This window comes from Streptomyces sp. NPDC050997 (assembly GCF_040660135.1).
Lineage (GTDB): Bacteria > Actinomycetota > Actinomycetes > Streptomycetales > Streptomycetaceae > Streptomyces.
The window spans coordinates 57,672-111,932 of sequence record NZ_JBFAGK010000015.1 but is presented as its reverse complement, the minus strand read 5'-3'; the positions used below and the strand labels follow the sequence as shown (position 1 = coordinate 111,932).

Sequence of the window (54,261 nt, the reverse complement as noted above, 5' to 3'; positions counted from 1 at the left end):
GTGCCGGGCGTAGTCCTGAGTTGTCTCGACTGCCGCTCCGCGTCTGCGTGAGCGCAGGGGTCCCGTCTGGTTGGCGCCCCGTTGGGCCGGCCGTTGTCCTGCGGACTCTGTCGGTATGGGGGATTTGGGCGACGCGGCCGTTGGGTTGGACAAGGCGTACGACGAGAATGGCGTTGCCTGGAACGCGGGGGATGCCGAGCCCGCGCCGGGCATGGCGTGCCGGATAGCGCACCGCTTGGCGTGTCCGGGTCTGGAGCCGATGGATCTGTGGCGGTGGCTGACGGCGATGCGGGAAGAGAACGCCCGTAAGGCACAGCGGTTGTTCAACCCGCAAACAGCTTCCCGTCGGTGTCTGTAGCGCTGTCCTGGGTGGACCCGACCGGCGGCCCTCCGAACTTGCCGGAAGGCCGCCTCTTCTTAAGATCGATTATGAATGTTTCCGCAGCTCACGGGGTGTACACCGTCGGCCGGGGCGCGGTCGCCATGCCGTTGCCGATGAAGAAGCTCGGGTGCGGGGGCTGGTTGTAGGCGGTGTTCTGCCAGGCCAGTGCCGTGCGGTACATCGTGTCGTGCAGCAGGGTCGTGATTTTGGTGCCGGTCTCGATCGGCGTGGAGTACACGCGCAGGGCCGTGTCGTTCGACGTCGGCCACACGACCTCCTCGCGCCAGTCGCCGAGGATGTCCCCGGACAGGGACGGGGTCGCCTTGGTGCTGTTGTTGGAGTGGACGTCGGCCCCGGTCAGCAGGCGGGTGTCGCCCGAGGTGCCGTACTTGTCGATGTGGGTGGTGTCGAGGAGTTCGCGGACGGGGTCGCCGTCCCACCAGGAGAGGAAGTTGACCGAGGACGGTTCGCGGCCCTTCGTCGCGCCCGCCTCGTCGCGGATCGAGGTGTCGGAGGCCGACCAGACCTCGGCTCCGTCGTTGCCCGCCCAGATGTCACCGGCGACTCCACGGCCGTTGTCGCAGCAGGCGGCCAGCTTCCAGTCGACCGTGCCGTTCGCCGGGTTGATGTACAACTCGGCGGGCTGGCTGGTCGACTCCGAGACCTTGAAGTACTCCAGGCCGGCGTGCGACGGGTCGAGGTCGCCGAGGTGCTGGGCGTCGCCGTGCCCGGTCTTCGTCGTCCACAGGCCGTTTCCGTTGTCGTCGACCGCCATCGCGCCGTAGACGATCTCGTCCTTGCCGTCGCCGTCGACGTCCCCGACGGAGAGGCTGTGCGAGCCCTGACCGTCGTAGCCCTTGCCGGTGTTGGTGGAGGAGTTGGTGTCGAAGGTCCAGCGGCGGGTGAAGGCGCCGCCCCGCCAGTCCCAGGCCGCGATGACCGTGCGGGTGTAGTACCCGCGGGCCATGATCAGGGAGGGGCGGGCGCCGTCCAGATAGGCGGTGCCGGCGAGGAAGCGGTCCACGCGGTTGCCGTACGAGTCGCCCCAGGAGGAGACCGTGCCGCGGGCCGGGACGTAGTCGACGCTCTGCATCGCCTTGCCGGTCTGGCCGTTGAACATCGTCAGGTACTCGGGGCCGGAGAGCACATAGCCGCTGGAGTTGCGGTAGTCGGCGGACGAGCTGCCGATGACCGCGCCGGTGCCGTCGACCGTGCCGTCGGCGGTCTTCATGGCGACCTCGGCCTTGCCGTCGCCGTCGTAGTCGTACGCCTGGAACTGTGTGTAGTGGGCGCCGGAGCGGATGTTGCGGCCCAGGTCGACGCGCCACAGGCGGGTGCCGTCGAGCTTGACGCCGTCGACGATCGTGTTGCCGGTGTAGCCGGACTGCGAGTTGTCCTTGGCGTTGGTGGGCTGCCACTTGAGGACGAAGTCGAGGGCGCCGTCACCGTCGAGGTCGGCGACGGAGGCGTCGTTGGCCGCGTAGGTGTAGGCGACGCCGTCGGGGGTGGTGCCGCCGGCCGGCGGGGAGATGGGAACGTCCTTGTAGCCGGTGCGCAGTTGGACCGCGTGTACGGAGTCGGCCTGCTCCACACCGCCGACGACCGCGCGGACCGTGTAGTCGGCCTGGGCGGGGGCGCCGGAGTGGAAGTAGTTCGTCGAGCCCGTGATCGGCGTGGAGTTGACCTTCGTGCCCGCCCGGTAGACGTTGAAGGAGACGTCGCCGGGGTCGGTGCCGAGCCAGCGCCAGCTGACCAGGTTGCCGCTGTCGGTGTGCACGCTGACCACACCGCGGTCGAGCTTCTCGACCTGGCGGGCGGTGGCCGCCATGGGGGCCCCTCCCGCGCGAGTCAGTTCGAGCGTGGGGGAGGTGTCGGGGGTGGCGAGCGTGGTGAGTCCGGCGCCGACCAGGGCCGTGGTGGCGGTCAGCGCGCAGAGGAGCACACGGCGTCTGCGGTGCCCACGCGAACGCGGTTCGGAGAGTTCGGAGAGTGGGGGCGGCTGGGGGTGCGGGTGCGGGTGCGGCTGCGGGTGCTGCACGGGACGAACCTCCTGGGGGGACGGACGGGTTCCGTTCCCTGTCAGTCGTCGCCGTGTCCGGCCGGGTTGCCGTACCTTCCGGCCAATTCGGCGACCGTCCGGGCGATCCGCTCACGCAGCTCGGGCGGATGGAGGACCTCGACGCCGGTGCCCAGACGCAGGAACTCGGCGTGCGCGTGATCGACGGACTCGATGGGGACGGTGACGACGGTCCAACCGTCCTGCTCGGTCCAACCGTCCTGCTCGGTACGGCCGTTCACCCTCCCGGCCATCGGGAGCGTCACGCCCGGTGCCAGGCGTACCACCGCCTCGGCCCGATACAGCCGGTCATGGAAGTCACGCTGGTAGGCGGTCCAGTAGGCGGCCAGGTCGAAGCCGTCGGGGCGCGTGAACTCACCCTCCGAGGCCACGAGTCGGAGGATCTGATCGACGCGAAAGGTGCGCGGGCCCGGGCCGGCGACCACGTACCAGCGGCCCGCCTTCAGCACGAGTCCGTACGGCTCCAACCGGCGTTCCACATCGGTGGGTTCGCGCCAACGGCGGTACCCGACACGCAGGACCCGGTTGTTCCACACGGCGTCGGCGACCGCCGGCAGGAACGGCGTCTCCTCGGCCCGCGCGTACCAGCCGGGCGCGTCGAGGTGGAAGCGGCCGCCGACCCGGTCGGCGTGGGCGCGCAGTTCCGGCGGCAGCGCGGCCCGGACCTTGAGCTGGGCGGCGGCCAGGACGGACCCGAGGCCCAGCTCGGCGGCGGGACCGGGGGCACCGGCGAGGAAGAGCGCCTCGGCCTCGCCCGCGGTCAGGCCGGTGAGGCGGGTGCGGTAGCCGTCGAGAAGCCGGTAGCCGCCGGCGTGGCCCGCGTCGCCGTACAGCGGGACACCGGCCGTGCCGAGCGCCTCCACGTCCCGGTAGACCGTGCGGACCGACACCTCCAGTTCCTCGGCGAGCTGGGCGGCGGTCATCCGGCCGCGGGTCTGGAGGAGCAGCAGGATCGAGACGAGTCGGGCCGATTTCACGGTCTCAGGATGCCCGACTTCACTGACACAAGATGTCAGTGAAGCGGCCGTACGGTCCCGTCCATGGCCTTCAAGGAGAAACTGCTGACCGTGCCGCCACCGATCGAGGTAGCCGGTCGGCACATCAAGCGCTACCACGTCACCGCGGACCCGGACGGCATCGCGCCGGACGTGGAGAAGGCGGCCTACGCGATCCTTCCGGAGCTGCTGCCGGAGCCGGACGGAACTCCGCCCGCGACCTTCGTCGTGCTGCACCGGGGCGGTGACGACGGCGCCTATCTGAACGCGTACAGCTGGGTGTGGGACAACGTCCTGCACTTCCGGGGCGCGTCGGCGGGCCAGCCGGTCCTCGGCTGCCCGGACCGCGACCCCACCCACTTCGTCCGGCCCGACCTGCCGTGGATCGGCTGCGTCTGGGAACTGCCGCCGATCCTGCACGAACGAGACGCCTGGGTACGGCATCTGCTCGCTCCCCAAGTCCCGGACCTCGACGCCTACTTGAGCGACTCACTGCCCGCCGGAACGACTGGAGACCGCTGATGAGCGGCCCGCACGACTTCGACTTCTTCCACGGCGAGTGGGAGGTCCGCCACCGCCGCCGCACCGACTTCCTCGACCCGGACAGCGGTTGGGAGGAGTTCTGGGCCACCAGCCGCTGCTGGAGCCTGTTCGACGGGGCCGCGAACATCGACGAGCTGGACGTGCCGAGCCAGGGGTGGAAGGGGCTGACGCTGCGGCTCTACGACCGGGAGACCGAGCAGTGGTCGCTGAACTGGTCGTCCAGCCGCAGCGGAAGACTGTTCCCGCCGGTGACCGGCCGTTTCGAGGGCGAGCGCGGCGAGTTCCACGGCGACGACACGCACGACGGGAAGGAGGTGCGGGTGCGGTTCGTGTGGTCGGGGATCTCCGACATCACGGCACGCTGGGAACAGGCCTTCTCGGTGGACGGCGGGGAGACGTGGGTGACCAACTGGGTCATGGACTTCGGTCGGGCTTCCGGAACCCCAGCACCCTGAACACCGGGTCGGCGCGCGGCCGGTCCTGGTCGGGGAGGGTCGACAGACGCGCGGCGAACCGTTCGGCCAGGGGGTCGCCGGGCGGGAGCCGGCTGAACCAGCCGCGCCGCAGGTCCGCGACCGCACTGCGGGGGCTGCGACCCTGACCGAGGCCGGGGAAGCGGGCCCGGCCGACCGGGTCCAGTCCACAGGCGACCGCGCACGACACCACGGCGTCGGTGGCGTCCTGGGCCGGCCCGCGCGGGCGCTGGGCGAGCACGGCGTCGATGTCGCTGCCCACGTCGTGCGCGGCGGCCTTGTCGACGGTGGTGACGTAGGCGCCGCCGGGCCGCAGCACCCGGGCACACTCGGCGACGACGGTCCGCACGTCGTCGGCCGTGCCGAGCAGGTGCAGCAGCCAGACGCTGGAGACGGCGTCGAAGCTCCGGTCGGGGAACGGCAGCCGCCGGCCGTCCGCCAGGACGATCGCCCCGGGCAGGCGTTCGGCGGCCGTCCGGGCCATCGCGTACGTCAGGTCCACGCCCGCGACCCGTAGGCCGGGGCGGGCCGCGGCGAACCGCCGGGTCACGATCCCGGTGCCGCAGGCGACGTCGAGGAGCCGGTGGGCGCGGTCGGGGATCAGGCCGAGCACGGTGTCGGCGGCCGCAGCGGCTCTGGGCTCGCCGCCGCGGGTGACGTCGTAGGCGGCGGCCTCCTTGTCGTAGTCCAGCACCGGCGTCAATGGGCGCCGTGGGCGGGGGCGAGCTCCTGCACCTTGCGGGCGAGCTCGAAGTCCAGCTCGGTCACGGCGCCGCCCACGCTGTGCGTGTTCACGCTCAGGGACACCCTGTTGTAGCCGAGGGTGAGGTCGGAGTGGTGGTCGAGCTCCTCCTGGACCTGGGCGATGTGGACGACCAACGCGGTCGCGGCGAAGTGCGTGCCGAGCCGGTAGGACCGGGTGAGGCGGTCGCCGTCGACCGACCAGCCGGGCAGTTCCGCGAGCCGGTCCTCGATCTCCTTCTGCGACAGCGGTTCCACGGGCATGGCCTCGCTCCTTCCTGAATTCCGGGTGCCTCTTCAGCCTGCCACAGCTGGGCTGCTTCGGCCCTGGTCAGACGGGTTCCCGATGGTCAGGAGCGGACACTTCCCCAGCGGACACTCCCCCAGCGGGGGTACCGCCAGTCGCGAGGTCGCCTTGCCGGGCGCCCGGCAAGCTGCCGCAGAGGGAGCCGGTGGAGTCGCTGTCGCCGCAGTGGTCGGCGGACAGCGGCAGGGCCCCTCATTGACCCGGGGCTCGGCGAGGGCGCGGTACACGCCGACGTCGGGGGCCTCCTCTGCGGCCCGGCCGCGGCACGGGCGGGACCTCCTCGTGGCCGGGGTGGCGCTCCAGCTCACGCGGGCGCACACTTCCCCGGCTGCCGGTGACTCGGCGCCTGGCGACCGTTCCTCGGCTACGGTCGTCCGTATGACCATCGTCGCGTCCGAGGACCCCGCGCCCGGCACCGCACCCACGGACCGGGGCGTCGGCCCGCTGCTGCGGGCCTGGCGGGAGGAACGGCGGGTCAGTCAGCTGGAGTTGGCGTTGCGGGCGGACTCCTCGGCCCGGCATGTCAGCTTCATCGAGACGGGCCGTTCCCGGCCGAGCGAGGAGATGGTGCTCAGGCTGGCCGAGCACCTGGAGGTGCCCGTCCGGGAGCGCAACGCGCTGCTGCTGGCGGCCGGGTACGCGCCCCACTACCCCGAGACCCCGCTGGACGACCCGGCACTGCGGTCCCTGCGCGAGGGCATGGAGCGCCTCATCCAGGGCTACGAGCCCTACCCGGCGCTCGTGGTCGACGCGATGTACAACGTCGTCGCGGCCAACCGGGGCATCCTGATGCTGCTGGACGGGATCCCGGAGTCCCTGCTCGCCCCGCCGCTGAACGCGATGCGACTGACCCTCCACCCGGAAGGCCTGGCGCCGCGGATCCGCAACCTCCGTGAATGGCGCGGGCATCTGCTCGCGCAGATGGGGCGGCAGATCGCCCTGCGGCGTTCGGAACGGCTGCGGGCGCTGTACGACGAGGTGTCCGCCTACCCGGTGCCGGACAAGGACGACGAGACCGGTCAACCGGACGAGCCCGTCGCCTATTTCGCGTTGCCGATGCGGATCGAGCACGAGGGACGGACACTCTCGTTCGTCTCCTCCATCTCCACCTTCAACACCCCGATGGACGTGACCGTCGCCGAGCTGGCCATCGAGACGCTGCTCCCGGCCGACCCGGCGACGGTCAAGTACCTTCACTCACTGCTGTCCTGACGCCTCCTCAGAGCAACGTGCTGGAGGAGGGCGAACACGCCCACGGTGAGCGCTTGGAGCACCGTCCACACCGCGCCCGCCGTGGTGGGCGACAGCCACAGGCCGAGGGCGGCGAAACTCAGCGCCGCCCAGGCGAGGTTGGCCTCGACGACACCCCGGACCAGTGGCGCGGCCGGGCGGGAGCGGGCGGCGAGCAGGCCGACGGCCGCCGCGTACACCGTGAGGAACGCCCCGAGGACGAGCAGCAGTTCGGAGTCGGCGCCGAGGAAACGGCCGAGCGGGCCGGCGGCGGCGAGGTAGGCGAGCCCGTTCACACCGGTCACCGCCGCGTCCAGGGCGAGGAAGCGGCGCAGCGCAGTGTGCGGGTCGAAGGTCCGGGCGAGCGCGGCGAGTTGGGTCGCGGACATGACGAATCACCCTCCGTCGAGGTCGGTCGGGGCGGCTGGAACCCGGATTCCGGACCGGAGTGCGCCGGCCCGGAATCCGGTGTCACCACGATCCCGCGCGCCGTGGGGAGCGTCGATTACCCCGGAAGTAATGGGCCACGCCGCCGCAAGTCGGTACCCGTGTGGCGTGTGCCTCGGTTTCGGCCCGGAGGGACTGATGAGACCGGCGGCGGAGCATGACACACTGCATCCGAACTTCGACGCGTAGGGGAGGCGTGGCGTGAGTGAGCGGCGTCCGGCGCCCACCGTGGGTCAGGTGGTGCTCGGCAGGCGTCTGCAGGAACTGCGGGAGGCGGCCGGCCTCAAACGCGAGGAGGCCGCGCAGGCGCTGCGGGTGGCCCCCGCGACCGTACGGCGGATGGAGATGGCCGACGTCGCGCTCAAGATCCCGTACGTGCAGGTGCTGTTGGAGACCTACGGCGTCGCCGAGGACGAGGCGGTCGCGTTCGTGGCGCTGGCCGAGGAGGCCAACCAGCCGGGCTGGTGGCAGCGGTTCCACGACGTGCTGCCTGAGTGGTTCAGCATGTACGTGAGCCTGGAGGGCGCCGCCGGGATCATCCGCTCCTACGAGCCGCACTTCGTGCCGGGTCTGCTGCAGACCGAGGACTACGCGCGCGCCGTACTGGAGGCGGGGACGATCGGGCAGACGGGGCCGGGAACGATCGACCGGCATGTGTCGCTGCGGATGGCGCGGCAGGAGCTGCTGGAGCGGCCGGACCCGCCGCGGCTGTGGGTGATCATGGACGAGACGGCGCTGCTCCGGCCGGTGAGCATCCACGGCGAGGTCATGCGCGACCAGCTGGACAGGCTCCTCCAGCTCGTGGAACGCGACCGGATCACCCTCCAGGTCGCGGAGTTCGAGCAGGGCCCGCACCCGGGTACGTACGCGCCGTTCTCCCTGTTCCGCTTCGCCGAGCCGGAACTGCCCGACATGGTGTTCACCGAGTACCTCACCGGCGCCCTCTACCTGGACTCCCGCAAGGAGGTCGCCGCGCATCTGGAGGTCCTGGACCACATGTCGGCGCGGGCGGCGTCGGCGGAGCGCACGAAGCAGCTCCTGCGGGAACGCCGCGAGGACTTCTGATGCCGCACGAGCGGCCCGACTGTGCATGGAGAGGTACCCCATGACCGGATCCGACACCGAGCCCGTCCGCATCGACACCAGCCGGCCGCATCCTGCCCGGGTGTACGACTGGTGGCTGGGTGGCAAGGACAACTACCCGGTGGACGAGGACCTGGCCCGGAAGATCCTGGCCGTGGACAGCACGGTGCTGCGCGGGGCGCGGGCCAACCGCCGGTTCATGCAGCGGGCGACCAGGGTCGCCGCCGAGGCCGGGACACGCCAGTTCCTGGACATCGGCACGGGCATTCCCACCGAGCCGAACCTGCACCAGGTCGCGCAGGGGGTCGCCCCGGAGTCGAAGGTCGTGTACGCGGACAACGACCCGATCGTGCTCCGGCACGCGGAGGCGCTGTTACAGAGCACCGCCGAGGGCACCACGACGTATGTGCACGCCGATGTCCGCGACCCGGACACCATCCTGCGTCTGGCCTCCGCGAACCTGGACCTGTCGCGGCCCGTGGCCCTGTCGCTGGTCGCGCTCACCCACTACCTGGGCACCGATCCGGACGGCGACGACGTGTACGGCCTGCTCGAACGGTACGTCTCCGCGCTCGTCCCGGGCAGCTACCTGATCCTGTCGCAGGTCACCCCGGATCTGAACCCCGAGGCGATCGAGCGGGCCGCGGAGCACTTCCGCCGCGCCGGCACCCCCTTCCATCCGCGGTCGCTGGCGGAGTTCTCCCGGTTCTTCGACGGCCTGGAACTCCTCGGCCCCGGCGTGATCCCGGTCTCCGGGTGGCGGCCGGAGCCCCAGGACGTGGCGGTGCAGGCGGAGGGCATCGTCCCCGTGTACGCGGGAGTCGCCCGCAAGCCCTGACCCGTACGGGCGCCGTCAGCGGGTGCGCTCCCCGGCCCCACCCTAGGTTCGAAGCAGCCCGGGCGAACATCGCCTGCCACGGCACCAGGGAGCGCACGTGACCGACACCGGGACACCGCCCACGCCGCCCTCCGCTGCCCGCGGGTCGAGGTGGGTCCGCGGACGGGGTGCGTGGAGAACGTCCACGCGCCGCTCCGGCGGCGGACCACGGACGCCAAGGAGGCACGATGCCCTCGGACGCTGTGCTGTACCAGGCGGCGGCGCTGTGCCTGACGTACCCGGACGACGACTTCCGGGCCCGGCTGCCGCTGTTGCGTGAAGCGGCCCCGCAACTGCGGGAGTTCACCGACCACGCGGCGGTGACTCCGGCGCCGGAACTGGCCGCGCACTACGTCCGGGTCTTCGACTCGGAGAACCGGCACAGCCTGTATCTGACCTGGTGGCGGGGCGGGGACGCCCGGCGGCGGGGCATGGCGCTGGACCGTTTCAAGGAGGTCTACCGGGAACACGGCCTGGAGTTCGCCGGCGAGGAACTGCCCGACTTCCTGCCCTCGGTACTGGAGTTCACGGCCCGCACCGGCGACACCGGCCTGCTCACCGGGCACCGTGACGGCCTGGAGCGACTGCGCGTCCGGCTCACCGGCCTCGGCACGCCGTACGCCACCGTCCTGGACGCCGTGTGCGCCGCGTTGCCGACCGCGCCCACCGGGACGACGCGCCCCTGACCACACCCGTCGGACAGGTCTCAGGCCGCACCGCCGTCCTTCCGGTCCTGGTCCTTCTCGTCGTCGACGATCTCCGCGTCGACCACGCCGTCCTCGTCCTGCGGTGAGCTGTGCGCGCCCTCGGAGCTGCCCTCCGTCGGGGTCTGCTGGGCCTGGGCGTACATGGCCTGGCCCATCTTCTGGCTGACGGAGGCGAGTTTCTCGACGCCCGTGCGCAGCGCGTCGGTCTCGGCGTCACCTTCCAGGAGCTGCCTGACGTCGGCGACTGCCGACTCGACCTCGGTCCGGGTCTCGGCGGGGACCTTGTCCTCGTTCTCGCGGACGAACTTCTCGGTCTGGTAGACGAGTTGTTCGGCCTGGTTGCGGGTCTCCGCCGCCTCCCGGCGTGCCCGGTCCTCCTCGGCGTACTGCTCCGCCTCCCGCATCATGCGGTCGATGTCGTCCTTGGGCAGGGCGGAGCCGCCGGTGACGGTCATCTTCTGTTCGCGGCCGGTGGCGAGGTCCTTCGCCGAGACGTGCATGATCCCGTTCGCGTCGATGTCGAAGGCGACCTCGACCTGCGGGACGCCGCGCGGGGCGGGCGGCAGGCCGGTGAGGTCGAAGACGCCGAGCTTCTTGTTGTACGCGGCGATCTCACGTTCGCCCTGGTAGACCTGGATGCCCACCGAGGGCTGGTTGTCGGCGGCGGTGGTGAAGATCTCCGAACGGCGGGTGGGGATCGTGGTGTTGCGTTCGATGAGCTTCGTCATGATGCCGCCCTTGGTCTCGATGCCCAGGGACAGCGGGGTGACGTCGAGAAGCAGGACGTCCTTCACGTCGCCGCGGATGACGCCGGCCTGGAGGGCCGCGCCGACGGCGACGACCTCGTCGGGGTTGACGCCCTTGTGCGGGTCCTTGCCGGTGAGTTCCTTGACCAGGTCGGTGACGGCGGGCATACGGGTCGAGCCGCCGACGAGGATGACGTGGTCGATCGCGGCGAGCTTGATGCCGGCGTCCTTGACCGCCTGGTGGAAGGGGGTCCTGCAACGGTCGAGGAGGTCGGAGGTGAGCTCCTGGAACTGGGCGCGGGTCAGCTTCTCGTCGAGGTGCAGCGGGCCCTCGGCGGAGGCGGTGATGTAGGGCAGGTTGATCGTCGTCTCGGAGGAGCTGGACAGCTCGATCTTGGCCTTCTCGGCGCCCTCGCGCAGCCGCTGCAGGGCCATCTTGTCGTTGCCCAGGTCGATGCCGGTCTGCCCCTTGAAGCGTTTGACGAGGTGCTCGACGACCCGCTGGTCCCAGTCGTCGCCGCCGAGGTGCGTGTCACCGTTGGTGGCCTTGACCTCGATGACCCCCTCGCCGATGTCCAGCAATGACACGTCGAAGGTGCCGCCGCCGAGGTCGAAGACGAGGACCGTCTGCTCCTCGCCCCGGTCGAGGCCGTAGGCGAGGGCCGCGGCGGTCGGCTCGTTGATGATCCTCAGGACCTTCAGACCGGCGATGTCCCCGGCCTCCTTGGTGGCCTGCCGCTGACTGTCGTCGAAGTACGCCGGCACAGTGACCACGGCGTCGGTGACGTCCTCGCCGAGGTAGGACTCGGCGTCCCGCTTCAGCTTCTGCAGCACCCGCGCGGACAGCTCCTGCGCCCGGTAGCGGGTACCGTCGATCGAGCCTTCCTGCGGGAAGCGCCAGCTCGTTTCGCCCATGTGCCGCTTGACCGAGCGCGCGGTGCGCTCCACGTTCGTCACGGCCTGCCGCTTGGCGACCTCCCCGACGAGCACCTCGCCGTTCTTGGCGAAGGCCACCACCGACGGGGTGGTCCTGGCGCCCTCCGCGTTCGCGACGACAGTGGGTTCGCCGCCCTCCAACACGGCCACCACCGAGTTCGTGGTCCCCAGATCGATTCCGACCGCACGTCCCATCGCTGTTCCCTTCCACCGCACCAGGGAGCCGACCCTCCGCACTCCAGCAGAAAACCTGAGTGCGCTCTTGTCAATCGGTGGCTCCTGTCAAGGGACAGATACCCCGGATCAGGACGATGGGTACCCCGCCGGGCGCTCGTCGTGCCGGCCGCCGCGCAGGGCGAGGGCGCGCCGAGGGCGGTCGGTGACCAGGACGTCGACCCGCGGGTCGGCCAGGAACGCCCGCATCGGGAGGTCCTCGTTGATCGTCCACACCATGCTGAACAGGCCGTGCCGGGCCGCCTCGCGCAGCACACCCGCACGGGCCAGCCGGTGGTGCACGGCGACCCCGTCCGCTCCGCAGGCACGGACCCGCCGCATGGGCAGCAGCTCGCTCAGCCGGGTGGCGGCGAGGCGGGCCGGAGCGATGTCCCGGCGGTCACGGCCCAGCGACAGGGCCGTACGCACCCGGGGGAAGCCGCGCGCGATGGCGGCGACGGAACGATCCTCCAGGGTGGTGGCGACGAAGCCGTCGACGCCGAGCAGCGCGATCGCGCGGTCGATCACCACGTGCTCGTACCCGACCTCCTTGAGGTCCAGGTGCCCGGCCAGCTTCCCGGCGATCAGGGACATGACGTCCTCCACGACCGGGACGGCGTATCCGGCCCGCTCGCAGAGCTCGGCGTGGGTGATCGTCGACAGGGGCGGGCCGGCGGGTCCGACCCGGGGGTCGTGGAAGACGACGAGGACACCGTCCGCGGTACGCCGGATGTCGAACTCCACGTACTCGGCGCCGGAGCGGATCGCGTCCTCGTACGCCTCCCGGGTGGCGGCGCCGGAGTGTTCGGATCCGCCCCGGTGTGCGGACACGGCGGGTCGTCGCGGCATCGGCGGGTCAGCTCCCGGACGGGGATCGGGGCGCGGGCACCGGGGCGGGCCGGCCGTCGGACGGGGACAGGAGGGAGCCGGAGCGTCTGCTGACCCTCCGGAGCAGGGCGTATCCGATCACGACGAGGACCACGAAGGGAAGCCAGGCCAGCGCGTACGCCGTGCCGTAGGTGCCGAGGTCGAGGATGGAGCGGTCGGAGTGGACGTTCGTGCCGTTGACCCCGAAGAACGTCAGCAGCAGGGTCGGCGGCAGCGCGATCAGGGTGGCCGCGGCGACCAGGGCGGAGACGGTCCGGTCACGGCGGTCGTCGCGCTCGGCGAGTTCGGCGTCGAGGGCGGCGGAGCGGGCGCTGATGACGGAGGTCAGCCGCTCGACCATGCGCGCGGAGTTCTCCAGGCTGTCGCGGATGCCGAGGGTGTCACGCAGGGAGGACTGGAAGGCCTCCATCAGCATCTCCGGGATCAGCAGGCTGTCCACGTACGCCTCGACGCCGAAGGCCAGGTCCAGCTGGAGTTCGTTCACCCCGGCCGACAGCCGGGAGATGAGGGAGCGGACCTCGTACGGCGAGTCCGTCATGGGGGCCCGCTCGTTGGCGCGCATGGTCTCGAAGGCGGCGAGACGGGTGCGCTGGAGCACGGCGAGGGCGGAGATCATGCCGACGGCGACCAGGATCAGGCCGTTCTCGACGTGCGGGGCCCAGCCGGCCTGGACGGAGACTCCTCGGCCGTGCGCGGAGAGCGTGACGCCGTGGTTCCTGAGGTTGGGCGGCAGGGTGTCCTCGGCGTCGGACGTGCGATGCGCGGGCAGCCGGCCGCGGTAGACGATCTCGTTCAGCAGGGCGGGCCTGCGGGTGGCGTCGGCGAGGTCCCCGCTCAGCAGGTCACGCTGCAACCGCCCGCCGGGAAAGACGAGTTGGTGGACGTTCTGACCGTAGGCGAGCGGGTCCGGCAGGGCGAGCCGTTCGTTGACCACGTCGAGCAGCGGCCGCTCGCCGAGCCGGATGCGCCGACGGTCGAAGCAGGTGTCCGCCAGCCAGGCGGCGAGGGCGTCGGGCGCGGTGTCCGCGGCGAAGCCGCAGTCCACGACGAGGGTCACATCGCCGCGTGGGGTGGCCAGGACCAGGAGTTCGGCGGCTGCGAGGGCGAGACCGTGGTCGCCGTGCGGCGGCCGCAGTTCGTCGGGGGTCAGGCGCGCGGTGAGGACCGGCACGGGCAGGACCGCTTCGCTGGACCTCAGATGGGGTTCGAAACGGCCGAAGTCCAGCCGGTCGACCAGCACGCCGGACGCGGTGTTGCGCGGGCGGGCCCGGCCGTCGAGGCTGAACAGCAGGACCACGCGGGTGAGTTCACGGGTCGCGGAGTCGAGCACCGTCGTCCCGCTGGAGGTTCCCGCCACCGCTGTGTCCTTCCACCGCCCCGTCCTTCCGCCGCCGTCAGCTACTTACCCGGGTCGGTGTCGGTGAACCGGCGGGGCGCGCCCACCGGCTGGGAGCACCACCGGCCGGCGCACCCGCCGGACGCCCCGGTGCGGGGCGTCCCGGCGGATGTCCTGTCCCGGGCGCCGGTCAGGCGAGCTTCGCGGACAGCGTGATCGGTACGGCCTTCAGGGCCTGGCTGACCGGGCAGTTGACCTTGGCCTGCTCGGCGGCGGCGAGGAAACCGTCCTCGTCGAGGCCCGGCACGGTGCCCTCGACGGTGAGGTGGATGCCGGTGATCCCCTCGCCCGGCTGGAAGTTGACGTCGGCGGAGGTGACGAGCTTGGTGGGCGGGGTGCCGGCCCCGGCGAGGGCGTGCGAGAACGCCATGGAGAAGCAGCTGGAGTGGGCGGCCGCGATCAGCTCCTCGGGGCTGGTCTTGCCGTTCGCTTCCTGGGTGCGGGCAGCCCACGTCACCGGCTGTTCGCCGATGGCGCCGGAGGAGTCGAAGGTGACAACGCCGTTGCCCTCGAGCAGGTTGCCTTCCCAGACGGTATGTGCGGAGCGCGTAGTGGCCACGGTCAGTCCTTTCATATGGTCCCGGTTACGGGATTACGGCACCATCCGATCACACTCCGGCTCAGCGCACGCGAAAGACCGGCCCCCGCGCGCTGCAACAGGTCGATGCCCGGTTGCGGCACGGTGCCGCCACGGCCATGCACCCGCACCCGGCCCGCGATGTCGGTCACGGGCAGACAGCCGGCGTCGTGCGGTGCCGCGTCGCAGAACACGACCCGCGCGGCCGGTACGTCCCGGGCCTCGGCGTACGACGCGATCGCGCCCAGCGCCTTGCCGAGCGGTTCCCGGTTCAACGATCCGGAGGTGTCGAGGACGACGCCGAAGGTGCGGCGGGCGATCTCCTCGGGCGGGAAGTACCGTCCCGCGCGGGGATGTCGGGGGTGGCCGCCTGCCGGCCTGCCGGCGTGCCGGACGGGCGTAGGTCCGTACCGGCTCCGGGCGGGGCACGAACTCGTCGAACCAGCGGGCGAGTCGGGCGTCCCACGGCAGCGGCGGGCGCGTCGGTGCGCGACCTCCGATGCGAACAGTGTGGGCGCGTCGGTCGGCGGGGGACGGTGAGGCCGAGCCGGGCCCGGTCCACCCGTGCGCCGAGCGCCGCCGCGGTGTCCGGGTCCAGCCCGAGCGGCGGCACCGCCCGGGGCGCACCTGGTTTTCCGGCGGGGACGTGCGGTCAGGCGGCTCGTCGTTCCTGGCGCTCGGTCAGCGGGACCTGGGGGCCGTCCGTCTCCTCGAGCCAGCGGCGCAGCACGTGGTGGATGTGTTCGGCTCCGGCGAGTTCCGCGCCGTTCTCGACGGGTGCCGACAGGTCGAGCGGCGACAGCAGGAAGGCCTTGGCCTGGGCGCCGCCGAGACCGCCGTGGGAGCCGATCTGCTCCTCGAAGGCGAGGACCTCGCCCTCGGCCGGGTCGTACCAGGAGTTGACCATGATGTCGGCGGTGTGCGGGAAGGAGTGGGTGCGGCGGACGGCGTCGGCGGCGCCGGGCCCGAAGTCGGCGAGCGGGCCGGGGTTCTCGTCGAGTTCGTCGAGCGGGATCTGCTCGCCGAACGGACCGAGGACGACCCCGCCGTGCTCCTCGCTGCGCACCAGCAGGAAACCGACGCCGGGATGGTTGGCGAGGGTCGACAGCAGGGCGGGGTGGCGGGCGTCGATCTCCTCCTTGCTCATCCGGTGCGGCACGTCCGGGAAGGAGACCAGGCCCAGGTTGCCGGAGGCCAGCACGATGGGCTCCGAGCGGCGGCTGGAGGGCCGGTACTGCTCGGCGCGCTCCTCGACCGGCCGGCGCAGTGCGGCGCGCACGGCCGCGCGGGCCTCGGCACCGCTGTGCGTACGCCGCGCCCGCCGCGGCACGGGCAGCCCGGAACCGGCCCGCACCAGGTCGCCGAGGGTGAGGCCGTAGCGGGTGCGGAAGGTCTCGCCGGGGCTCTGTCCATGGTCGGACAGCACCACGATCCGGTACGGGCGAGGGGCGTGCTCGGCGACGTTCTGGATCAGGGCGAGGGAGCGGTCGAGGCGTTCGAGGACCTTCTCGGCGTCCCGGCTGATCGGCCCGGAGTGGTGGGCCACCTCGTCGTACGCGACGAGGTCGGCGTAGACGGCGGTACGTCCGGCGAGCATGTCGCCCATCACCGCGGCGACGACGACATCGCGTTCGACGACGGTCGCGAACGCGCGGATGAGCGGGTAGAGGCCGCCGCGCCCCACCCGGGGCCGGACCTTGCGCGCGCGGGCCCGGGTGGACTGGCCGATCTCGCGGCCGACCTCGGCGACGAAGGACATGGCGGTGCGCACCGCGTTGGCCGGGTCGGAGAAGTAGGCGAAGTAGCCCGCCCTGGAGCGGGTCTCGCGGCTGCGCCGGCGGGCGGCTATGGACAGTACGAGGGCCTGTTCTTCGGCGCCCCCGGAGAACAGGTTGCCGCGGCTGGCCCCGTCGAGGGTGAGCAGTCCGGTGTCGCCGGTGGCCTCGATGGCGCGGCGCTGGAGTTCGGCGGCGCTGGTCGGGCGGTTGCAGACCATCACCTCCTCGCGGTCCTTCTCGTACCAGCGGAAGGCGGGGATGTCGTGGTTGCTGCCGTGCAGGATGCCGAGTTGGCTGGCGCCGGTCTGGCTGGACCAGTCGGTGCGCCACGGGGTGAGCCGATGGGTGGGGCCGCGTCCGGTACCGACGCCGACGCCGATGCCGGTGGCCAGCCAGCGGGCGACGGTGGGCATCAGCCCCTTGCCGACGGCGTCGAGCAGCAGGTCGTGGCCGACCCCGTCGAGCTGGACGAAGACGGTGCCTTGAGTGGAGGGGCAGGTCGGGCCGGATCCGCGACGGCGGTCGGCGAGGCGGTACAGACGGCTCCGGTAGGCGTCGTCGTCGCGGACGGTCAGCGCGGCGCCGGTCGCGGAGGCGACGGCGGACATCACGGCGGCCACCACGACCGCGGTCTCCGGAGCGGCGTCGCCCTGCTCGGTGGGGTTCAGACGCAGCGCGAGCAGGAGCAGCGCGCCGTTGAGGAAGAACACCAGCAGCCCGAGCACGAAGGCGGGCACCAGCAGCATCAGCCGTATGAGAAGGGGCCAGACGAGAGCCGACAGGAGGCCGAAGGCGCCGGCGCCGAACGCGGCGGTGACGGCGATATGGGTGGCGCTGTCATCGTGCGCGGACTGGAGCCGGAAGTCCGGCAGGATGCCCGCCAGGACCAGCATCGTGAGGGTGGAGACGATCCACACCGCGACGCTCCGCCCGACCTGACTCGCGACCCGTCGCCAACGCTCTGATCGCACGCCCCGCACACCTCACGTCCCAGCCCGTCGCCGGTGCGGGCCCTGAGCCAAGCCTGTCATACCGGTTTTCCGGAGCAGGGCCCTACGGCACTAGCGCCCGTCGTACCCGGCCGTCGGCATCGACAGCCGCCGGTGCACCCGGGCCTTCATCTGGGCGTCGTACGAGGGTTCCGCGTGGCCGACGGTCTCCACCCGCACTCCGCGCCGGGCGCACTCGGCGGTGAACTCGTCCACCGACGACAGCGCGCTGCGCAGCACCCGCAGGCTCGGCGCGACGAACAGGTCCCGGCCGGGCCGCACGCCCTCCCACAGGACGTCGTGGTCGGGGCGCAGCGCGCACACGAGGAGTTCCCGGGTGACGACGTGGCCGCGCTCGGCGGCCCAGCGGGCGCACATCGCGTGCTGGCTGCGGGAGTCCACCAGGAAGGGGTCGTCGTCGAGCTCCTCCAGCGGCGTCAGGCTGGCGATGGCCGTGACGCGCAGCGGTGGAGGCGTGCCGAGAGCACCGCGCACCTGTCCCATGGAGTCCCCCTCACCTCCGGGTTGCGCCGCCGACCATACTCCTGCCCGTAGGCTTCGGGGGAGTCGCGCGAAGGAGGCAAAGGGGTGCCGGTGGAGATCACCTGGTGGGGTCACGCCACCTGCACGGTCACGGACTCGAACGTCCGCGTGCTCACCGATCCCTTGTTCGCCATGCGGCTGGCGCATCTGCGACGCCGTCGCGGCGCGCTGCCCCCGCCGGACGCCTGGCAGGCCGACGTGGCGCTGGTCTCCCATCTGCACGCCGACCATCTGCACGTCCCGTCGCTGGCGCGGCTGGCACCGGGCACGCGCCTGCTCGTGCCCCGGGGCGCACCACGGGCGGTACCGGGGCTGCGCCGGCTCACCCATCTCCGGCTGAGCGAGGTGGCGCCCGGGGACCAGATCCGGGTCGGCGACCTGGTGATGCGGGTCGTGCCTGCCCGGCACGACGGGCGGCGGCTGCCGCTCGGGCCGCACCGCTCCCCCGCCCTCGGCTACGTCGTCGAGGGTGAGGCCCGCACCTACTTCGCCGGCGACACCGGCCTCTTCGACGAGATGGCGAAGGAGGTCGGGCCGGTCGACGTGGCGCTGCTGCCGGTGGGCGGCTGGGGACCGTACCTCGGCGAGGGGCATCTGGACGCGGGGCGGGCCGCGGAGGCGCTGGCCCGGCTCGCGCCGCGCAGCGCGGTGCCGGTGCACTACGGCACGTACTGGCCGATCGGGATGGACGCCGTGCGCCCGCACGAGTTCCACACGCCGGGCGACGAGTTCGTCCGCCTCGCGGCCGCGCACGCGCCGCAGGTGGCCGTGTACCGGCTCGCGCACGGGGAGAGCATACGGCTGGGGGTCTCCCGGTGAGCTGGTTCGCCGCCGTCCCGACGGCCCTGCCGACCGCGTCCACACAGCAGGCGCTCGGGTATCCGTCGCTGTTCCTGCTGGTGCTGATCGGGGCGCTGGTGCCGGTGATTCCGACCGGGGCGCTGGTGAGTTCGGCGGCCGTGGTGGCCTTCCACCAGGCGGATCCGCTCACGCTGGCGCTGCTGTTCGTGACGGCGTCGACGGCCGCGTTCCTGGGTGACATGGCCCTGTACTGGCTGGGGCGGCGCGGCATGAAGTCGAAGAACGGCTCGCGCTGGCTGGAGGCGATCCGTTCGCGCGCGCCGGAGGAGCGGCTCGCTCAGGCGCAGGAGAAGCTCACCGACCACGGGGTGGCGGTACTGGTGCTGTCCCGGCTGGTGCCGGCCGGGAGGATCCCGGTGATGCTGGCCTGCCTGATGGCCGAGTGGCCGATGCGGAGGTTCGCCCGCGGGAACCTGCCGGCGTGCCTGGCCTGGGCGGTCACGTATCAGGTGATCGGGATCCTCGGCGGCTCACTGTTCCGCGAACCCTGGGAGGGCGTGGTCGCGGCGATCGCGCTGACCGTGCTGATCAGCACGGCGCCGAGCGTGTGGAAGAGAATCCGCCGCCCGGCGAAGGCCTGACCGAGAACACGGGACCCGCCAGCGTGTGAAGGCCTGCCCGCGGACTCAGGACCCGTCGGCCCGTGAACGCCTGACCAAGGGCACGGGACCGACCGGCCCGCCAAGGCGTGACCGAGGGCACGGGACCCGTCGGCCCGCCGAGGCCTGACCCCGGACTCAGGACCCGCCGACCCGCGAAGGCCTGGCCGAGAACACGGGACCCGCCGGCCCGCCAAGGCCTGCCCGACAGCACGGGACCCGTCGGCCCGCCAAGGCGTGACCGAGGGCACGGGACCCGCCGGCCCGCCAAGGCCTGCCCGCGGACTCAGGACCCGTCGGCCCGTGAAGGCTGCGCGAGGTTCCAGGGTCCGCCGACCCTCGAAGGCCTGATCGCACCCCCGAAACCCGCCGGCCGGCAACGGCCCAGCTGAAGGCCCAGGACCCTTCGGCCGGCAACGGCCTAGCCGAGGACCCGGGACCCGCCCACCGGCAGGTCCCACAGGTTCTCGCGGGCCAGGCCCGCCTTTTCCCAGGCCGCTCGGGCCCGGGTGAGCGGCTCCAGTACCGGTTCCGCCGACAGTACGAACGTCGCCCAGTGCATGGGCGCCATCCGGCGTGCCTCGAGGTCCTGCGCGGCGCGGACCGCTTCCTCCGGGTCGCAGTGGACGTCGCTGAGCCACCAGCGGGGGTCGTAGGCGCCGATCGGCAGCAGGGCGAGGTCGATGCCGGGATAGCGCTGTCCGATGCGGGCGAACCAGTGGCCGTACCCGGTGTCGCCCGCGAAGTAGACGCGCTTGCCGTCCGTGGCGGTGAGGACCCAGCCACCCCACAGGCTGCGGCAGGTGTCGGTGAGGCTGCGCTTGGACCAGTGGTGGGAGGGGACGAAGTCGAAGCGGACTCCGCCCAGTTCGGCCGCCTCCCACCAGTCCAGCTCGGTGACGTTGGTGAACCGGCGGCGGTGGAACCAGCGGCCGAGTCCGGCGGGGACGAACACCGGGGTCTCGCGCGGGAGTCGGCGCAGTGTGGGCGCGTCCAGGTGGTCGTAGTGGTTGTGGCTGATGACGACCGCGTCGACAGGCGGCAGTTCGCTCCAGGCGATGCCGACCGGGGTGATGCGGGCCGGGGTGCCGAGGATGCGGCGGGACCAGACCGGGTCGGTGAGGACGGTCAGCCCGCCGATCTGCACGACCCAACTGGCGTGCCCCGCCCAGGACACGGCGACCGTGCGGGCGTCCACCCGGGGCGGCGGCCCCGGGTCGAAGGGCAGCCGGGGGATGTCGGCGAGGCCTTCACGGCCGGGGCGGATGGAGCCCTCGCGGGCGAAGCGGGCCATGGACTTGAGGCCGGGCAGCGGGGCGGTCAGCCGGTCGTGGAAGGTCCGCGGCCACACCCTGCGCTCGCCCAGCGGTCTGGGCGCGACGGGTGGCGCGAAAGGGGGTGAGGCCGCCGGAGCACCGGCTTCCCGGGTGGACATGCTCGCGGTCGAATCGGACTGCTGCGTCATCGAGGAGGCTCCCATCGCTGAGCGTCATCGCGGAGATCGTCGAAGACCGATTCCAGAAGGGTCAACGCGCGTTGCACATGTGGCAGTTCCAACGGCGCGGGGGCATCGAGGCATTCCGCGCGCTCGTCGTGCGTACCCCCGCCCAGCAGCGGACCGGTGGACAGCCGCACGCGCAGCGCCCCGAGGTCGTCGCCGAAGCGGTGGCCGCCGGGCGCGGGCATGCCGAGCCGGGCGGTGAGGAAGTCCTCCAGTTCCTGGGCGTCGCCCACGCCGTGCGCGCCGAGCGCGGGCCGCAGCGGACCGAGGTCGACGTAGAGGTGACGGCCGGCCTGCGGGGGCCGGGCGACGGCGCCCGCGGTGACGACGGCGGTGTGCGCGGCGGCGGCCACGCGCGCGTGCAGCCGTACGGCGGTCCTCAGGCGTGCGGTGACCGGTTCGGGTTCTTCGAGGGCGTACGCGGCCGCGGCGGCCACGGGTGATGCGACGCGGGCGCCGAGCGCGGTGAGGATGTCGAGCACGCGCGCGTGGAGGCCGTCTGCGTCCGCCTCGCCCGCGGGGAAGCGCGCGACGGCGGCCGGCCAGCCGGTCGGTAGCAGCGCACCGGCCAGGTCGGTGACGATGGTCACCTGCTCGGGCAGCATCTCGGCCGGGCTGAGCAGCACGGTGGCGTGTGGGTCGTGGAGGGTGTCCCGCCAGGTCTCGTCGCTGACCAGGCGCAGGCCCTCACCGACGGCGGCCTCCACGGTCTCGTACAGCAGTTCGGGCGGGGCGACCGTGGCGGTGGGGTCGTCGGCGACGGACAGCACGAGCAGCCGCGGGTCGCCGCCCTCGGCCCGCACCCGGCGCACGGTCTCCAGGAGGGCGTACGGGTCCGGGACACCGCCGCACTCGGCCGGGGTCGGCACATGGAAGACGGGGCGTCCCAGCAGACGTGCGTACGGCGCCCACCAGGCGGCGCACGGCCGCGGCACCAGGACGTCACCGCCGAGCGCGGCGGTCAGCGCGAGCAGCAGGGCGGGGGCGCCGGGAGCGGCGGCCACCCGGTCGGGCCCGGTGGACAGGCCGCGCCGGTCCCAGTAGCCGCGGGCGGCGTCCAGCAGGGCGGGCCCGCCGCCGACGGGTTCGCTGCCCGGGCGGTCGGCCGCGGCGGCGAGTACGGCGGACAGCTCGGGCAGCACGGGCAGCCCGTCCTCGGGAAGCGGTGGCCCGAAACGGACGGGGCCGTGGCCTTCCGGGTCCGTCCGCGGCATCCGTACCTCCGTAGGGGCCCGATGGGTCTGATGGGCCGGTGGGGCTGCTCGTCTCGTCCGTGGGTCGTGGCCGAAGTGGCCGAAGTGGCCGACGCGACCGGTGGGTCGTGTGGGGCGGGTCGTGTCCTAGGGCTGGTAGTACCCCGGGTGGCGCGGTGCCATGAGCGCGGATGTGGGTTGCGCGGATCACACGATGGAGGGGTCCGCTGTCGGCTGCGGTGCCGGTGGAGAGGTCAACGGTCGCTGGTGTGCTCCCTGCGTCGCAGGCGGTGGACGGCGGCGCCGAGCGCGCCCGTGATCAGCAGGCCACCGGCGACCAGGGCGGGCACGGAGTCGGTGAAGGTGCCTCCCTCCCCGGCCCGGACGCCGTGCTGGATGCCGGCGGCGTGGCAGGGGTCGGCCTGTGTCTGTGCCTCGGCTGTCTGGGGCTCGGCTGCCTGTGGCTCGGCGCAGGGGCGGTGGCTGGCGCAGGAGCTGCCGTACGACTCGGTGCACGCCGTGCCGCTCCCCCGGTTCACGGTGAACTTGGCGCTCCACTGCCTGCCGTGTCCGCCGGGTGCCGTCGGGCAGGTGCCGTCCACGGTCCACGGGGAGTCCTGGGCGGCGGAATCCTGGCCGCCCTCGAAGTTCGCGTCGGGGGCGATACGGGCCGTGCCTCGGTAGGCGGGCCCGGCGGCCACCGCGTCGGCGTTGCCGTCGGTGCCGTCGTCGCCGGAGACCAGCCCCAGCTGGACGCTGCCCGAGTCGACGGCCTGCGAGGTGGCGGTGATCGAGCCGGGCGGGGAGCCGCCGGTCGGATCGCAGGAGACGGAGACGGTGACGTTGCCGCCCGGCGACACGCTGCTCGGGCTGACTTCCGCGGCCAGTTCCGCGACCGGCTCCTCGACCGATCCGTCGACCGATGCGTCGACTGGATCGTCGGCCGGTTCGTCGACCGACTCCTCGACCGACTCCGCAACCGGCTCTTCGACCGCGAACGGCTGCTCTTCGACGGGCTCCGCGACCGGCGGCTCCGCGACCGGTTCCGCTGTAGGTTCGGCGGACGCGACCGGTTCCGCTGTAGGTTCGGCGGACGCGACCGGCACGGCGAGGCCGATGACGGCACCGGCCAGGACGGCGGCGGACAGGGCACGTGCGCTGCGGCGCATGGGGTGAACTCCTTCGGCCGACTGCGGGACACGGCGGTCGTGCCCCCGCAGCCATCACAGCCCGCCCACCGCCGGGCCGCGCGCGGCCGGACACCATTCGCGGGACGGGGACCGCCGAGCGGGTGACACCAGGAGTGCACTCGGACGACGGTCCCCAGGGCCCCGCGGACACCTCCGGCAGACAGGCCGGATCACCCGGGGTCGAGAGGACCCGGGCTCACCCAAGGCGACGAGGCCCTACGGGGCGACGTCCTTCATCACCTGCTCGCGCACCCGCCCGCAGCACCGGCTGATCAGCCGGGACACGTGCATCTGCGAGATTCCCAGCTGCTCGGCGATCCGGCTCTGGGTCATGTCGCCGAAGAACCGCATGTACAGGATCGCCCGCTCACGCTCCGGCAACGCGGCGAGCCGGTGCTTCACGGCCTCCCGGTCGACCACCATGTCCAGGGCCGGGTCGGGCGAGCCCAGCGCGTCAATGAGGGAGTACCCGCCCTCGCCTCCGGGCAGGTCCGCGTCCAGGGACAGCGCGGTGAAGCTGTCCAACGCCTCCAGGCCGATGCGAACCTCCTCCTCGGTCATGTTCGCGTGCTGGGCGATGTCCGCGACGGTGGGCCGGCGCCCGGAGACGGTCTGGGCCAGGTCCTGACCGGCGAAGCGGACCCGGTTACGCAGATCCTGCACCCGGCGCGGTACGTGCAGCGTCCACATGTGGTCGCGGAAGTGCCGCTTGATCTCGCCGGTGATGGTGGGTACGGCGTAGCTCTCGAAGGCCTTGCCGCGCTCGGGGTCGTAGCGGTCGACGGCCTTGACCAGACCGAGGGCCGCGACCTGGCGGAGGTCGTCGAGGTTCTCGCCGCGGCTGCGGAAGCGGCACGCGATGCGGTGGGCCATGGGCAGCCAGGCCTCGACGATGCCGTCACGGAGGGTGTCTCGCCGCTGGCCGGGGGGAAGCGCGGCGAGTTCGCGGAAGGCCTCCGCGGTGTCGGGTGAGTCGTTGTGCGGACGGTGCCTCGCGCTCACATGAGTGGGCATACGCGTTGCAACTCCCTGAGTCGTGCCGGGGTTGAACGGTCACCGTGGGAGCGCGTCCGAGGATCGGGCAGGCGCGTCCGGGGCGGCCGAGTGGCCGCTCCCACGGACGTGCCTCCGGTCCGAAGCACTGGTACAGCGCCTGCCCCCGACCCCCTGCCGCAAACACCCCGAAAGGTTTTCCGGCGGCGCGCCGGGTGACTCGTAGCGCTGCTATGTGTGTCACCTATGTCCGAGAGGTCCGTACATGAGCACCAAGGTCTCCGACCATGTCCTTCAGCGGCTGCGCGAGTGGGGTGTGGAGCAGGTCTTCGGCTATCCGGGCGACGGCATCAACGGCCTGCTCGCCGCCTGGGGGCGCGCCGACAACCAGCCCCGTTTCATCCAGTCCCGGCATGAGGAGATGTCCGCGTTCCAGGCGGTCGGCTACGCCAAGTTCAGCGGCCGCCTCGGAGTGTGCGCGGCGACCTCGGGGCCCGGTGCGATCCATCTGCTCAACGGGCTGTACGACGCCAAGCTGGACCATGTGCCGGTGCTGGCGATCGTCGGACAGACGCACCGCACCGCGATGGGCGGCTCGTACCAGCAGGAAGTGGACCTGCACACGCTGTACAAGGATGTCGCCTCCGACTTCCTGGAGACGGTGACGGTGCCCGAGCAGCTGCCGAACGTGCTGGACCGGGCGATCCGCACCGCGTACGGGCGCCGGTGTCCGACGGCGATCATCATCCCCGGCGATGTGCAGGAACTCGGCTACTCGGCGCCCACCCACGAGTTCAAGATGGTGCCCTCCAGCCTGGACCACCGCTCCTCGACGGCGGTTCCGTCCGAGGGGTCGCTGCGGCGGGCGGCGGAGATCCTCAACGCCGGCGACAAGGTCGCGATCCTGGTCGGCCAGGGCGCGGCCGGCGCGCGGACCGAGGTGGAACGCGTCGCCGAGATGCTCGGCGCGGGCGTGGCGAAGGCGCTGCTCGGCAAGGACGCCCTGAGCGACGAACTCCCGTACGTCACCGGATCGATCGGCCTGCTCGGCACCCGCCCGTCGTACGAGCTGATGCGGGACTGCGACACCCTGCTGACCATCGGGTCCTCCTTCCCGTACAGCCAGTTCCTGCCGGAGTTCGGCAAGGCGCGGGGGGTGCAGATCGACATCGACCCGCACATGGTCGGGATGCGTTATCCCTACGAGGTGAATCTCGTCGGCGACGCGCAGGCGACCCTGAAGCGGCTGATCCCGATGCTGGACGCCGAGCGGGGCGAACGCGACTGGTACGAGACGGTGTGCGACAACGTGACGCGCTGGCGTGGCGTGATGGAGGGACGGGCCCGGCAGTCGGCCGACCCGATCAACCCGGAGTACGTGGCGCACGTACTGGATCGGCTGCTGCCGTCCGACGCGATCGTCAGCTCCGACTCGGGGTCGACGGCGAACTGGTACGCCCGTCACCTGACGATGCGGCCCGGGATGCGGGGCTCGCTGTCCGGGACGCTCGCGACGATGGGCTGTGCCGTGCCGTACGCGATCGGCGCGAAGTTCGCACACCCGGACCGGCCCGCGATCGCGCTGGTCGGCGACGGCGCGATGCAGATGAACGGGATGGCGGAACTGATCACGGCGGCCAAGTACCGCGACCTCTGGGAGGACCCGCGGCTGATCATCGCCGTCTGGAACAACCACGATCTCAACCAGGTGACCTGGGAGATGCGGGCCATGGAGGGCGCTCCGTCCTTCCTGCCCTCGCAGGAGCTGCCGGACGTGCAGTACGCGGCGTTCGCCCGTTCGCTGGGTCTGACCGGGATCCGGGTGGAGAAGCCGGAGGACGTGGAGGCGGGCTGGCGGGCCGGCCTGGAGGCGGACGGGCCCGCGGTGATCGAGTTCCTCACCGACCCTGCCGTACCGCCGATCCCACCGCACGCCACCTGGGACCAGATGGAGGCGGCGGCCGCCTCGATCCTCAAGGGCGACGCGGACCGCGGGGCCGTGATCAGGCAGGGGCTCAAGGCGAAGATGCAGGAGTTCCTGCCGGGCCGGGAGAAGTAGCGACGGAAGCCGCCGTGGGCGGGGCGACGGCCGGTTCGTACCGGTCGGCCTCGTCACCGGGCAGCAGCAGTTCCTCGTAGCGGCCCAGTGCCAGCAGCACGCCGAGCATGAGGAGCGGAATCATCACAGCGAGCACCGCCATGGCCTGTCCTTCTGCGGGAATGTGCGCGGGGGGTGCGAAGCCGGGTCTCCCGGCATCGGGGACGCAAACCCCGTGTCGGTCTCCGGTCCTCGGGTACGCGGTGCGAACCCGAAGCTCTGGAGGGAGACATGCAGCGAGGCAGCGACCGGCTCAGCCGCCACCGCGACGACGAGATGAAGCACGAACTACAGGGTCTACTGCGGTCCGGGCACTCCACCCGGGCCGAGGAGTGGAACGACCCCGAACCGACCGCCGACGACGATCCGGAGATCGCGGGCGGGCCGGTGGCACCGCGCGCCGGGGCGTCACTGGAGGCGGTCCGGCTGGAGCTGGCCCGGAGCCTGGGCCGCGGCTCGTTCCCCGCGAGCGCCGGCGACCTGGCGCACGTCCTGCGCCGTGAGAGCGCGCCCGACTCCCTGGTCGAGGCCGTGGAAGGGCTGCCGCGCAGGGAGCGCCAGGCCAATCTCGAGGAACTCGCGCGGGCACTGACCCGTGGGACGGACGCCCCGGCGGAAGGCCGACGATGACGGCCGTCTTCGTGAAGGACGTGATGACGGCCGGTGTGGTCGCCGTCCGTCCGGACGCCTCGTTCGTCGAGGCGGCGCAGCTGATGCGCGCGCAGAACATCGGCGACGTCCTGGTGGCCGACGGACAGCACGTCGTCGGAGTGCTCACCGACCGGGACATCACGGTCCGCGCCGTCGCCGACGGCGTGGACCCGATGACCGTGAGCGCCCAGTCCGTGTGCACGCCCGACCCGGTGCTGGTCGCCCCCGACGACCCGGTGGCGGCGGCGGTGGCGCTGATGCGGGCGCACGCCGTGCGTCGGCTGCCGGTGGTCGAGGACGGGCTGCCGGTCGGGATGGTGAGCCTCGGTGACCTCGCCGAGGCCCAGGACCCGGACTCGACGCTCGCCGACATCAGCCGGGCCGAGCCGGGCGAGGAGCGCGGCGGCGACGGGCGGGAGGTCCTGTGAGCCCGGTCCGCGACCAGACCGCCCGGATCGCCGCCACCGGCACCACCGTGGACGTCGGCGAGGTGACCACGCGCTACCTGCTGTACGGGCTGCTGCCCAGCTGGTTCGTGCCCGGTCTGGCCGACTGGGCGATGCACCGGCGCACCCGTATTGAGGACACCGCGGGGACCAAGGAGTCCCTCATCCACTCGCTGATGATGGCCGAGGTCGGCCTCCCCATCGCGCTGACCCTGCGCTACGAGGTGAATCCGCTGCTGCTGAGCGTGCAGCTGGGCGGGGCGGCCGTGCACGAGGCCACCGCCCTGTGGGACGTACGCACGGCCGTCGACAGCGACCGTGAGGTCAAGCCGATCGAGCAGCACATCCACAGCTTTCTGGAGTCGCTGCCGTTCGGTGCGCTGGCCTCGCTGATGTGCCTGCACGCCGACCAGGTGAAGTCGCTGCTGCGAGGTGGCCGGGACGATCCGGACGCCTGGCGGCTGGTACCGCGCCGGCGGCCGCTGTCACCCGGCTATCTCGCGGGCATCGGCGCCGCGATCGGGGTCTGTGTGCTGCTGCCGTACGGCGAGGAGCTGCTGCGCTGTCGACGTGCGGCCGGCGCGAGAAAGAAGCGCGCGACGAGCGACGAGGCCCACTGGCGGGCGCCGCGCGCCAAGAAGCTTTCCAGGAAAGGTCGTTGAACCATCATGCGCATTGCGTTTCTGACGGCACCCGAGGGTGTCGAGCAGATCGAGCTGACCGACCCGTGGCAGGCAGCGAGGAGCGCGGGCCACGAACCGGTGCTCGTGTCGACGGAGCCGGGCCGGATCCAGGCCTTCGAGCACCTCGACAAGGCGGACACGTTCCCCGTGGACGAGGTGGTGGGCGAAGCGTCGGCCGACTCCTTCGGCGGGCTGGTCCTGCCGGGCGGGGTGGCCAATCCGGACGTCCTGCGGATGGACGAGAAGGCCGTGGCGTTCGTCCAGGACTTCTTCGAGCGGGGCCTGCCGGTGGCCGCGATCTGTCACGCCCCCTGGACGCTCATCGAGGCGGACGTCGTCCGGGGCCGGGTGCTGACGTCCTGGCCGAGCCTGCGGACGGACATCCGCAACGCGGGCGGCACCTGGGTGGACGAGCAGGTGAAGGTCTGCGACCACGGCAACAACAAGCTGGTCACCAGCCGTAAGCCGGACGACCTCAAGGCGTTCTGCGAGTCATATCTGGACGTGTTCGCCGAGGAGGCCGCGTGATGGACCCCGCAGACGACAAGCAACGGCAGCGCGAGACGTTCCACGCGGACGACCCGACCGCCGGACCGCTCACCACCGACCAGGGTGTGGAGGTCGACCACACCGACGACTCGCTGAGCGCCGGCGGACGCGGGCCGACGCTGATGGAGGACTTCCACTTCCGGGAGAAGCTCACCCACTTCGACCACGAGCGGATTCCGGAGCGGGTGGTGCACGCCCGGGGCGCGGGCGCCTACGGCTACTTCGAACCCTACGAGTCGTGCGCGGAGTTCACCCGTGCCGCGTTCCTCCAGGATCCGGCGGTGCGGACGCCGGTGTTCGTGCGGTTCTCGACGGTTCAGGGGCCGAAGGGCTCGGCGGACACCGTGCGGGACGTGCGCGGCTTCGCGACCAAGTTCTATACGTCGGAGGGGAATTACGACCTGGTCGGGAACAACTTCCCCGTCTTCTTCATCCAGGACGGCATCAAGTTCCCCGACTTCGTGCACGCGGTGAAGCCCGAACCGCACAACGACATCCCGACCGGCGCCTCCGCGCACGACACCCTGTGGGACTTCGTGTCGCTCCAGCCGGAGTCGCTGCACGCGATCATGTGGCTGATGTCGGACCGGGCGATCCCCCGCAGTTACCGCATGATGCAGGGCTTCGGCGTGCACAGCTTCCGGTTCGTGAACGCCGAGGGCCGCGGCACGTTCGTGAAGTTCCACTGGAAGCCGCGCCTCGGTGTGCACTCGCTGGTGTGGGACGAGGCGCAGGAGTGCCAGGGCCGCAATCCGGACTTCAACCGGGGCGACCTGTGGGACGCGATCGAGGCGGGCGAGTACCCGGAGTGGGAGCTGGGCGTCCAACTCGTGCCGGAAGAGGACGAGTTCGCCTTCGACTTCGATCTGCTCGACGCCACGAAGCTCATCCCGGAGGAGCAGGTGCCGGTCCGGCCGATCGGCCGGATGGTGCTGGACCGCAACCCGGAGAACTTCTTCGCGGAGACCGAGCAGGTCGCCTTCCACACCGCCAACGTCGTCCCCGGGATCGACTTCACCAACGACCCGCTGCTGCAGGCCCGCAACTTCTCCTATCTGGACACCCAGTTGACCCGTCTGGGCGGTCCCAACTTCGCCCAGCTGCCGGTGAACCGTCCGGTGGCGCCGGTGCGGACCAACCAGCGCGACGGCTCCCACCAGAGCGCGATCCACCGGGGCACGAACTACTCCCCGAACTCGCTCGGCGGCGGCTGCCCGGCGCACGCCGGGGCGGACGCGTCCGCGTTCACGCACTACGCGGAACGCGTGGACGGGCACAAGATCCGGCAGCGCAGCCCGAGCTTCCAGGACCACTACAGTCAGCCCGCGCTGTTCTGGAACAGCATGACGGACTGGGAGAAGCAGCACATCGTGGACGCCTTCCGGTTCGAGCTCGGCAAGGTCGACGCGCTCACGGTCCGCTCCCGTACGATCGAGCAACTGGCCAAGGTCGACGGCGAGTTGGCGGCCAAGGTGGCGGCCGGTGTCGGGTTGCCGGAGCCGACCGAGAAGGTCTCCGCGTCCAAGGGGGCGTCTCCCGCCCTGAGCCTGGAGCAGGTGCGTGGCGACGGGTCGATCCGCACCCGGAAGATCGCGGTCCTGGTCACCGACGGCGTCGACCCCGAGCAGGTGGCGTCCGTCCGGGAGGCACTGGCGGCCGAAGGGGCGATCGTGGAGGCGCTGGCGGCCACGGACGGCACGGTGGCGGGCGCCGACGGCGAGCGGTACACGGTCGACCGTGCGCTGCCCACCGTGGCCTCGGTGCTCTACGACGCCGTCCTGCTGCCGGGCGGGCCGGTGGGCACTCCGGGGACGACCGCCGACCCGGACGCGATGCGCTTCGTCCGGGACGCCTATCGGCACGGCAAGCCGGTCGGCGCGCTCGGCTCGGGCGTCGGGATCCTGTCGGCGCTGGAACCGGAGGGGCTGCACATATCCACCGAGTTCCACCGGGTGGTCGCCGACCAGGGCGTGGTGACGGACACCTCGCCGGGCGCCGCGAGCGAGGAGTTCACCCGGGAGTTCGTGGCGTCCGTGGCCGCGCACCGGCACTGGAACCGGCCGCCGGCGCGTCGCTGACCGGCCCGCCGACCGGTCCGTAGAAGTTCAGGAGCGACCGGCACGAGGGGTTCGCCGGACGGGTTCGTCCGACGGGTTCGTCCGACGGGTTCAGGAGCGGGGAGTCGTGGACTCCCCGCTTCCGCGTTCCCGTGCCCCTTCGCGGGTGCGGCTCGCGGCCACCGGGCGGTGCGGGTTGCGGCGCAGGAACTCGCCCTCGAGCTGAGCCATGCGATCGTTGTGGGCCCGCAGCGCGTCGTTCGAGGCGTACAGCAGCGTGTCGTGCCGCGTGCGGTGGATGGTCTCCAGCTCCTTCATGAGCTGTTGGTCGTCCAGCCGACTGGGTTCGACTCCGGTCATCGTGGGGCCCCGCTCGTCGTGTTCGTTCATACGGTTCGGGTACCCGCCCGGCGCGCACTACCCCCGAGCGGAATCCGGGAGAGAACCATGGATCTCGCCTTTCTTCATCCACTCTACGAACATCCGGGCCCCTGGGCCTCCGTGTACGTCGACACCTCCCGGCATACGGAGGGCACGGCCCACGAACGACATCTGACGGCCGTGGCGCTGTCCCGGGAGCTGTCCCGGCAGGGCGCCGACGAGGAGACGTGCCGGGCCGTACGGGAGGCACTGGAGGAGCTGCGGCACTCCTCCGAACCGCACGGGCGGGCCCTGTTCGCACGGGCCGGCGAGGTGGTCCTGGATCCGCCGCTGACCCGGGCCCCGGACGGCGACCGATCGGTGTGGGCACCGCTGCCGCACACCGCGCCGCTGCTCGAGCTGGCCGGCGAGGACCCGGTCTGCGTGGTGGCGTACGTCGACCGCAAGGGCGCCGACTTCGAGCTGCGTGCCGGGCTCGGCCGACAGGACGCGGGCACGGTCACCGGCCGCCAGCACCCCGTACACCGTACGAGCTCGGCGGACTGGTCGGAGCGGCACTTCCAGCTCAAGGTGGAGAACACCTGGGAGCACAACGCGGCCGAGATCGCGGACGCGCTCGCCGTCTGCCAGGAGGAGAGCCACGCCGACCTGCTGGTCCTGGTGGGTGACGACCGGGAGCGGCGGTCCGTGCACGACCGGCTGCCCAAGCGGCTGCGCGACCTGGTCGTGGAGGCTCCGCACGGTGCCGGCAGCAGGCTGCTGGACGAGGACGTGGAGCAGGCCCGCATCGAGCACGTACGGCAGCGGGCCGAGCGTGAGCTGGAGCGGTTCCTGGCCGCCCGCGAGCCCGGCGAGGACGGCCGCCCCCGAGCGGTGGAGGGCGTGCCCGCGCTGGTCGAGGCGGCGCGTGAGCACCGTATCGACGAGCTGCTGATCCGCCCGGACGGCCCCGACGCGCACCGCGAGGTGTGGATCGGCGAGGACCCGGACCAGCTGGCGATGCGCCGGACGGATCTGAAGATCCTCGGCGAACAGCACTCCTGGTCCGCGCGGGCGGACGACGCGCTGATCCGGTCGGCGGTCGCGACGGGCGCCCCGGTGCTCTCGGTGACCCCTGCGCCGGCGGCCGAGGAGATGGAGACGCCGGCGGGCGGAATGGGTGCCCTACTGCGCTGGAAGTGAGCCCGCGACGCGCTCCCCGATGAGGGGCCGGGCCCGGTGACCTGCGGGTTACCGGGCCCTTTCCACGCGTCGCTCGTCCCACACGGGCTCCGCCGTCTCGCGGACCCTGCCGTCGCTGCCGAAGACCAGGAAGCGGTCGAAGGAGCGGGCGAACCAGCGGTCGTGGGTGACGGCGAGGACCGTGCCGTCGAAGGCCTCCAGGCCCTCCTGAAGGGCTTCGGCGGACTCCAGGTCGAGGTTGTCGGTCGGCTCGTCGAGGAGCAGGGCGGTGACGCCCTGGAGTTCCAGCAGCAGGATCTGGAAGCGGGCCTGCTGGCCTCCGGAGAGTCGCTCGAAGGCCTGCTCGGCCTGGTTGGTCAGCTCGTAGCGGCGCAGCCGGGACATGGCCGCGCCCCGGTCCTGGGCGTGCTCCTTCCACAGGATGTCGAGGAGCGTACGGCCCTGAAGCTCCGGGTGCGCGTGTGTCTGGGCGAAGTGCCCGGGCACCACGCGCGCGCCCAGTTTCCACCGGCCCGTGTGGGCCACGGTGTCGCCGGCCAGCAGCCGCAGGAAGTGCGACTTGCCGGAGCCGTTGGAGCCGAGGACGGCGACCCGCTCACCGTAGAAGACCTCCAGGTCGAAGGGGGTCATCAGGCCGGTGAGTTCGAGTTCCTCGCAGGTGACGGCCCGTACTCCGGTGCGGCCGCCCTTCAGGCGCATCGTGATGTCCTGCTCGCGCGGCGGCTCCGGCGGCGGTCCCGCCTCCTCGAACTTGCGCAGGCGGGTCTGCGCGGCCTGGTAGCGGGAGGCCAGTTCATGGCTGATGGAGGCCGCCTGGCGGAGGTTCAGCACCAGCTTCTTCAACTGGGCGTGCTTCTCGTCCCAGCGGCGGCGCAACTCCTCGAAGCGGGCGAAGCGTTCGCGGCGTGCCTCGTGGTAGGTGGCGAAGCCGCTGCCGTGCACCCAGGCGTCGGCGCCCGCGGGGCCCGGCTCGACGGAGACGATCTTCTCGGCGGCGCGGGCGAGGAGTTCACGGTCGTGGGAGACGAACAGGACCGTCTTGCGGGTCTCCTTCAGCCGCTCCTCCAGCCAGCGCTTGCCGGGCACGTCCAGATAGTTGTCGGGCTCGTCGAGCAGCAGCACCTCGTCGGTGCCGCGCAGCAGGGCCTCCAGGACCAGCCGCTTCTGCTCGCCGCCGGACAGGGTGCCCACCTGACGCCATTGCGCCTTCTCGTACGGCATCCCGAGCGCGGCCGTGGTGCACATGTCCCACAGTGTCTCGGACTCGTAGCCGCGCGCCTCGGCCCAGTCGGAGAGGGCCTGCGCGTACCTCAGCTGGGCGGCCTCGTCGTCGACGGTCATCATGCCGTGCTCGGCCTGGTCGACGGCCCGCGCGGCCTCGCGGATGCGGGGCGGCGCCACCGACACCAGCAGGTCCCGTACGGTCGTCTCGTCCCGTACGGACCCCACGAACTGCCGCATCACACCGAGGCCGCCGGTGACGGTGACGGTCCCGCCGTGCGGTTTCAGCTCGCCGGAGATCAGCCGCAGCAGGGTGGTCTTGCCGGCGCCGTTGGGTCCGACGAGGGCCACGACGGCCCCTTCGCCCACCCGGAAGGACACATCGCCGAGCAGCGCCCTCCCGTCGGGGAGGTAGTACTCGAGGTGCGCGGCTTCCAGGTGTCCCATGAGGAGTCAGTCTGCGGTCCCGGGGCCCGCCTCGACAAACCGGTTTCCCTCCGGTCCGGCGTTCGGACCGGAGGGCAGGGGTCGGGTCGGAGGGCAGGGGTCGGGTCGGGTGGGGGCCGTACAGGATCCGGGCGGGCCGGGGTACCCGCGGGGCATGAGCCCAGACGTCGACCTCACCGTCCTGAAATCCGGCCCCCGTCTCCTGCTCGACCGGCTACCGGCCCTCGACTACCGGGTGTTCGAGTTCGCCGCCGGGCGCCGCTGGCCCGGCGCCGAGCGCGTCCTGCCGCGGCTGAGCCGGAGCGCGAACCACGGGGTGCTGTGGTTCGCCGCGGCGGCCGCGATGGCCGCGAGCCGCACCCCGCGGGCCCGCCGGGCGGCCGGGCGCGGCCTGGCCTCGCTGAGCCTGGCCTCCGTGACCATCAACACCCTCGGCAAGCGCTCGGTGCGCCGGCCACGGCCGGTGCTGGACCCGGTGCCGCTGATCCGTCGGCTGAAGCGGCAGCCGATCACCACGTCGTTCCCGTCCGGCCATTCCGCGTCGGCGGCCGCGTTCGCCGCCGGGGTGGCCCTGGAGTCGCCGTCCTGGGGCGCGGTGGTGGCTCCGGTGGCCTTCTCGGTGGCCGCGTCCCGTGTCTACACCGGCGCCCACTTCCCGAGCGACGTGCTGGCCGGCGCGGCCCTGGGCGTGGGTGCCGCGTTCGCCGTACGGCGTCTGGTGCCGACCCGGGCCCAGGTCGTGCCGCCGGCCCGGCCGCGCGCCCGGGTGCCCGCGCTGCCCGACGGCGAGGGGCTGTTCATGATCGCGAACACCGGGTCGGGCACCGCCGACCGGGTCCGCGCGCTGCGGGACAGCCTGCCCGGAGCCGAGGTCGTCGAGTGCGAGCCGGCCGACATACGGGCCGAGCTGGAGAAGGCGGCGGCCCGCGCCCGGGTGCTCGGGGTGTGCGGCGGCGACGGCACGGTCAACGCCGCCGCCGAGATCGCCCTGCGCCACGACCTGCCCCTCGCGGTGCTGCCCGGCGGCACCCTCAACCACTTCGCCTACGACCTCGGTGTGGAGGGCGTCCGCGATCTGAGCCGGGCCGTCCAGGAGGGCGAGGGCGTACGGGTGGACGTGGGCCGGTTCACCCACGGCGGGCGGGAAGGCGTCTTCCTCAACACCTTCAGCCTGGGCGTGTATCCCGAGCTGGTGCGGGAGCGGGAGCGCTGGTCGTCCCGGATCGGCGGCTGGCCGGCGGGGGTGCTCGCCGCGCTGCGCGTGGTGCGGGCCGACCGGCATCCACTGGAGGCCGAGTTCCAGGGCAGGACACGGCCGCTGTGGCTGCTGTTCGTCGGGAACGGCACCTACCACCGGATGGGCCTCACGCCCGGCCGCCGTCTCGACCTGGCCGACGGACAGTTCGACGTACGGGTCGTGCACGGCGGACGCCGGCCCGCGTTGCGGCTGCTCGCCGCCGCCCTCGCGGGTCCGCTCACCCGCTCCCCCGCGCACGCGGCCGCCCAGGTCGGCCGTCTGCGTCTGGCGGGCGTCGGGCCGGGCACGCTGCTGGCCTATGACGGCGAAGTCATCGACGTGGACGGCGAGGTGACGCTGGAGAAGCTGCCGGAGGCCCTCACCGTCTACCGGCCGCTGCCCTAGTCCTGATTACCCGTCAGTCCGTATGGCAAGACACAGGGTCTCATCATTCGACATGCGGGCGTACGGTGATGCGTATCGCCTCAGGGGCCGCGAGGCCCCGGTGAGCGCCGCTACGTCGAGAGGGGATCAGCCATGTCCGAGGCACGGGAGACCGCCGTCTACACGCACGGGCACCACGAGTCGGTGCTGCGGTCGCACACCTGGCGCACCGCCGCCAACTCGGCGGCGTACCTGCTCGGTTCACTGAAGCCCCACATGAAGATCCTGGACGTCGGCTGCGGTCCGGGCACGATCACCGCCGACCTGGCGGAACTGGTCCCCGACGGGCACGTCACCGGTGTCGACCACGCGCCGGGCATCCTGGACCGGGCCCGGGCCACGGCCGCCGAACGCGGCCTGACCAACGTCGACTTCGCGGTCGCGGACGTGCACGCGCTGGACTTCCCGGACGACACCTTCTGCGTGGTCCACGCCCACCAGGTGCTCCAGCACGTCGGCGACCCGGTGCGGGCGCTGCGCGAGATGCGACGGGTGACGAGACCGAACGGGTTCATCGCCGTCCGCGACTCCGACTACGCGGCGATGACCTGGTACCCCGCGTCCACGGGCATGGACGACTGGCTCGACCTGTACCGCCGGGTGGCCCGCGCCAACGGCGGTGAGCCGGACGCCGGACGCCGACTGAAGTCCTGGGCACTGGAGGCGGGTCTGACCGACGTCGCGGCCACCTCCAGCACCTGGACCTTCACCACCGCCGAGGAGCGGGCCTGGTGGAGCGGCCTGTGGGCGGACCGCACCCTGGCCTCCGACTACGCGGAGCGGGCCACGGAGAACGGTCACGCCACCGGCGAGCAGCTGCGGGCCGTCTCAAAGGCCTGGCGGGAATGGGGCGCGCGGGAAGACGGGTGGTTCAGTGTGCTGCACGGAGAGATTCTGTGCCGAAAGCAAGTCTGAATCCCCGCTTTCGGGAAACTAGGAATGCAGGAGGTTCACACTATGGTTCCGATCCTGCTGGTACTGCTGCTGGTGCTGATTCTTTTCGGTGCCGGTTTCGCGGTAAAACTGCTCTGGTGGATTGCACTGGTTGTTCTGGTGCTATGGCTTCTGGGCTTCCTGATGCGGGGTACGTCCGCGGGTGGAGGCAGGGGTCGCTGGTACAAGTGGTGAATTGCCCCGGGAATGAATTGACCCGGGAATGAATCCCGGTCGACGACCAGAATTCATTCCCGGGGAGGCAACGGGAGATTCATTCCCGGGGAAGCAGCGGTCCGAGCGGCCCGAGGTCCAGATTCAGGTCCTCGGGCCGCAGTCCGTAGCGATCGCGCAGTTCGGCCATCCGGTCGTCGAGCAGCATCAGGGTGAGCCCGATGCGCTCCTCCTGGTCCTCGCTCAGGCCGCCCTCGTCGAAGCGGCGCAGCGCTTGGCGCTCCATGAGCTGACGCAGCAGTTCCACCACGGTCAGCACGAGTTTGACCAGGTCCCGCTCGACGGTGTCGGGATCGAGGTCCATCCGGTTGCGGCGCTCGGTCACGACGACTCCCCCCACGGTGACGGCACCTGCGCGTTCACCGAACTGATGAGCGCGTTCAGGTCGATACGGACGAGGTCGACGTCAGCGATGCGCAGGGTGATGTCCCCGGTGATGACGACCCCGCCGGCCAGCAGCCGGTCGAGAAGGTCCACCAGGGCGACCTCACGGCGCTCGATCACCGTCACCGGATCTCCTCCTCGCCCGCGAAGGAATAGGCGGCCCAGGGGCCGGTGAGCTCCACACGCATTCCTGGCGTCTCGTCCTTCGTCCGGTCCACCATTTCGACGAATTTCTCGGAATCCGCGCGGGGCACGAGATAGGCAGCGTTGAGCACGTTCTGTCCCGAGGCGCCGGAAAGAGCGGGGTTCTGCGGGGCGTGCAGCCGGGAATCCTCGGCATATCCGGAAAGGGTTTCGTGCAGTCGGCTCGCGAAAGCCTCCGACTGCTGCCACATCTCCTCGCGCGAGCGCACCCGGGTGCGCCGCCGACGCAGATAGTCCCGGCCCGACATGGCTTTCTCCGCCGGCGCCTCGCTGTCGGCCTCGTCGGCCGAGCTGCCCTCGGTTTCCGTTTCGACGTATACCTTGACGCCCCATTCGACCCGGCCGCGCAGCCGGTCGAGGGTGCGTCGGAAGGCGTCCTCGCGCTCCTCGATCATCACGCGGACCCCGCTGTCGTCACGGAAGACGGTGCCGAGCCGCAACGGCAGCGGGGTGGTGACGACGGTGAGCGCGTCGATCACGCCCTGGTGGGCGCGGGCGGTCGCGGTCAGCCAGTCCAGGTCCTCCAGATGCCGGTGGAGCGGTTCTTCGGCGAAGTCCCGCTCCGGCACACGGCTGAGGACCGCGATCAGTCCGTGGTGTCGCAGCAGTCTGGGCGGATCGCCGGCCACCCCCGTCAACTGGGCCTGCAGAGGGGTGTCGAAGGGGTGGCAGACGGCGTACACGTACCGCAGTCCGGTCATGAGCGCTCCTCCTCGGCCCGGGCGGGCTCGAGTTGCTCAAGGCGCTCGAGCCGCTCCCGCAACTCCGCGTTCTCTCGGGTGAGTTCGTCACGCCGGGCGCGGGTGGACAACGCGGGGTCGTCCTCCCACCAGTCGATGCCCATCTCCTTCGCCTTGTCCACCGAGGCGACGATCAGCCGCAGCTTGATCGTGAGGAGTTCGATGTCGAGCAGGTTGATCCGGATGTCACCGGCGATCACGATGCCCTTGTCGAGCACCCGTTCCAGGATGTCGGCAAGGTTGGAGCCGCCGCCCTGACCGTAGGGCTCGGGCATGCGGCCGGGCGTACTCATCGTCGGCTCCCGCTATCGGAGTCGGCGTACTCGTACTCTTCCTCGTCCTGAGCCGCCTCGGCCTCCGGCTCCTCCTCGTCCTCTTCGTACTCTGCCTCGGCGTCCTCGTCCGCCTCGGCGGGCTCCTCCTCGTCGTACTGGCCCTCCTCGTCCTCGGCGTCGTACTCCTCGTCGTCCTCTTGGGCGGAACCCTCGGCGGACTCCTCTTCGTCCGCCCCCTCCGCCTGGGCGGCCTCCTCTTCCTCGGCCACGGCGTCGTCGTGCTCCTTGACGACCTCGCTGTCGCGGATCTCACCGCGCCAGCCCTCCTCCGCCTCGCCCTTGAACGTGATGAAGCGGGCGAAGTGCTTGAGGTCGAGCCGCGCCCGGCGGCCCTGGGCGCGCCAGATGTTGCCGGTCTTCTCGAAGAAGCCCGAGGGGTAGTACTCGATGACCAGCAGGACGCGGGTGAGGTTGTCGCCGAGCGGGTGGAAGGAGACAACGCCCTTCGTGGTGCCCTTGGCGCCCTCGGACGACCACGAGATCCGGTCGTCCGGCACCTGCTCGGTGGTCGTGGCCTTCCAACTGCGGCTGGACAGGAAGACCTTCAGCTGCCAGTCGGAGTGCGTGTCGTCCGCGCGGTTCGCGCTCTTGACGCCCTGGGCGAAGGTGCTGAAGTCCTGGTACTGGGTCCACTGGTCGTAGGCCGTGCGCAGCGGCACACCGACGTCGATGTGCTCCATGATGACGGTGGGCTTCCCGCCCGCCCCGCGCTTGCCCTTGCCCTTGCCACCGCCGCCACCGCCGAGGTTCTTGAACGCGCCGGTCACGCTGTCCTTGACGCGGGAGGCGCCGACTTCCAGCGCGCTCCGCAGGGGCCCCTTGCCCTCGGCGAGCTTGCGACCGCCGTCGAGGGCGAGCTTGGCGAAGCCGGGGCTGTTGCCCTCGGCTATGTCGTTCAGCTTGCCCGTGGTCTCGCCGAGCTTGCGGCCGGCGCCGACCAGCACGCGCTGGGCCTGGGCCGCGAGGTATTCCTGCACCTCGCTCTTGAGCCGGTCGACCGCCTCGCTCTTGGCCACGTCCGTGAGCGGGTTGTTCTTCGTCGCCTTGTCGGCGGCACCCTTCGCAGATCCGAGAGTCTCGGACATCACTCACCGCCTCCCTTCGGGAGCCGACGGGCGCCACGGCCGGCACTGCGGGCCGCGGCGGTCTTGTTGCCGGCCGTCTGCTTCGTGGCGGTCTTCTTGGCCGCCCCCGTCTTGGCCGAAGTCTTCTTGGCGGGAGCCTTCTTGGCCGCCGCCGACTTCTTGGCGGGAGCCTGCCTGCCCGGGGCCTTCTTCGCGGGCGCCTTCTTGGCCGCCGGCCTCCGGCGCGGCTCCTCCTCTTCGGCTTCGGCCTCGTCGCCCTCGTCGGCCTCGTCGGTCTCGTCGCTCTCCTCCGCCTCAGGCTCCTCGCTCTCCTCCGCCTCGGGCTCCTCGTACTCGTCCCGCTCCTCGTCCTCGGAGTCCTCGTCCTCGGCCCCCACGTCCGGCACCACGCCCGAAAGCTGGTCGCGGACCTGGGATGTACGGCCGTGCAGACGGTCGGCGAGGGAGTCGATCTGTCGCTCGACCATGGCGCCCGAGGCGGCCTTGCCGACCCCGCGCAGATCGTCGCGCAGCTGGTCCCCGATCTCCTTGAACTGAGGGTTGTTCTGCAGCTGCTGGGAGACGAGATCCATGACCCCCTTCGGGGTCAGGTTCATCTTCTTGCCGGCCACGAGGGAACCCACCGCGATCGCCAGCTTCATCTTTTTCGTACGTCCGAGAACGTATCCGGCCCCTATCGCGAGGCCCATTCCCACTCGGTTCATTGTGCCGTCCCGTCGCCAGTCCCCGCGCCACCGCGCAGGCCTATCTCCAGCCGGTCCAGAAGCTCGTCCTCCTGTCGGTCGAACTCCTCATCGTCGATCTCGCCCGCCTCCAACCGCTCTTCCAGCTTGGCGAGTTCGGCCCTGACCGCGACCGGGTCGTAGTAGAGACGTTCGGCTTCGTCCAGGACCTGTCTGATCACCCATGAGCTGCCGCGCACGGGCGCGAACGGCAGCAGCAGCACCTCTCCGATGAGTCCCACGAGATCCTCACTCCCTCGCGCTGTCCTGGCCGACCGTGGTACCCGCGGGCTCCGCGGGTCCGGGCTCGACGAAGCTGTACGGCGGCAGCGGGCCGTTGACGCGCAGATCCAGGTGGGGGTGGTCCTTGCGGATCCCCTCCACCTCGTTCAGGAACCGGGCGGCCGAGTCGCGCTCCACCAGGAACGACAGGTTGGCGAGCCAGCCGGTGGACTCGGGACCCACGCTGGCCGCGTCGGCGAGCGGTTCCAGAGCCTGCTGCACCGTGACAGCGTCCTCGGCCTCACGGGCCTTCACGGCCGCGACGACCATCTCGCCGAGGTGCAGCTTCTGCTCGTAACTGCCGCCGCCCGCCTGCCGGTTGGCCTCGGTCAGGGAACGGATGTCCGAGTTCTCGGACATCACCCGGTGCAGGACGGCCTCTTCGTCGTGGGTCGCCTTGACGTTGTACTCGACCATGCCGTCGAGAGCCCGCAGCCGCTCCTTGTAGTGGTCGGCGCGCTCGGCGAGGACCCCGGTGACGGTGTCGTCGTCGGGGGCGACACTGCCGAACCGCATCGGCAGGATGCAGCCGTCCGCGCCCGACTCGCTCAGGACGTTCTGGTGGGCGAGCAGGTCCCTGCGCTTGGGGCGCAGTCCTTCGGGCGCGTCGCTGACGACGGCCGCCAGCTCGCCCTCCTCCAGGATGCGCACGGGCCGCGGCGGGTCGCCGACACCTCCCAAGCCGTCCGGAAGCGCGGGATGGGACACGGCGGTGATGCCGTAGACGTACGTGCTCACTCCTGCTCCTCCTTCCTGCGCGATGCGGTCGACTTACGGGCACGGGGCCGGGACTCGGTCTGGCCGTCCTCGCGTGCCTCCTTGAAGGCACCGGAGATGGTCTCGGCCGCACCGGACAGCGCGCCCTTCGACTTGCCCTTGGCACCGGACTCGGTCATCTCGCCGACCAGGTCGGGCAGGCCCGGGTCCTTGCGCGGCCCGGACTCCAGGTCCAGCCGGTTGCACGCCTCGGCGAAGCGCAGATAGGTGTCGACACTGGCCACGACGATGCGGATGTCGATCTTCAGTATTTCGATTCCGACGAGGGAGACCCGTATGAACGCGTCGATGACGAGACCCCTGTCGAGGACGAGTTCCAGAACGTCGTAGAGGCCACTGCTGCCGCCTCCGCCACCGCTCTGCTGGGCCGGGACAACGGTCATGTCGACCGCGCCTCCTTGTCTGTGGGTTGGTGAACGATCGGATGTACGGGTCGGCGGCCTAGCGACCGCCGGCCCGATGTGCGTCGGCCCGTCCGCGTTCGTAACGGCGAACGCGCCGGTAACCGGTGAGCTCTCCGTCCGGGTCGAGTTCGACCTGGTAACTCGCCATCAGGCTCATCGTGTCGGGCACCCGGGAGAGTTCCAGGACCTCGACCTCCAGCGACCAGCCGTCCTCCGTCTGCTCGAAGGACGACACGTTCTCGGCGGTCATGCCGGTCAGTTCCTGGAGCTGGGCGCGCGCATGGCGCAACACGTCCATGGGGCTGGGCCTCCGGGGGGGCGCCTCGCGATGTTCGGCGCGCCGTCCGGTGTCCTGCTCCTCGGTTTCGCTCTCCGCGTCCGCGGACGAGTTCTGGGGGGACGGTTTCCGGGCGGGAGCGTTCTGTGAACGCTGTGACTGGGATGTGTTTTTTGTGTTCGACATGGCCACCTCTCACTCCGGGTGGCCGCTCGTCTCCTGGCCAAACCTTCAGGACGGCATCAACGCGTCGAGGCGGCGCCGCGCCGGTCCCAGAGCGCGGCCTTTGCGCATGATGTCGGCCCACGGATCGGTACGGGCCTGCTCGACGGCGTCGGCGATGGTCCAGCGGCGGGCGTCCAGGGCGGGATCGTCCAGCTGGCCCCAGGTCACAGGGGTGGCGACGGGAGCGCCCGGCTTGGCGCGGACCGTGTAGGGGGCGACCGCGGTCTGGGCGTGGGCGTTGCGCTGGATGTCCAGGTAGAGGCGGTCGCCGCGGTCCTTCTTGCGGGCGGCGGCGGTGAGCCGGTCGGGGTGGCCGGCGACCAGGACGTCGGCGATGTCCCGGGCGAATCCGCGGATCTCGTCGAAGTCGTGACGGCCGTCGACCGGCACCACCACGTGCAGGCCGCGCGAACCCGTGGTCATCAGTGCCGAGGGCAGCTTCAGCTCGTCGAGCAGCTCGCCCAGCAGCCGGGCCGCCTCCCGGACCGCCTCGAAGTCGTCCCCGGAGGGGTCGAGGTCGAAGATCATCCGGTCGGGCCGCTCGACACTGTCGACCCGGGACAGCCAGCGGTGCAGGGTGAGGCCGGCCTGGTCGGCGAGGTACAGCAGCGTGGCGGTGTCGTCACACACGGTGTGGCAGACGGTGCCGCCCTCCTTGGCGACCTCCACGCGGGTGATCCACTCCGGGTAGTTCTCCGGGGTGTTCTTCTGCATGAAGCGCGGGCCGTCGATGCCGTCCGGGTGGCGCTCCACCATCAGCGGGCGACCGCGCAGGTGCGGCAGCATGAACGGGGCGACCGACCGGTGGTAGTCCACCAGGTCGGCCTTCGTGTACTCCTTCGCGCCGCCGCCCCCGGGGAAGAGCACCTTGTCCGGGCGGTGCACCTCCACCGTGTGCCGACCCGCCCGGACCGTGCGTGGGCCGTCACCGCTCACCGCACGACCGCCTCCTCCACCAGCAGCTTCCCGGCCGCCGCGATCGACTCGGCATCGATGCCCGCGGCGTGCAGCTGCTCCTCCGGGGAGCCCGAGCCCGGCATCGCACGGACGGCGAGGCGCACCAGGCGCGGCACCGGCCGGCCGTCGGCGAACGCGTCGAGGACGGCGTCGCCGAGGCCGCCCTCCTCGCGGTGGTCCTCCACGGTCAGCAGACAGCCGGTGTCCTCGGCTGCCTGGCGCAGGGTGAGCCGGTCGACAGGCTTGACCGAGTACAGGTCGATCACCCGGACCTGGATGCCCTGGCCCTCCAGCGCGTCGGCGGCGGCCAGCGCCTCCGGCACCGTCACCCCCGCGGCGACGATCGTCAGCCGGTCCCGCTCGGAGGAGCGCAGCACCTTGCTGCCGCCGATCGGGAACTCCTCGTCGGGGCCGTAGATCACCGGGCTCCCGCCGCGCGAGGTACGCAGATACCGGACGCCCTCCAGGCCGGCCATCTCGGCGACGAGGTGCGCGGTCTGGTTGGCGTCGCACGGGTACAGCACGGTCGAGCCGTGCACCGCCCGCATCATCGCCAGGTCCTCCAGGCCCATCTGGCTGGGCCCGTCCTGCCCGATCGCCGCGCCCGCGTGCGAGCCGACCAGGTTGATGCCGGAGCCGCTGATCGACGCCATGCGAATGAAGTCGTACGCGCGGGTGAAGAAGGCGGCGAAGGTCGAGGCGTACGGCACCCAGCCGCGCGCGGCGAGCCCGACGGCGGCGGCGACCATCTGCTGCTCGGCGATGTAGCACTCGAAGTAGCGGTCGGGGTGTTCCTTGGCGAAGAACTCCGCGCGGGTGGAGTCACCGACCTCGCCGTCGAGGGCGACCACGTCACCGCGTCCGGAGCCGAGCGCGGCGAGCGCCTGCCCGAAGGCGTCGCGGGTGGCCACGTCGTCGCCGCCCTTGTCCCAGCGGGGCAGTTCGGGGTGTCCGGCCGGTACGGAGTGCAGCGTGCGGGCGGCCGGCGGCTCGTGCACCTCGACGCGGATGTTTCGGCGGCCGCCGAGTTCGGCGATCGCCTCGTCGGCGTGAGGCAGCGGCTTGCCGTGCAGGCCCTCGCGGTCCTGGACGGACTCGACGCCCTTGCCCTTGAGGGTGCGTGCGAGGATCGCGGTCGGCTGGCCCTTGGTGGACTCCGCCTCGCCGTACGCCCGGTCGATCGCGTCGACGTCGTGGCCGTCCACCTCGACGGTGTGCCAGCCGAAGGCCTGGAAGCGGCGGGCGTACGCGTCGAGGTCGTGGCCGTGGCGGGTCGGGCCGCGCTGGCCGAGCCGGTTCACGTCGACGATCACGGTGAGGTTGTCGAGGTGCTCGTGCCCCGCGTGCTCGGCGGCCTCCCATACGGAGCCCTCGGCCATCTCGCTGTCGCCGCACAGCACCCACACGCGGTAGCCGGTGCGGTCCAGCCGCTTCCCGGACAGCGCGATGCCGACACCTACGGGCAGTCCCTGCCCGAGCGAACCGGTGGCCGTCTCGACCCACGGCAGCCGCCGGGGGGTCGGATGCCCTTCGAGCCGGCTGCCGAGCTTGCGGAACGTGAGCAGTTCCTCGTCGTCGATGGCACCGGCCGCCTTGTAGGCGGAGTAGAGCAGCGGCGACGCGTGGCCCTTGGACAGCACGAAGCGGTCGTTGGCCGGATAGGTGGGGCGGTCGAAGTCGTAGCGGAAGTGGTTCGCGAGGAGTACGGCCATCAGGTCGGCGGCGGACATCGAGGACGTGGGGTGCCCGGAGCCCGCGGCGGCCGAGGCGCGCACACTGTCCACGCGCAACTGCTGGGCGAGTTCGACGAGTTCACCGGTGTTCATGAGTTTCCTTCCGCGGGGGTTCCGTCGGGGGTGCCGTCGGTCCGCTTGACGGGGCCGGGAGCCGGGTGGGGCTCACCGGCGGGTTGGTTGCCGGCGGGCTCGCCGCCGGGTTGGTTCTTGGCGGGCTCACCGCCGGGCTGATTCTTGGCGGGCTCACCACCGGGCTGATTCTTGGCGGGCTCACCACCGGGCTGATTCTTGGCGGGCTCACCACCGGGCTGACTCTTGGCGGGCTCACCACCGGGTCGGCTCCCCGACTTCTCCGGTCCGGACTCGTCCTTGGCCACGTCGGGGGTCGGGGAGGTGATCGTCTGCTGCTCGTCGGGCTCGGCGGCTCCGTCGTCGGGCCCGGTCCCGAGGGCCGCGCCGGCGATCTCGGGATCGGCACCCTCCCTCGCCACGTCGGGCGTCGGCGCGTCGATCGTCTGGTGGTCGGCGCCCCTGCCGGGCTCACCGGCGGCCTCGTTATCCGAAGGCGCCTCAGCCCGCTCGGCGTCCGACCCCTCCCTCGCCACATCAGGCGTCGGCGCGTCGATCGTCTGATAGTCGACGTGCCCGCCAGACTCACCAGGCTCACCGGCGGACTCGGAACCCGAAGGCACCTCAGCCCCCTCGGCGTCCGACCCCTCCCTCGCCACATCAGGCGTCGGCGCGTCGATCGTCTGATAGTCGACGTGCCCGCCAGGCTCACCAGGCTCGCCGGCGGACTCGGAACCCGAAGGCACCTCAGCCCCCTCGGCGTCCGACCCCTCCCTCGCCACGTCAGGCGTCGGCGCGTCGATCGTCTGATAGTCGACGCCCCCGCCAGACTCACCGGGCTCACCGGGCTCGGTACCCGAAGGCACCTCAACCCCCTCGGCGTCCGACCCCTCCCTCGCCACATCAGGCGTCGGCGCGTCGATCGTCTGGTGGTCGGCGCCGCCTTCCGGCCCGTCGCTCAGGTCCTCGGGGATGGCCGCGCCGGGGCCGGAGCGGGCCGCCGCGTCCTGGCGTGTCCGTGGCTCGCGCGGTCCGCCCGGTACCCGGGCCAGCTCCGGCGACGCGGTGTCCAGCGGCACCGACCAGGACCGTACGAGGCCCAACTGGACGGCCTGGCGCGGGAGTACGGAATCCAGCAGCCAGTCCGCGGCGACCCGGACACGGTTGCCGGGCATCGCCGCGAGGTGGTAGCCGCGGGTGACCGCCCCGGCCGCGGGCCCCGACAGGGGGATGCCGAGCGGGTTGGCGGCGGCCTTCGCGCCGCCCAGGTCCACGACGAACCCCAGGTCCTTGTGCCGGTAGGGACGCCGTTCGCCGACGCCCAGCGAGGCGGCGACATTGTGGGCCGCGATCTTGCCGTGCCGCCAGGCGTGCTGCGCGGTCATCGGCGTGTACTCACCGGGGGTGTTCAGATCCGGTACGGCGGCCGCGTCCCCGCACGCGAACACCTCGGGACGGCCCGGGAGCCGGAGATAGGGGTCGACGATCAGACGCCCGCGCTCCAGCGGCTGCCCGGTGCCCTCGACGAGCGGATCGGGCCGTACGCCGACACACCACACGACGGTCCGCGTCGCGACGAACTCGCCGTCGGTGAGCAGGACTCCGTCGGAGGTGGCCTCCTTCACGGAGGTCCCCATGCGCACCTCCACGCCCCGCTCCCGCAGCGTGCGGTCCGCGGTGCGGGACAGATGCTCGTCCAGCTCGGGCAGCACGCGCGGCGCCACGTCGAGGAGGATCCAGCGGGGCCGCATGCCCTCCCGCAACGGGTGCCTGCGCACCTGCGCGTCGGTGTACAGCTGCCCGTGCGCGGCGACCTCGGTGCCGGTGTAGCCGGCGCCGACCACCACGAAGGTGGTGCGCGCGGCACGGCTCTCCGGGTCGTCGGCCGCAGCGGCCAGCTCCACCTGCCGGGTGACGTGGTCGCGCAGGTACAGCGCCTCGGGCAGTCCGCGGAAGCCGTGCGCGTGCTCGGCCACCCCGGGGATCGGAAGCAGCTTGTTGACGCTGCCGACGGCCAGCACCAGCCGGTCGTACGACAGCGTGCCCTCGCCGCCCTCGGGGTCGGCGTAGTGCACGGTCCGTTCGTCCAGGTCGATGCCGTCGGCCTCGCCGAGCACCAGGCGCACGTCGCGCAGAGTGTCCGGGAGGGAGACGGTGACCCGGCGCGGTTCCAGGATCCCGGCCGCGACCTGGGGCAGCAGGGGCAGATACAAGAAGTAGTCGGTCGGGTTCAGTAGGGTGATGTCGGCCTTGCCGCGGGACATCCTGGACAGGTCTCGGGCCGTCCGGTACCCGGCGAAGCCGGCACCGACGATCACAATGCGGGGTCGACTCACGGTTCGCCTCCGGGGCTGTCGCGTACCTCGGGAGACTTCCGCGTCCCCCTGGCCAGGGCACCCAAACGTCCGCACGGCCTCCACCTCGCCCCGCTCGGGCCCGGTTTCCGCCCGGACCCCCGGGTACTCGGATCGGCGAACCACCCGTCCACCCGTGGAGGCACACCCCCCATGCCCGAGTACGGCTATTTCCTCTCGTGCGAGCAGTACGGTCCCGCGGAGCTCATCGAGCAGGCGCGGATGGCCGAGCAGGCCGGGTTCCAGTCGCTGTGGATCTCCGACCACTACCACCCGTGGAACGACGCGCAGGGCCAGAGCCCCTTCGTGTGGTCGGTGATCGGCGCCCTGTCCGAGGCGGTGTCCCTGCCGATCGAGACGGCGGTGACCTGCCCGACGGTGCGCACCCATCCGGCGGTGGTGGCGCAGGCCGCGGCGACCAGCGCGGTGATGACGAACGGCCGCTTCCGGCTCGGCGTCGGCTCGGGTGAGGCGCTCAACGAGCACATCCTCGGCGACGCCTGGCCGCCCGCCCACGTCCGCCTGGAGATGCTGGAGGAGGCCATCCAGATCATGCGCCGGCTGTTCACCGGCGAGGAGGTCAACCACCACGGTCCGCACTACACGGTGGAGAACGCCCGCCTGTACACCGTCCCCGACGAGCCCGTCCCGATCGACGTCTCCGGCTTCGGACCCGCGGCGACCCAGCTGGCGTCCCGGGTCGGCGACGGCTACATCACGATGATGCCGGAAGCGTCGATGGTGGAGCAGTACCGCAAGGGCGGAGGCGGCGGCAAGCTCGTCAGCGGCGGCACCAAGGTCTGCTACGACACCGACAAGGACGAGGCGGTACGGACCGTCCACCGGCTGTGGGCCAACGAGCAGCTGCCCGGGGAGCTGGGCCAGGTGCTGCCCTCCCCCAAACACTTCGAGCAGGCGCAGACGCTGGTCACCGAGGACATGGTCCGGGCGAACCGGGTATGCGGCGACGACGTGGAGGAGCATGTCGCGGAGCTGAAGCAGTTCGCCGACGCGGGCTTCGACGCGGTCTACGTCAACCAGATCGGCCCCGACCTGCGCGGCTTCTTCGACTTCTACCGTACGAAGGTGCTGCCCCAGCTCCAGCAGGAATCCTGAGGGAACGGGCCCCGCGATGAGACTCCACCGGCCCGTCGTGTCCGTGTACACCGTGCCGACCGACGGTCCCGAGGCGGACGGCACGCTGGCCTGGGACGCCACGACCGTGGTGATCGCCGAGGTGAGCGCGGGCAGGGCGACCGGCACGGGCTGGACGTACGGACCGCCGGCGGTCGGCGACCTCCTGCACCGGCACCTCGGTCCGCTCGTCGAGGGCCGCAGTGCCTGGGACATTCCCGCGCTGCACGACGCGATGTGCCGTTCGGTGCGCGACGCGGGCCGTCCCGGCATCGCGGCCTGCGCCATCTCGGCCCTCGACATCGCCCTGTGGGACCTCAAGGCCCGCCTGCTCGAACTCCCGCTGGCCCGGCTCCTGGGCGTCGCCCGCGAGGCGGTTCCGGTGTACGGCAGTGGCGGCTTCACGACGTACCACGACACCCATCTGGTCGCGCAGCTCAACGGCTGGGTGCACGGGCAGCAGATCCCCCGCGTCAAGATCAAGATCGGGGAGGACTGGGGCCGCTCGGTCAGCCGTGACCTGGCCAGGGTCCGTGCGGCACGCCATGTCATCGGCGAGGAGGCGGAGTTGTACGTCGACGCCGACGGTGCCTACAACCGGAAGCAGGCGATCCGCGTGGGACACGCGCTCGCCGAGCACGGTGTCGGCTGGTTCGAGGAACCGGTGTCCTCCGACGACCTCACCGGTCTGCGGCTGGTCCGGGACGCGGTGGTGTGCGATGTGACGGCCGGCGAGTACGGCTACGACCTCCCGTACTTCGCCCGCATGATCGGGGCCGGCGCGGTCGACTGCCTCCAGATCGACGCGACCCGCTGCGGCGGCCTCACCGAGTTTCTGCGGGCAGCGGCCCTCGCCCACGCCCACGGCCTGGAGGTCTCGGCCCACTGCGCCCCGCACGTCCACGCCGCCGCGGCCGCGTCCCTCCCCAACATCCGCCATCTGGAGTGGTTCCACGACCACGTCCGCATCGAGGACATGTTCTTCGACGGGGCGCTGGATCCGACCGGGGGCGTGGTGCGGCCGGTCCGGGGAGTGGGCCACGGGCTGGCACTGCGCACGGAGGACGTGGAGGAGTACCGCGTGGGGTGAGTGGTGGGAGGGGCGGCGGCTCAAGGAGCCATCGGGTGGCCGTGACCACGACCACCCGCACCACGCATCACGCCCTGGGGCGCGGCTGCTCGGAGTCACCGTCGTCGGAGCGCGGGGACGCGGTCCTCGTCCCGGCGGGGCGGGGGTCCGGTGCGCCCGCCCGGGGGGCGACGGGCGGCATCGGCGGGTACGACAGGTCCGCGGCACCAGGCGGCTTGGGCGGCCTGGTGCCGGCGGCACCGGGCCGGCCGCTCGTGGCGAACCCGGTGTCGTGCGCGTGGGCCGACGCCGTCGGCCGGGCGGCCCCGCGCAGCAGATAGGCGACAACGCCCAGGATCGCGGCGGTGATCAGGGCGGCGGCCCAGTCCGGCAGTGCGATGGCCAGCGCCAGCCCCACCGCGAGTGCGAGGGCCGCGCCCGCGTACAGGGCGACGGTGCCGGAGGCGGCGTACAGCACGGCCTTACGGCGTTGCTTGCGGGTCTGTTCGCGCAGTTCGTCGCGCACGGTCTCGCGCGCGACCTGCGCCAGCTCGTCGACCAGGTGCCTGTCCAGATGCTCCAGGTGATCCAAACGGTCCATGGCCGCCGGGTACCCCGGGCCACCGCCGCGTAACGCCGTCGGCGGAGTGCGGCCCAAGCGGCCGGGGCGAGGAGATCACGTGAAGCGATCTCACTCCCCCGGCCGTCCCAACTAGGCTCATCGCATGGACATTCTGGGAGCCACGCTGCGTATCTGCGTCGACGACCTGGAGACCGCGGTCCCCTTCTACGAGCGCCTCGCGGGCGGCACCGCTCTCCGCTTCGAACGCGGCGGCGTGCAGGTCGCCGCGGTCGGCTGCTTCCTGCTGATGAGCGGGCCCGAGGCCCAGCTGGAGGTGCTGCGCAAGGTCGCCGCGACGATCGCCGTCAAGGACGTCGACGAAACCCACCGGGTGCTGTCGGAACTGGGCGCTCGCATCGTCGCGGGCCCGCTCGCGACACCGGGGGGCCGCAACCTGATCGCGATGCATCCGGACGGGGTGGTGTACGAGTACGCGGAGCGCGCCGACGCGTAACGGTTCCGGGTCGCGCGAAACCCTCCGTACTCCGGGCCTCGCGGGACTCTCCGCACCCCGATCCGCGCGGGCCGGGGCCACCTCATCGGCCCCGGCGGGGCCCTCCTCGCCGGGATCGGCCGGCATTCCGCATCTCCACCGTGAGCGCCCACCGCTCGTGGTCCCGCCAGGCCCCGTCGATGAAGATCATGTCCGGGGAGAAGCCCTCCAGCCGGAACCCGCAGGCGCGGGCGAGCGCGATGGAGGCGGCGTTCCCGGGCTGCACGTTGATCTCCAGCCGGTGCAGCCGCATCCGTCCGAACGCGTACTCGACCACCAGGTCGAGCCCCTCCCGCATCAGTCCGCGCCCGGCGGCGTGCGCGAAGGCCCCGTAGCCCAACGCCCCGCACTGGAAACCGCCCTGGACGATGTTGTTGATGTTGACGAACCCGGCGATGGCCCCCGCGTCGCCCGACTCGGGGGCCTTCTCGCACACCAGGAATCCGGCCTTGGTCGGGTCCTCGATCAGCCGCCCCGCGTACGCGGTGTACGCGCCGGAGCTGTCCGGCGGAAAGAGCCACGGACGGTGCAGCTCCTTGCTCTCCCGCACCCGGGCGGTGAACTCGGCGCGGTCCTCGTGGGTGAAGTGACGAATGCCCACTCGGGGGCTCTCGGCGAGGTAGCGGGAAGCATGGTGAGGCACCCCACCACCCTACGGCCCGGACGTCGCCCACCACCGGTGTCCGGCGGCTCCTGCGCCCCGGTGTCCGGCGGCCCCGGCGTCCCGGTGCCTCCCGGCGCGCTCCCCACAGCGCGGCGGAATCAGCGCAACGCCGGCTCCCGCAACGTCAACGTGCCCGCGTCGGCGTCGAGTTCGGCCGCGACCCCGAAGGGGATCGTCGACGCGCCTTCGCAGTGCCCGAACCCGAACTCCTCCGCGACGGGCACACCCAGGCTCCCCAGCCGGTCGGTGAGCAGCGCGCGCACGCTCTCGTACGCCTCGCACCGTTCCCACGATCCGAGCAGTACCCCGCGTACCCCGTCGAGCCGGCCCGCGCGCAGGAGTTGGGTGAGGTAGCGGTCCAGGCGGTACGTCTCCTCGCCCACGTCCTCCAGGCACAGCAGTCCGCCGTGCGCGCCGGACCTGGCGTGCGGGGTGCCGAGTTCGGCGGCGAGCAGGCTCAGGCAGCCGCCGAGGGTGACGCCCTCCGCCCGGCCGGGCACCAGAGCCGAACCGCCGGAGGTGATCGTGCGGACCGTCTCCGGGGCGAACAGGGTGGCCCTGAGGTGTTCCTGGGCGCGGGCGTTCTTGACGAAGTCGATGCCGGCCGCCATCGGGCCGTGCAGCGTGACCAGGCCGAGGCGGCAGGCGAAGGCCTCGTGGAGGGCGGTGATGTCGCTGAACCCGACGAACACCTTCGGTCCGGCCGCCCGCATCGCCTCCCAGTCGAGCAGATCGACCATCCGCTGCACCCCGTACCCGCCCCGCGCGCACAGCACGGCGTCCACGGCGGGGTCGCACCAGGCGCTCTGCAGATCGGCGGCCCGGTCGGCGTCCGTACCCGCGAGGTAGCCGAACTCCGGGTGCCGGTCGAGTACATGAGGTGCCACCACCGGGTCGAGGTCCCAGCCGCGCAGCACGTCGAGCCCGGACTGCAGCCGCTCCTCGGGCACCGGTCCGCTGGGCGCGACGACGGCCACGCGGGCGCCGGGGGCGAGCCGTGACGGCCGTCGGAGTTCCTTCACTCGGTGAGCTCCAATGTCGGGATGCCGGGCGGATACAGCCCGAAGACCTGGGCGTACAGGGAGAGTTCGGACTCCAGTGCCCGGATCGTGGTCTCCGCCCGGCGGAAGCCGTGCCCCTCCCCCGCGAAGGCGATGTACGCGTGCGGCACCCCCCGGCCCGCCATCCGGGCGAGGAACCGCTCGCACTGGGCGGGCGGGCAGATCACGTCGTCCAGGCCCTGCAGCAGCAGGAACGGGGCGGTGATCCGGTCGGCGTGCTCGGAAGGCGACCGCTCCGCGTACCGGGCGGGGACCTCGGCGTACGGCCCGATGAGGGTCTCCAGGTACCGCGACTCGAAGTCGTGGGTCTCCCCCGTGCCCCAGCCGACCAGGTCGAGGATCGGGTAGAGGATCGTGCCGCAGGCGTAGACGTCGGTCGTGGCGAGCGAGGCGGCCGCTGTCCAGCCGCCCGCGCTGCCGCCACGGATCGCCAGCCGGTCACGGTCCGCGGTGCCCTCGTCGGCCAGGGCCAGCGCGACGGCCGCGCAGTCCTCGACGTCCACCACACCCCACTGCTCCCGCAGCAGGTCGCGGTAGTCCCGGCCGTACCCGGCGGAGCCGCCGTAGTTGACCTCGGCGACCCCGATGCCGCGTGAGGTGAAGTACGCGATCTCCAGGCCGAGGACGAGCGGCGCGCGTCCGGTAGGGCCGCCGTGCGCCCACACCACGTACGGCGGCAGTTCCTCGTCGGGCGCGGTGCAGCCGGGGTGGTGCGGCGGGTAGACGTGGGCGTGGATCTCGCGCCCGGCGGGGCCGGTGAAGGTGCGGATCTGCGGCTCGGGGTAGTACGCGGGGTCCACGGCGTCGTCGTGCGGGGCGCCGATCACCCGGGCCCGGCCGGTCCGGGCGTCCAGCTCGACCACCTCGTACGCGCTACGGGGGCTGGCCCCGACGGCGACCACTCCGTGTCCGTGCACGGCGAGGTCGGGCGCGAACTCGGTCCAGGGTCCGTCCGTGTCGACGAGTTCGCCGGTCTCCGGGTCGAGGATGCCGAGGGTGGTGGCACCGCAGCCGTGCACGACGGCGATGAGGCCGCTGTCCAGCGGGGCGAACCAGCGGGACCCGAGCTTCCACAGCGGTCCGCCGAACTCCTCCTCGCGCGGGCAGAGAGGCTCGCCGTCGCGGTACAGGTTCCACCAGCCCGTACGGTCGCTGGCGTACAGGAGACGGCCGTCGGCCGACCACTCCACTTGGGCGATGGCCTCCGTCGGTCCGCCAGCCACCGTCCGCGCCTGACCTAAGGTGCCGCCCGCGCCGACCTCGGCGACGACGAGTTCCGTGCCGTCCCACGGCATCCGCGGGTGGTCCCAGGCCAGCCAGGCCGCCCGCCGTCCGTCGGGCGACAGGCGGGGGCCGGCGACGAACCGGTGCCGGTCGTCGGTGAGTTCGCGTACGGAGGCCCGGTCCTGGGCGGCCGAGCCGTCCAGCGGTACGGCGGCCAGGACACGTCGTACGTCGCCCGGGCCTTCGCCGGTGAACTCCTCCAGCACGCACCACACTTCACCGTGTTCGAGACGCAACTGCGGTTGCGCCCAGCGCAGTCCGCCGCCGACCGGGGAGAGCGGGGTGAGCGGGAGCGGCTCGCCGCTCGGCCGGTACCGGTACAGGCGCTGGTCGGCGAAGTGCACGAAGACGACGAGCGGTTCGCCGTGGACCATGGCGCCGGCCCAGGGCTGTCCGCCGTACTCGATGACCCGGCTGCGCACGTTCCACGGGGCGGGCAGGACGGCCTCCTGGGTACCGTCGGAGCGCCGCCGGACCAGGGTGCGCCGCCCGCCCTCGGTGGGCCGGGGTTCGGTCCACCACGCCTCGTCGCCGACGAACCCCACGTACTCGGGG

The 54,261-nt window shown here is 71.9% G+C and carries 57 protein-coding genes and 1 pseudogene (1 of these 58 cut by a window edge); 22 read left to right on the top strand and 36 right to left on the bottom strand.

Going from position 1 to position 54,261, the window contains the following annotated elements:
* The first annotated feature begins 115 nt into the window (after positions 1-115).
* Positions 116-358 (top strand): DUF6083 domain-containing protein, encoded by a 243-nt coding sequence (locus tag AB0H86_RS29740; RefSeq protein ID WP_362445377.1) that lies wholly within the window; start codon positions 116-118, stop codon positions 356-358.
* An 88-nt stretch (positions 359-446) separates the two neighbouring features.
* On the opposite strand, the gene AB0H86_RS29735 is transcribed toward AB0H86_RS29740, so the two are convergent.
* Positions 447-2,210, bottom strand: a complete 1,764-nt coding sequence (locus tag AB0H86_RS29735) for a rhamnogalacturonan lyase (RefSeq protein WP_362445640.1) — start codon at positions 2,208-2,210, stop codon at positions 447-449.
* 251 nt (positions 2,211-2,461) lie between these two features.
* The gene (locus AB0H86_RS29730; RefSeq protein ID WP_362445373.1) at positions 2,462-3,436 is read right to left on the bottom strand and encodes a YafY family protein; all 975 of its coding nucleotides are present in this window, start codon (positions 3,434-3,436) and stop codon (positions 2,462-2,464) included.
* 63 nt (positions 3,437-3,499) lie between these two features.
* On the opposite strand from AB0H86_RS29730, the gene AB0H86_RS29725 reads away from it, so the two are divergent.
* Positions 3,500-3,976, top strand: a complete 477-nt coding sequence (locus tag AB0H86_RS29725) for a hypothetical protein (protein ID WP_362445370.1) — start codon at positions 3,500-3,502, stop codon at positions 3,974-3,976.
* Positions 3,976-4,452, top strand: coding sequence for a hypothetical protein (locus AB0H86_RS29720; RefSeq protein ID WP_362445367.1), 477 nt, complete (start codon positions 3,976-3,978; stop codon positions 4,450-4,452). The genes AB0H86_RS29725 and AB0H86_RS29720 overlap by 1 nt, the downstream gene beginning before the upstream one ends.
* On the opposite strand, the gene AB0H86_RS29715 is transcribed toward AB0H86_RS29720, so the two are convergent.
* Together AB0H86_RS29715 and AB0H86_RS29710 are read right to left on the bottom strand one after the other, a co-directional pair.
* On the bottom strand, positions 4,412-5,164 hold the full coding sequence (locus AB0H86_RS29715) for a class I SAM-dependent methyltransferase (protein WP_362445364.1): 753 nt from the start codon (positions 5,162-5,164) through the stop codon (positions 4,412-4,414). The two genes, AB0H86_RS29720 and AB0H86_RS29715, sit on opposite strands and share 41 nt — an antisense overlap.
* 5 nt (positions 5,165-5,169) lie before the next feature.
* Entirely contained in the window at positions 5,170-5,475 is a 306-nt protein-coding gene (locus AB0H86_RS29710; protein ID WP_362445361.1) for a 4a-hydroxytetrahydrobiopterin dehydratase, read from the bottom strand.
* Between the two features lie 421 nt (positions 5,476-5,896).
* Between AB0H86_RS29710 and AB0H86_RS29705 the strand changes: the two genes are divergently transcribed.
* Positions 5,897-6,730, top strand: coding sequence for a helix-turn-helix transcriptional regulator (locus tag AB0H86_RS29705; RefSeq protein WP_362445358.1), 834 nt, complete (start codon positions 5,897-5,899; stop codon positions 6,728-6,730).
* Here the strand turns inward: AB0H86_RS29705 and AB0H86_RS29700 are convergent.
* A complete protein-coding gene (locus AB0H86_RS29700) occupies positions 6,712-7,137 on the bottom strand; it encodes a hypothetical protein (protein WP_362445355.1) in 426 nt (141 codons plus the stop codon). The genes AB0H86_RS29705 and AB0H86_RS29700 overlap by 19 nt on opposite strands.
* Positions 7,138-7,396: 259 nt before the next feature.
* Here AB0H86_RS29700 and AB0H86_RS29695 point away from each other — a divergent pair, with 259 nt between their 5' ends.
* The 3 genes from AB0H86_RS29695 (at position 7,397) to narJ (ending at position 9,841) form a co-directional block, all read left to right on the top strand.
* Entirely contained in the window at positions 7,397-8,260 is an 864-nt protein-coding gene (locus tag AB0H86_RS29695) for a helix-turn-helix transcriptional regulator (protein ID WP_362445352.1), read from the top strand.
* A 40-nt stretch (positions 8,261-8,300) separates the two neighbouring features.
* The gene (locus tag AB0H86_RS29690) at positions 8,301-9,116 is read left to right on the top strand and encodes an SAM-dependent methyltransferase (protein WP_362445349.1); all 816 of its coding nucleotides are present in this window, start codon (positions 8,301-8,303) and stop codon (positions 9,114-9,116) included.
* A gap of 227 nt (positions 9,117-9,343) precedes the next feature.
* Complete coding sequence (gene narJ / locus AB0H86_RS29685) at positions 9,344-9,841, top strand: nitrate reductase molybdenum cofactor assembly chaperone (protein ID WP_362445346.1); 498 nt, start codon at positions 9,344-9,346, stop codon at positions 9,839-9,841.
* Positions 9,842-9,861: 20 nt separating this feature from the next.
* On the opposite strand, the gene dnaK is transcribed toward narJ, so the two are convergent.
* The 7 genes and pseudogenes from dnaK to AB0H86_RS29650 form a co-directional block, all read right to left on the bottom strand.
* On the bottom strand, positions 9,862-11,739 hold the full coding sequence (gene dnaK, locus AB0H86_RS29680; protein ID WP_362445343.1) for a molecular chaperone DnaK: 1,878 nt from the start codon (positions 11,737-11,739) through the stop codon (positions 9,862-9,864).
* Positions 11,740-11,847: 108 nt separating this feature from the next.
* A complete protein-coding gene (locus AB0H86_RS29675; RefSeq protein WP_362445339.1) occupies positions 11,848-12,606 on the bottom strand; it encodes a glycerophosphodiester phosphodiesterase family protein in 759 nt (252 codons plus the stop codon).
* Between the two features lie 7 nt (positions 12,607-12,613).
* Entirely contained in the window at positions 12,614-14,002 is a 1,389-nt protein-coding gene (locus AB0H86_RS29670) for a hypothetical protein (RefSeq protein WP_362445337.1), read from the bottom strand.
* Positions 14,003-14,171: 169 nt separating this feature from the next.
* Positions 14,172-14,600 (bottom strand): OsmC family protein, encoded by a 429-nt coding sequence (locus AB0H86_RS29665; RefSeq protein WP_362445334.1) that lies wholly within the window; start codon positions 14,598-14,600, stop codon positions 14,172-14,174.
* 86 nt (positions 14,601-14,686) lie between these two features.
* Positions 14,687-15,101, bottom strand: a pseudogene (locus AB0H86_RS29660) (hypothetical protein); the annotation flags it as partial.
* A gap of 169 nt (positions 15,102-15,270) precedes the next feature.
* Positions 15,271-17,376, bottom strand: coding sequence for a phage holin family protein (locus tag AB0H86_RS29655; RefSeq protein ID WP_362445331.1), 2,106 nt, complete (start codon positions 17,374-17,376; stop codon positions 15,271-15,273).
* An 81-nt stretch (positions 17,377-17,457) separates the two neighbouring features.
* Positions 17,458-17,889 (bottom strand): hypothetical protein, encoded by a 432-nt coding sequence (locus AB0H86_RS29650; RefSeq protein ID WP_362445328.1) that lies wholly within the window; start codon positions 17,887-17,889, stop codon positions 17,458-17,460.
* Between the two features lie 84 nt (positions 17,890-17,973).
* Here AB0H86_RS29650 and AB0H86_RS29645 point away from each other — a divergent pair, with 84 nt between their 5' ends.
* A complete protein-coding gene (locus AB0H86_RS29645) occupies positions 17,974-18,747 on the top strand; it encodes an MBL fold metallo-hydrolase (protein WP_362445325.1) in 774 nt (257 codons plus the stop codon).
* Positions 18,744-19,370: a VTT domain-containing protein gene (locus AB0H86_RS29640; protein WP_362445322.1), complete on the top strand. Its 627-nt coding sequence runs from the start codon at positions 18,744-18,746 to the stop codon at positions 19,368-19,370. Before AB0H86_RS29645 ends, AB0H86_RS29640 begins: the two co-directional genes overlap by 4 nt.
* Before the next feature lie 439 nt (positions 19,371-19,809).
* Here the strand turns inward: AB0H86_RS29640 and AB0H86_RS29635 are convergent, their stop codons facing one another.
* The 4 genes from AB0H86_RS29635 to AB0H86_RS29620 all read right to left on the bottom strand — a co-directional run bounded on the left by AB0H86_RS29635 (position 19,810) and on the right by AB0H86_RS29620 (position 24,286).
* Positions 19,810-20,853: an MBL fold metallo-hydrolase gene (locus AB0H86_RS29635; RefSeq protein WP_362445319.1), complete on the bottom strand. Its 1,044-nt coding sequence runs from the start codon at positions 20,851-20,853 to the stop codon at positions 19,810-19,812.
* Positions 20,850-22,103, bottom strand: coding sequence for an aminotransferase class I/II-fold pyridoxal phosphate-dependent enzyme (locus AB0H86_RS29630; RefSeq protein WP_362445316.1), 1,254 nt, complete (start codon positions 22,101-22,103; stop codon positions 20,850-20,852). Before AB0H86_RS29630 ends, AB0H86_RS29635 begins: the two co-directional genes overlap by 4 nt.
* A gap of 233 nt (positions 22,104-22,336) precedes the next feature.
* Positions 22,337-23,251 (bottom strand): hypothetical protein, encoded by a 915-nt coding sequence (locus AB0H86_RS29625; RefSeq protein ID WP_362445313.1) that lies wholly within the window; start codon positions 23,249-23,251, stop codon positions 22,337-22,339.
* Between the two features lie 237 nt (positions 23,252-23,488).
* Positions 23,489-24,286, bottom strand: coding sequence for an RNA polymerase sigma factor SigF (locus AB0H86_RS29620; protein ID WP_362445310.1), 798 nt, complete (start codon positions 24,284-24,286; stop codon positions 23,489-23,491).
* A 244-nt stretch (positions 24,287-24,530) separates the two neighbouring features.
* On the opposite strand from AB0H86_RS29620, the gene AB0H86_RS29615 reads away from it, so the two are divergent.
* Complete coding sequence (locus AB0H86_RS29615; protein WP_362445307.1) at positions 24,531-26,324, top strand: thiamine pyrophosphate-requiring protein; 1,794 nt, start codon at positions 24,531-24,533, stop codon at positions 26,322-26,324.
* Here the strand turns inward: AB0H86_RS29615 and AB0H86_RS29610 are convergent.
* On the bottom strand, positions 26,281-26,466 hold the full coding sequence (locus tag AB0H86_RS29610) for a hypothetical protein (RefSeq protein WP_362445304.1): 186 nt from the start codon (positions 26,464-26,466) through the stop codon (positions 26,281-26,283). The genes AB0H86_RS29615 and AB0H86_RS29610 overlap by 44 nt on opposite strands.
* Before the next feature lie 128 nt (positions 26,467-26,594).
* On the opposite strand from AB0H86_RS29610, the gene AB0H86_RS29605 reads away from it, so the two are divergent.
* From AB0H86_RS29605 to AB0H86_RS29585, 5 genes are read left to right on the top strand one after another with little or no spacing between them, the layout of a single operon-like run.
* Positions 26,595-26,993 (top strand): DUF2795 domain-containing protein, encoded by a 399-nt coding sequence (locus AB0H86_RS29605; RefSeq protein WP_362445301.1) that lies wholly within the window; start codon positions 26,595-26,597, stop codon positions 26,991-26,993.
* Positions 26,990-27,442, top strand: a complete 453-nt coding sequence (locus AB0H86_RS29600) for a CBS domain-containing protein (RefSeq protein ID WP_362445298.1) — start codon at positions 26,990-26,992, stop codon at positions 27,440-27,442. The genes AB0H86_RS29605 and AB0H86_RS29600 overlap by 4 nt, the downstream gene beginning before the upstream one ends.
* Entirely contained in the window at positions 27,439-28,122 is a 684-nt protein-coding gene (locus AB0H86_RS29595) for a diguanylate cyclase (RefSeq protein ID WP_362445295.1), read from the top strand. Before AB0H86_RS29600 ends, AB0H86_RS29595 begins: the two co-directional genes overlap by 4 nt.
* A gap of 6 nt (positions 28,123-28,128) precedes the next feature.
* Complete coding sequence (locus tag AB0H86_RS29590; protein WP_362445292.1) at positions 28,129-28,671, top strand: type 1 glutamine amidotransferase domain-containing protein; 543 nt, start codon at positions 28,129-28,131, stop codon at positions 28,669-28,671.
* Positions 28,671-30,770: a catalase gene (locus tag AB0H86_RS29585; protein ID WP_362445637.1), complete on the top strand. Its 2,100-nt coding sequence runs from the start codon at positions 28,671-28,673 to the stop codon at positions 30,768-30,770. The genes AB0H86_RS29590 and AB0H86_RS29585 overlap by 1 nt, the downstream gene beginning before the upstream one ends.
* Before the next feature lie 90 nt (positions 30,771-30,860).
* On the opposite strand, the gene AB0H86_RS29580 is transcribed toward AB0H86_RS29585, so the two are convergent.
* Positions 30,861-31,139: a DUF6158 family protein gene (locus tag AB0H86_RS29580; protein ID WP_362445289.1), complete on the bottom strand. Its 279-nt coding sequence runs from the start codon at positions 31,137-31,139 to the stop codon at positions 30,861-30,863.
* A 57-nt stretch (positions 31,140-31,196) separates the two neighbouring features.
* Between AB0H86_RS29580 and AB0H86_RS29575 the strand changes: the two genes are divergently transcribed.
* Positions 31,197-32,312 carry a Vms1/Ankzf1 family peptidyl-tRNA hydrolase gene (locus AB0H86_RS29575; RefSeq protein ID WP_362445286.1) on the top strand — a complete coding sequence of 372 codons (1,116 nt, stop codon included), beginning with the start codon at positions 31,197-31,199 and terminating at the stop codon, positions 32,310-32,312.
* A gap of 48 nt (positions 32,313-32,360) precedes the next feature.
* Here the strand turns inward: AB0H86_RS29575 and AB0H86_RS29570 are convergent, their stop codons facing one another.
* A complete protein-coding gene (locus tag AB0H86_RS29570; protein ID WP_362445283.1) occupies positions 32,361-33,980 on the bottom strand; it encodes an ATP-binding cassette domain-containing protein in 1,620 nt (539 codons plus the stop codon).
* Between the two features lie 154 nt (positions 33,981-34,134).
* On the opposite strand from AB0H86_RS29570, the gene AB0H86_RS29565 reads away from it, so the two are divergent.
* From AB0H86_RS29565 to AB0H86_RS29555, 3 genes are all read left to right on the top strand, one after another.
* Positions 34,135-35,622, top strand: a complete 1,488-nt coding sequence (locus tag AB0H86_RS29565) for a phosphatase PAP2 family protein (protein ID WP_362445280.1) — start codon at positions 34,135-34,137, stop codon at positions 35,620-35,622.
* A 132-nt stretch (positions 35,623-35,754) separates the two neighbouring features.
* Positions 35,755-36,576, top strand: coding sequence for a class I SAM-dependent methyltransferase (locus AB0H86_RS29560; protein ID WP_362445277.1), 822 nt, complete (start codon positions 35,755-35,757; stop codon positions 36,574-36,576).
* Positions 36,577-36,618: 42 nt separating this feature from the next.
* Positions 36,619-36,789, top strand: a complete 171-nt coding sequence (locus AB0H86_RS29555) for a hydrophobic protein (protein ID WP_362445274.1) — start codon at positions 36,619-36,621, stop codon at positions 36,787-36,789.
* Between the two features lie 79 nt (positions 36,790-36,868).
* On the opposite strand, the gene AB0H86_RS29550 is transcribed toward AB0H86_RS29555, so the two are convergent.
* The 13 genes from AB0H86_RS29550 to AB0H86_RS29490 are packed head-to-tail and all read right to left on the bottom strand — an operon-like array spanning position 36,869 to position 47,343.
* Positions 36,869-37,132, bottom strand: a complete 264-nt coding sequence (locus AB0H86_RS29550) for a gas vesicle protein K (RefSeq protein WP_362445634.1) — start codon at positions 37,130-37,132, stop codon at positions 36,869-36,871.
* Between the two features lie 17 nt (positions 37,133-37,149).
* Positions 37,150-37,338 (bottom strand): gas vesicle protein, encoded by a 189-nt coding sequence (locus AB0H86_RS29545; protein ID WP_356769898.1) that lies wholly within the window; start codon positions 37,336-37,338, stop codon positions 37,150-37,152.
* Positions 37,335-38,117, bottom strand: coding sequence for a GvpL/GvpF family gas vesicle protein (locus AB0H86_RS29540; RefSeq protein ID WP_362445270.1), 783 nt, complete (start codon positions 38,115-38,117; stop codon positions 37,335-37,337). Before AB0H86_RS29540 ends, AB0H86_RS29545 begins: the two co-directional genes overlap by 4 nt.
* Complete coding sequence (locus AB0H86_RS29535; protein ID WP_362445267.1) at positions 38,114-38,449, bottom strand: gas vesicle protein; 336 nt, start codon at positions 38,447-38,449, stop codon at positions 38,114-38,116. The genes AB0H86_RS29540 and AB0H86_RS29535 overlap by 4 nt, the downstream gene beginning before the upstream one ends.
* Positions 38,446-39,576 carry an SRPBCC family protein gene (locus AB0H86_RS29530; RefSeq protein WP_362445264.1) on the bottom strand — a complete coding sequence of 377 codons (1,131 nt, stop codon included), beginning with the start codon at positions 39,574-39,576 and terminating at the stop codon, positions 38,446-38,448. Before AB0H86_RS29530 ends, AB0H86_RS29535 begins: the two co-directional genes overlap by 4 nt.
* Positions 39,576-40,280 carry a DNA primase gene (locus tag AB0H86_RS29525; protein WP_362445262.1) on the bottom strand — a complete coding sequence of 235 codons (705 nt, stop codon included), beginning with the start codon at positions 40,278-40,280 and terminating at the stop codon, positions 39,576-39,578. Before AB0H86_RS29525 ends, AB0H86_RS29530 begins: the two co-directional genes overlap by 1 nt.
* Positions 40,277-40,540 (bottom strand): gas vesicle protein GvpG, encoded by a 264-nt coding sequence (locus AB0H86_RS29520; RefSeq protein WP_362445259.1) that lies wholly within the window; start codon positions 40,538-40,540, stop codon positions 40,277-40,279. The genes AB0H86_RS29525 and AB0H86_RS29520 overlap by 4 nt, the downstream gene beginning before the upstream one ends.
* A gap of 7 nt (positions 40,541-40,547) precedes the next feature.
* Positions 40,548-41,318 (bottom strand): GvpL/GvpF family gas vesicle protein, encoded by a 771-nt coding sequence (locus AB0H86_RS29515; RefSeq protein WP_362445256.1) that lies wholly within the window; start codon positions 41,316-41,318, stop codon positions 40,548-40,550.
* On the bottom strand, positions 41,315-41,740 hold the full coding sequence (locus AB0H86_RS29510) for a gas vesicle structural protein GvpA (protein ID WP_362445253.1): 426 nt from the start codon (positions 41,738-41,740) through the stop codon (positions 41,315-41,317). The genes AB0H86_RS29515 and AB0H86_RS29510 overlap by 4 nt, the downstream gene beginning before the upstream one ends.
* Positions 41,741-41,798: 58 nt before the next feature.
* On the bottom strand, positions 41,799-42,224 hold the full coding sequence (locus AB0H86_RS29505) for a gas vesicle protein (RefSeq protein WP_362445250.1): 426 nt from the start codon (positions 42,222-42,224) through the stop codon (positions 41,799-41,801).
* Positions 42,225-42,269: 45 nt separating this feature from the next.
* On the bottom strand, positions 42,270-43,199 hold the full coding sequence (gene ligD / locus AB0H86_RS29500; RefSeq protein ID WP_362445247.1) for a non-homologous end-joining DNA ligase: 930 nt from the start codon (positions 43,197-43,199) through the stop codon (positions 42,270-42,272).
* A complete protein-coding gene (locus AB0H86_RS29495; protein ID WP_362445244.1) occupies positions 43,196-45,046 on the bottom strand; it encodes a transketolase in 1,851 nt (616 codons plus the stop codon). The genes ligD and AB0H86_RS29495 overlap by 4 nt, the downstream gene beginning before the upstream one ends.
* Positions 45,043-47,343, bottom strand: a complete 2,301-nt coding sequence (locus tag AB0H86_RS29490) for an FAD-dependent oxidoreductase (protein ID WP_362445631.1) — start codon at positions 47,341-47,343, stop codon at positions 45,043-45,045. Before AB0H86_RS29490 ends, AB0H86_RS29495 begins: the two co-directional genes overlap by 4 nt.
* 189 nt (positions 47,344-47,532) lie before the next feature.
* On the opposite strand from AB0H86_RS29490, the gene AB0H86_RS29485 reads away from it, so the two are divergent.
* Together AB0H86_RS29485 and AB0H86_RS29480 are read left to right on the top strand one after the other, a co-directional pair.
* The gene (locus tag AB0H86_RS29485; RefSeq protein WP_362445242.1) at positions 47,533-48,495 is read left to right on the top strand and encodes an LLM class F420-dependent oxidoreductase; all 963 of its coding nucleotides are present in this window, start codon (positions 47,533-47,535) and stop codon (positions 48,493-48,495) included.
* 16 nt (positions 48,496-48,511) lie between these two features.
* On the top strand, positions 48,512-49,603 hold the full coding sequence (locus tag AB0H86_RS29480; RefSeq protein WP_362445239.1) for an enolase C-terminal domain-like protein: 1,092 nt from the start codon (positions 48,512-48,514) through the stop codon (positions 49,601-49,603).
* Between the two features lie 67 nt (positions 49,604-49,670).
* On the opposite strand, the gene AB0H86_RS29475 is transcribed toward AB0H86_RS29480, so the two are convergent.
* Complete coding sequence (locus AB0H86_RS29475; protein WP_362445236.1) at positions 49,671-50,183, bottom strand: phage holin family protein; 513 nt, start codon at positions 50,181-50,183, stop codon at positions 49,671-49,673.
* A 124-nt stretch (positions 50,184-50,307) separates the two neighbouring features.
* Here AB0H86_RS29475 and AB0H86_RS29470 point away from each other — a divergent pair, with 124 nt between their 5' ends.
* Positions 50,308-50,658, top strand: a complete 351-nt coding sequence (locus AB0H86_RS29470) for a VOC family protein (RefSeq protein WP_362445233.1) — start codon at positions 50,308-50,310, stop codon at positions 50,656-50,658.
* A gap of 82 nt (positions 50,659-50,740) precedes the next feature.
* Here AB0H86_RS29470 and AB0H86_RS29465 read toward each other — a convergent pair whose 3' ends face one another.
* The 3 genes from AB0H86_RS29465 to AB0H86_RS29455 form a co-directional block, all read right to left on the bottom strand.
* Positions 50,741-51,340 (bottom strand): GNAT family protein, encoded by a 600-nt coding sequence (locus AB0H86_RS29465; protein WP_362445230.1) that lies wholly within the window; start codon positions 51,338-51,340, stop codon positions 50,741-50,743.
* 119 nt (positions 51,341-51,459) lie between these two features.
* Positions 51,460-52,383 (bottom strand): LD-carboxypeptidase, encoded by a 924-nt coding sequence (locus AB0H86_RS29460; RefSeq protein ID WP_362445227.1) that lies wholly within the window; start codon positions 52,381-52,383, stop codon positions 51,460-51,462.
* Positions 52,380-54,261, bottom strand: the 3' portion of a protein-coding gene (locus AB0H86_RS29455) for a prolyl oligopeptidase family serine peptidase (protein WP_362445628.1). Its footprint extends 83 nt past the window's final position; only the last 1,882 of its 1,965 coding nucleotides appear in the window; its start codon lies off the right edge, out of view — the gene reads right to left on this strand; the stop codon is at positions 52,380-52,382. The genes AB0H86_RS29460 and AB0H86_RS29455 overlap by 4 nt, the downstream gene beginning before the upstream one ends.

Excerpts from the sequence above, each read along its gene's own strand:
- AB0H86_RS29575 (WP_362445286.1), top strand. The coding sequence starts at position 31,197 with ATGGATCTCGCCTTTCTTCATCCACTCTACGAACATCCGGGCCCCTGG.
- AB0H86_RS29720 (WP_362445367.1), top strand. The coding sequence starts at position 3,976 with ATGAGCGGCCCGCACGACTTCGACTTCTTCCACGGCGAGTGGGAGGTC.
- AB0H86_RS29570 (WP_362445283.1), bottom strand. The coding sequence starts at position 33,980 with ATGGGACACCTGGAAGCCGCGCACCTCGAGTACTACCTCCCCGACGGG.
- AB0H86_RS29475 (WP_362445236.1), bottom strand. The coding sequence starts at position 50,183 with ATGGACCGTTTGGATCACCTGGAGCATCTGGACAGGCACCTGGTCGAC.
- AB0H86_RS29630 (WP_362445316.1), bottom strand. The coding sequence starts at position 22,103 with ATGCCGCGGACGGACCCGGAAGGCCACGGCCCCGTCCGTTTCGGGCCA.
- AB0H86_RS29615 (WP_362445307.1), top strand. The coding sequence starts at position 24,531 with ATGAGCACCAAGGTCTCCGACCATGTCCTTCAGCGGCTGCGCGAGTGG.
- AB0H86_RS29580 (WP_362445289.1), bottom strand. The coding sequence starts at position 31,139 with ATGAACGAACACGACGAGCGGGGCCCCACGATGACCGGAGTCGAACCC.
- AB0H86_RS29495 (WP_362445244.1), bottom strand. The coding sequence starts at position 45,046 with ATGAACACCGGTGAACTCGTCGAACTCGCCCAGCAGTTGCGCGTGGAC.
- AB0H86_RS29740 (WP_362445377.1), top strand. The coding sequence starts at position 116 with ATGGGGGATTTGGGCGACGCGGCCGTTGGGTTGGACAAGGCGTACGAC.
- AB0H86_RS29710 (WP_362445361.1), bottom strand. The coding sequence starts at position 5,475 with ATGCCCGTGGAACCGCTGTCGCAGAAGGAGATCGAGGACCGGCTCGCG.
- AB0H86_RS29690 (WP_362445349.1), top strand. The coding sequence starts at position 8,301 with ATGACCGGATCCGACACCGAGCCCGTCCGCATCGACACCAGCCGGCCG.
- narJ (WP_362445346.1), top strand. The coding sequence starts at position 9,344 with ATGCCCTCGGACGCTGTGCTGTACCAGGCGGCGGCGCTGTGCCTGACG.
- AB0H86_RS29705 (WP_362445358.1), top strand. The coding sequence starts at position 5,897 with ATGACCATCGTCGCGTCCGAGGACCCCGCGCCCGGCACCGCACCCACG.
- AB0H86_RS29530 (WP_362445264.1), bottom strand. The coding sequence starts at position 39,576 with ATGTCCGAGACTCTCGGATCTGCGAAGGGTGCCGCCGACAAGGCGACG.
- AB0H86_RS29600 (WP_362445298.1), top strand. The coding sequence starts at position 26,990 with ATGACGGCCGTCTTCGTGAAGGACGTGATGACGGCCGGTGTGGTCGCC.
- AB0H86_RS29525 (WP_362445262.1), bottom strand. The coding sequence starts at position 40,280 with ATGAACCGAGTGGGAATGGGCCTCGCGATAGGGGCCGGATACGTTCTC.
- AB0H86_RS29725 (WP_362445370.1), top strand. The coding sequence starts at position 3,500 with ATGGCCTTCAAGGAGAAACTGCTGACCGTGCCGCCACCGATCGAGGTA.
- AB0H86_RS29485 (WP_362445242.1), top strand. The coding sequence starts at position 47,533 with ATGCCCGAGTACGGCTATTTCCTCTCGTGCGAGCAGTACGGTCCCGCG.
- AB0H86_RS29650 (WP_362445328.1), bottom strand. The coding sequence starts at position 17,889 with ATGGGACAGGTGCGCGGTGCTCTCGGCACGCCTCCACCGCTGCGCGTC.
- AB0H86_RS29610 (WP_362445304.1), bottom strand. The coding sequence starts at position 26,466 with ATGGCGGTGCTCGCTGTGATGATTCCGCTCCTCATGCTCGGCGTGCTG.
- AB0H86_RS29625 (WP_362445313.1), bottom strand. The coding sequence starts at position 23,251 with ATGCGCCGCAGCGCACGTGCCCTGTCCGCCGCCGTCCTGGCCGGTGCC.
- AB0H86_RS29505 (WP_362445250.1), bottom strand. The coding sequence starts at position 42,224 with ATGTCGAACACAAAAAACACATCCCAGTCACAGCGTTCACAGAACGCT.
- AB0H86_RS29620 (WP_362445310.1), bottom strand. The coding sequence starts at position 24,286 with ATGCCCACTCATGTGAGCGCGAGGCACCGTCCGCACAACGACTCACCC.
- AB0H86_RS29510 (WP_362445253.1), bottom strand. The coding sequence starts at position 41,740 with ATGACCGTTGTCCCGGCCCAGCAGAGCGGTGGCGGAGGCGGCAGCAGT.
- AB0H86_RS29550 (WP_362445634.1), bottom strand. The coding sequence starts at position 37,132 with ATGGACCTCGATCCCGACACCGTCGAGCGGGACCTGGTCAAACTCGTG.
- AB0H86_RS29565 (WP_362445280.1), top strand. The coding sequence starts at position 34,135 with ATGAGCCCAGACGTCGACCTCACCGTCCTGAAATCCGGCCCCCGTCTC.
- AB0H86_RS29605 (WP_362445301.1), top strand. The coding sequence starts at position 26,595 with ATGCAGCGAGGCAGCGACCGGCTCAGCCGCCACCGCGACGACGAGATG.
- AB0H86_RS29700 (WP_362445355.1), bottom strand. The coding sequence starts at position 7,137 with ATGTCCGCGACCCAACTCGCCGCGCTCGCCCGGACCTTCGACCCGCAC.
- AB0H86_RS29675 (WP_362445339.1), bottom strand. The coding sequence starts at position 12,606 with ATGCCGCGACGACCCGCCGTGTCCGCACACCGGGGCGGATCCGAACAC.
- AB0H86_RS29560 (WP_362445277.1), top strand. The coding sequence starts at position 35,755 with ATGTCCGAGGCACGGGAGACCGCCGTCTACACGCACGGGCACCACGAG.
- AB0H86_RS29480 (WP_362445239.1), top strand. The coding sequence starts at position 48,512 with ATGAGACTCCACCGGCCCGTCGTGTCCGTGTACACCGTGCCGACCGAC.
- AB0H86_RS29635 (WP_362445319.1), bottom strand. The coding sequence starts at position 20,853 with ATGACGCAGCAGTCCGATTCGACCGCGAGCATGTCCACCCGGGAAGCC.
- AB0H86_RS29540 (WP_362445270.1), bottom strand. The coding sequence starts at position 38,117 with ATGACCGGACTGCGGTACGTGTACGCCGTCTGCCACCCCTTCGACACC.
- AB0H86_RS29470 (WP_362445233.1), top strand. The coding sequence starts at position 50,308 with ATGGACATTCTGGGAGCCACGCTGCGTATCTGCGTCGACGACCTGGAG.
- AB0H86_RS29590 (WP_362445292.1), top strand. The coding sequence starts at position 28,129 with ATGCGCATTGCGTTTCTGACGGCACCCGAGGGTGTCGAGCAGATCGAG.
- AB0H86_RS29555 (WP_362445274.1), top strand. The coding sequence starts at position 36,619 with ATGGTTCCGATCCTGCTGGTACTGCTGCTGGTGCTGATTCTTTTCGGT.
- AB0H86_RS29735 (WP_362445640.1), bottom strand. The coding sequence starts at position 2,210 with ATGGCGGCCACCGCCCGCCAGGTCGAGAAGCTCGACCGCGGTGTGGTC.
- AB0H86_RS29535 (WP_362445267.1), bottom strand. The coding sequence starts at position 38,449 with ATGAGTACGCCCGGCCGCATGCCCGAGCCCTACGGTCAGGGCGGCGGC.
- dnaK (WP_362445343.1), bottom strand. The coding sequence starts at position 11,739 with ATGGGACGTGCGGTCGGAATCGATCTGGGGACCACGAACTCGGTGGTG.
- AB0H86_RS29585 (WP_362445637.1), top strand. The coding sequence starts at position 28,671 with ATGGACCCCGCAGACGACAAGCAACGGCAGCGCGAGACGTTCCACGCG.